The following is a 57,671-nucleotide window of genomic DNA, read 5'->3' as shown; positions in this document are numbered from 1 at the left end:
CTCCTGAGGTGGTGGGCCACCTCGTCGGGGTCGTCGAGGTGGCGGACCACGGACAGGAGCGCGTCGGCCATCCGCTGCTGCTGCGGCCTGATGTCGTCGGCGAACATGCTCCGCACGGAGGGCACCATCTCGAACAGGTTGTCGTAGAAACTCCTGGCCAGGCGGGCCGAGCCCTCGGGGATGTCCACGGACGAGAGGCGGACCAGTTCGATGGTCTCCCGGTCGGGAAGCGGCACTTCGGATACACGGCGAAGGGTCAAGGACGGTCCAAGGTTCGAATGAGCGGGGAACCACGGCTGGTGAGCGCACGAGGCGGCGCGCACTCACGGTCACCGGGGTCGGAGGGGCCTGCACCGGCGTTTCTCGGCGGGTGCGGCGCGTCTCGCGCGGGCCCGGGGGGCCGTGAGTCCGTCCGCGGGCCCAGAGGTCGTTCCACCTGGGCTCCGAGGGAAGCGAACGGACGCGTGGGGTGTCAGTGTTCCTTGTTGCTTTTGTGGCCTTTTGGGGAGGACTGTAACAGATCCGCTACGTGGAGGAACCCTCCGCGAGGTCCAGCGCCGGTTCTCCCGCCCGGAGCGCGGGACGGTAGCATGCGGCGGTGGCGCAGGCCACGGTTCGTGCAGACGCGTGAGAAACGAGGTCCCCGGTGGGCGACTGGGCAAGCGGACGACGGCTCCTGCTCGTGGGCACCTACACCCCGGACTCCGACCCCCCGGGCGCGGGCCGGGGCATCCACCGGGTCGGCTTCGACCCGGTGACGGGGGAGCTGTTCGACCAGGGCGTCGCGGCCGAGACCCCCGGTCCCTCGTTCCTGGCCTACCGGCCCGAGCCGCCGACGGTCTACGCGGTGAACGAGCGGGCCGAGGGCACCCTGGCGGCCTTCCGCGTCGACGGCGACGCCGGCCTCACCGGGATCGGAGAGGTCCCCACCGGCGGCGGCTCGCCCTGCCACGTCCGCTACCTGGGCCCCGAGCAGGTGGCCGTCGCCAACTACGCCGACGGCGTGGTGAGCTTCGTGCCCACCGACGCCGAGGGCCGCCCGCACCCGTCCGGCCGCGAGCTCGGCCACCGGGGGCACGGCCCGGTCTCCGACCGCCAGGAGGGCCCGCACGCGCACAGCACCGCCGTGGTCATGAACTCCCACGAGCGCCGCCTGCGCTACCTGCTCGCCGCCGACCTGGGCGCCGACGAGCTGCGCGTGTACCAGTACGCCGTGCCGGTCGAGGACGAGGAGCCCGCGCGCCCGGAGGAGGGCCTGTTCGGCACGGTGAAGCTGCCCGCCGGCACCGGCCCCCGCCACATGGCCGTCAACGGCGACCACGTCTACGTCGCCGGGGAGCTCGACTCCCGGGTCCACGTCGTCCGCTGGAACCCGCGCCGCGGCACCGGCGAGCACCTGGGGTCGGTCCCCTCCCTGGGGGGCCTGCACGAGGCCAACTTCCCGGCGGAGATCGCCCTGCACCGCCTCAAGGTCGACGGCCGCGACATCGCCGACGGCGACGCCCTGCCGATGACCACCACCTACGAGGGCCGGGTGTACGTGTCCAACCGCGGCGCGAACGCCGTCTCCACCTTCGCCGTCCGCGACGAGGGCGCCCGGCTGGAGCACCTGGCCGACACCCCGGTGGGGGACTGGCCCCGCCACTTCGCGGTCATCCGCGGCCACCGCGACGAGCCGGACCACCTGGTCGTCGCCGCCCAGAACGGCGACGAGCTCCGCTCGCTGCGCATCGACCCCGACACCGGCGTCCCCGCCGACACCGGCCACCGCCTGGAGATCCCGGTCCCGGTCTGCGTCCTGCCGGTCCCCATCAACCGCATCCGCCGCACCTGCGACCGCCCCTGAACCCGGGCACGGCCCGGGGCCGGGGGCGCGGCCCGGCGGTCACCCCCCGGCGACCGCCGTGCCCCTGAACCCGATGGGCCCCTCACCGGCGCGCTGGTAGTAGCCGAGGAACCCCGCGGCCCCCTCCCCGAACGCCACGGAGCCGGTGTTCTCCCGCTGGTCGCGCCAGGTCACCCGCTCCAGCGGGGCGCCGCCGTCGTCGACGGCCAGCCTCAGCTCCCCGGAGGAGTGCCAGCCCCCGCCCCAGCCCTCCTCGGTCCGGAAGCGGTGCACGGTCACCCCCTCCGTGCCCCCGGGGCGGGCCCGGCGGTCCCGCAGGCGGCCGCGGTACTCGGCCACGCCGCCGTCCGCGGCCCGGTGGAAGCCGTGGAACTCCTCCAGCGCCGACTGGAAGGACACCGAGGCCTCCGACCCGTCCGCGCGGCGCCAGGAGAGCTGGGCGATCGGGGCCCGCTCGCCCCGGTCCACGTGGACCACCAGCGTCCCGGCGTCCTCCCAGCGGTGCGGTCCGCCCTCCGGATCGTGGACCAGCGTGCGGGTCGCGTAGCGCAGCACCGACCGCTCGTCGGCGGCCGCGAGCATCGCCCGCGCCGAGAGGCCCCGCTCGTGGACCGAGTCGAACGTGATCCGGTACAGCCACAGCAGGGTGCGGGCGTCGGCGCCGCTGCGCACGGTCACCCGGTTGCGGCCCGGCCGCAGCAGCGCGCCCGGGACGGAGAACACGCAGTCCTGCGGCAGGTCGCCGCCGCCGGGGACGGTCATCCGCGACGCCACGGGCTCGCCGTTGACCAGAACGGTCAGGGGGGCGTACCCGGCGGAGCGGCCGCTCTTGGAGACGAGCGCCGTCACCGTCAGGATCCCCTCGGCGATCCTCTCGGCGGCGTCCAGATCGAAGTCGGCCCTGACGGCGCCCCCGGCGTTCAGCGCGAGGTGGTTACCGCCGAACGAGCAGTGCTCGTACTCCACGGCGGTGTCGGCCAGGCGCGCCGGCTCGACGGACAGGTCGGCGTAGACGGGTTCCATGGGGAGGTCTTTCCAGTGGGCGCCGGGCCCGGGGGCCGCGGCGGCGGGACGGGGAGACCCGGAGCGTACCGCCCGTCCGCGACACTCACGCCCGCCCCGGTGCCCGCGGCACGGGCCGGGGCCCGTGGAGGCCAGGGGTGTGAGGTGCGTCTCAGGGGGAGGTCGACAATTCCCGCCGGGGCGGTTCTGTGCATCCCCGCCATCCCGCCGGCGGACCCCGATAACGGACAATGGGTGCTGTTCCACTCCTGTTCAGCCTCCCGAGGGGAAGCCCATGCCCACGACCCGGACCGCCGGCATCCGCTACCGCGGCCTCACCGCGCGCGACCTGGCGCTCATCGCCGTGTTCGCCGCGTTCATCGCCGTGCTCAGCATCTCCGGCCAGATCACCGTGCCGCTGTCCCCGGTGCCGATCACGCTCCAGACCCTGGGCATCATGCTGGCCCCCGCCCTGCTGGGGTGGAAGCGCGGCACCCTCGCCGTCGCGGTCTTCCTCGTCCTGGGCCTGGCGGGCCTGCCCCTGTTCGCGGGCGGCGCCGGCGGCCTGGGCGTCCTGGCCGGGCCCTCCGCCGGGTTCATCGTCAGCTGGATTCCGGCCGCCCTGGTCATCGGGTTCCTCACCGACCTCATGGTCCGCGGCGGCCGGTACCGGTTCTGGGCGGGCCTGGCCGTCAACGTCCTCGGCGGCGTCCTCGTCGTCTACGCCGTCGGCGTCCCCTGGCTGGGCGTCGCCATGGGCAACGACCACCTGGCCGCGCTGGTGGCCATGGTCGCCTACCTGCCCGGCGACCTGGCCAAGGCCGTCATCGCCTCCCTCATCGCCGCCGCCGTCTACCGCGCCTACCCGATCCCGCCCGCCGGGCGCCCGGTGATCGAGGAGGCCGGGACCGGGGACAAGGGGGACGGTGCGGCCAGGGGCGAGGGCGCCTGATGCTCCGCCTGGAGGGTGTCTCCCACTCCTACGAGGCGCGGCCGGTGCTGCGCGACATCACCCTGGACCTCGCCGAGCACCGCATCGGCGTGATCGGGGCGAACGGATCGGGCAAGTCCACGCTCGCCCGCACCCTCAACGGCCTCGTCGTCCCCGACGCAGGCCGGGTGACGCTGGGGGAGTGGGACACCCGGCGCCACGCCAGGCACATCCGCCGCAGGGTCGGGTTCGTCTTCTCCGACGCCGCCAACCAGATCATCATGCCCACGGTCGCCGAGGACGTGGAGATCGGGCTGCGCTCCCGCAGGCTGGGGCGCGAGGAGACGGCCCGGCGGGTCGACGCCCTGCTGGAGCGCTACGGCCTGGCCGGGCACCGCGACCACCCCGGCCACCTGCTCTCCGGCGGCCAGAAGCAGCTGCTGGCCCTGGCCTCGGTCCTGGCCACCGAACCCGAGATCCTCGTCTGCGACGAGCCCACCACCCTGCTCGACCTGCGCAACACCCGCATGGTCCACCGGGTGCTCGACACCCTGGAGCAGCAGGTCGTCCTGTTCACCCACGACCTCGACCTGCTCGGCTCCTTCGACCGGGTCCTGGTGGTCGACGAGGGCCGGATCGTCTTCGACGGCCCGCCCGCCGACGCCGTCGACCACTACGTGAAGCTCATGGACGACCGCCTCCTGGACGACCGGTGAACACGCTCGGCCTCTACATCCCCGGCGACGGCCTGCTGTACCGGTTGAGCGCGGGCACCAAGCTCGCCGGGCTGCTCGCCGTCTGCGTCGCGGTCATCGCCCTGGCGCACCCGTGGGTGTCGGTGGGGCTCCTGGCGGGCGCGGTCCTGCTGTACCCCGCGGTGGGGCTGCCCTTCCGGCGGGTCCTCGGGGTGCTGCGCGGACTGTGGCCGTTCCTGCTGGCGATCGGGCTGTTCCAGGCGGTCTTCGGCGACCCCCTGACCGCGGTCCGGCTGTGCTCCCAGCTGCTGGGGCTGGTGGTGCTGGCCAACGCGGTCACCCTCACCACCCGGGTCCGCGAGATGCTCGACCTGTTCGAGCGCCTGGCCCGGCCGCTGGCCCGGTTCGGCGTCGCCCCCGAACGCGTGGCCCTGGTGCTGGCGCTGACGATCCGCTCCATCCCCATGGTCGCCGCCGCCTGGCGCGCCGCCGTCGAGGGCTACCGCGCCCGGGGCCTGTCGGGGCGCCCGTACCTGCTGGTCACCCCGCTGATCGTCCAGCTGTTCCGGATGGCCGAGGCCACGGGCGAGGCCCTGGTGGCCCGCGGCATCGACGAGGACGCCGGTGCCTGAGCCCGCGTTCCCGCCGAGGAAACGCCGTCTCACGGCCGTGTTACGTCCGTACCGATTCCGTATCGGCCCTCGGGACAGAGGGATTCGAGCGGGATAATGGGTGCACCAAGTCACTGAGCGACGTTCGATGAACCGGTGATCGTGTGCCCCGGCGCCTCCCCGCCGACATCCCCCCGTTCCCCCGCGGCCTGAGCACCCTCCTGGTGGCCGCCCTCGCCCTCCTCCTGGCCGTGTCCCCGTCCGCTCCCTCCGGGGTCCTGCCCGAGGCGGCCCCGGCGCTCGCGCGCGCGGTGCCGGCCGGGGGCCTGCGGCCGCAGGCCCTCCTCCCGCTCGTGACCGCGCCCGCCACCGGCGGGGCCGTGCTCACCCCGGAGCGCTACGAGGAGCTGGACGCCCGCGTGGCGCGGACCATCGCCGACAGCGGGGCCCGCGCCGGGATCGCCGTCCAGGACCTGCGCACCGGCGCGACGTTCAGCCACGGCGCCCAGGAGGGCTTCGCCACCGCGAGCGTGGCCAAGCTGATGATCACCGCCATGCTGGTGCTGCACGCCCGGGACGAGGGGCGCGAGCTCACCGCGGCCGAGCGGTCCCAGGTCGAGGCCATGATCCGCTACAGCGACAACGACGTCGCCAACGGGCTCTACGAGAGGATCGGCTACAACCCGGGCTTCGCCGAGGGGGCCGAGCGGCTCGGGTTCACCGGGACCGAGCCCCACCCGAACGGCGTGTGGGGCGGCACCCTGACCACGCCCGCCGACCAGATCCGGCTGCTGCGCGCCCTGTACACCGAGGAGGGGCCGCTCACCGCCGACGAGCGCGCCCACATCCGCGGCCTGATGGAGACGGTCGCCCCGGAACAGGCCTGGGGCGTGTCCGCCGCGGCCGGACCCGGGGACGTCGTGGGCCTGAAGAACGGCTGGACGCCCCGCGAGTCCGACGGCGGCCGCTGGCTGGTCAACAGCGTCGGCTACGTGGCCGGGCCCGACCGCCAGTACCTCATCGCGGTCATGTCCGAGGGCAGCCGCGACTACACCTCGGGCGTGGCCCTGACCGAGGAGCTGGTCACCACGGTCACCTCGGCCCTGGAGGACCCGCCGGGCGGACACCCGGCGGGCCGACCGGGACGCTAGTCGAGGGGGCCGCCGGCCACGTAGAGGACCTGGCCGGAGACGAACCCGGAGTCCTCGGAGGTGAAGAAGGCCACCGCGTTGGCGATGTCCTCGGGCAGGCCCACCCGCCGGACCGGGATCTCCGCCTCCTTGAACTTCTTCATGTCGTCGTAGGAGATGCCGATCCGCTCGGCGGTGGCGCGGGTCATCGCGGTCTCCACGAAGCCCGGGGCGACCGCGTTGACGGTGACGCCGAACTTGCCCAGCTCGATCGCCAGGGTCTTGGTGAAGCCCTGCAGGCCCGCCTTGGCGGCGGAGTAGTTGGCCTGGCCGCGGTTGCCCAGCGCCGAGGAGCTGGACAGGTTGACGATCCGGCCCCAGTTCTGCGCGGTCATGTGCGCCTGGGCGGCGCGGCTCATCAGGAAGGAGCCGCGCAGGTGCACGTTCATGACGGTGTCCCAGTCCGAGGCGGACATCTTGAACAGCAGGTTGTCGCGCAGCACACCGGCGTTGTTCACCAGGATCGACGGTGCGCCCAGGCGCTCGGCGACGGTGTCGACGGCCGCGGTGACCTGGTCCTCGTCGGCGACGTCGCAGCCGACGGCCAGGGCGGTGCCCCCGGCGGCGGTGATGCGGTCGACGACCTCCTGGGCGTCGGACTCCTTCAGGTCCAGCACGGCGACGGCCCGGCCGTCGGCCGCCAGGCGCTCGGCGGTGGCGGCGCCGATACCACGGGCCGCTCCGGTCACAATGGCCACACGAGGCGTTGCGGACATGGGTTACCTCCAGAATTCACGTGGTGGGCGCGGGGGAATCCTATCGACATTCCTACCGGTCGGTAAGCGGCCGGGGGGCCTTATCCGGTCCCTTCCCGGACGGGCCCGCACGCCGCCACCTGGGCGTCCCCGAGCCGCGGAAAGAAGTGCGCCATCGGGTCCCCCCGTTTTCCTGCACACCGCCCCCGCTTGGCCTACGATGTCTGCAAGGCCAGGATGCACGTGCATTCGATCCGTGCAGCAGCACGCGCCCGACCTGCTCGGGGAGGAGTGGAAGGCATGGAGTGTGCGGAGGCGGTCATGGAGCCCGCCGGAGGTTGGTGGCTCAGGGTCCTCACCCACGGCTCCCGGCGCTGGAACACGCCCCTGTGCGGGGACCGGCACGACGCCGTCACGTGGACCTTCGCGCCGCGCCCCCACTCCGTGTCGGCCGCACGCGAGATTTCCGACGCCCTGCTCCGGGAATGGGGTATGGGGCACTTGTCCCCCGATGTCTCCGTGGTCGTTTCGGAATTGGTCACCAATGCGGTACGCCATGGCGGGCCGCTGGTCTCGACCGGGCCGGGCGGCGGGGGTATTCAACTCTCCCTGATGAGAAGCGGCCGTGAATTCATCTGCGCGGTTCGCGACGGCGGAGATCGGCTGCCGCGCAGAAGGAGGTCCGACCCGACCATGGAGGGTGGCCGGGGACTTGCCTTGGTGAGCGCCTTCGCGCGAGAGTGGGGTGTGATTCCCACTCCCCCCGGGGGAAAGTTCGTTTGGGCGCAATTCGTGTGAACCGCCGGTGCCGGGCCGGCGTCCTTCGCACCGCCCCCGAGCGGACCGGATCCGCGGAGTGGCGGGGACCGGAGGAGCCGACCCCGGTACCGCGATCACATCGGCTATATCGTGTACCCGGGTGTCCCGCGCAGCGGACGCCCGTTGCGGGAATGACAGGGAGGCGGCGAACGTGGATATCGCTCGATTGCGCAAGGGGAGCGGCCCCACCGTGCGTCGCATGCTGCTCGGCCAGGAACTGCGCAGCCGACGCGAACAGCGTGGTATCAGCCGGGAGGACGCCGGGGCGCGGATTCGGGCTTCGGCGTCGAAGATCAGTCGCATGGAACTCGGCCGGGTCGGTTTCAAGCTGCGCGATATCGAGGACCTCCTGAAGTTGTACGGCACCGACCGCCGCACGATCAAGGAAATGCTCGAAGTCGCGAAGGAATCCAACAAGCCCGGATGGTGGAAGGACTACGGCGACTCCCTCCACAAGTGGCTGACCCAGTACATCGGGTTCGAGGAGGCCGCCGACCAGATCCGCATCTACGAGTCGCAATTCGTCCCGGGCCTGCTGCAGACGGAGGAGTACGCCCGCGAGATCATCTTCGGCGGCGTCGACGCCCCCGACACGGTCGCCGAGCAGCGGCTGGCGGCGCGGCTCAAGAGACAGAAGCGGGTCGAGACGGACGAGGGCATGCGCATGTGGGTCGTCCTCGACGAGGCGGCGGTCCGCCGCCCCATCGGCGTGGGCATCCGGGGCCTGGGCGTGATGCGCCGCCAGATCGAGCACCTGATCCGGCTCAGCACGGAGAAGGACAACATCACCATCCAGATCATCCCCTTCTCGGTGGGCGCGCACGCCGCCGAGGCGGGCTCGTTCACGCTGCTGCGCTACTCCGACTACGAGCTCGCCGACATGGTGTACCTGGAGCAGCTGCACGACGGCGAGCTCAACGACCGCCCGAACGTGGTCGAGGCCTACACCAAGGCGATGACCAGGCTGAGCGTCTCGGCGGCCACCCCCGACGAGAGCCTGGAGATGCTCCGGTCCATCCTCGCCGACTTCACCGAGGCCGACGAAGGCCCCGACGGCGAGGCGGCCGGCCTGGGCTGACCCCGTCGGACCCCGCAGCGGCACCCCCGAGCCGGCCCGCCGAAGCGGCCGGAACGGCACACGGCCGAAGGACCCCGTCCCCCGACGGGGTCCTTCGGCGTTCCGCGCGGTCTCTTTCGCGGTGTGCCCGGGGCGTCCGCCGCTCTCCGGACGGGGCCGTTCCACGCCTGCGCGGGGGGTCCCACCCCTGGGGTGCGACCCCCCGCCCGTGGCCTGGAGGGAGAGCGGTGCGGCCTCAGCCCAACAGGTTGTCGAAGTCCCCGTCCTTGGCGCCCAGGATGAGGCAGTCGATCTCCTCCTGGGTGTAGACCAGGGCCGGGCCGGCCGGGAAACGGGAATTGCGGACGGCGATGGAGCCGTCGGCCAGGCGGGCCATCTCGACGCAGGCGCCCTGGGAGTTGCTGCGCTTGGCCTTCTGCCAGGCGGCCTCGGTCAGCTCGGTCGCGTTGATGCCGTTGTACGGGGTCATGCCCACTTCTCCTTCGGAGTCACTCGAGGGGATGTGCCGTGCGCCTGCACTGCCAAATGCACGTGCAAGAGCATTGGCACGTTCATAAGCATAGCGTGACCCTCGCCACTTGTCCGAGAGTTAGCCATCCTGAGTCCCACGTGATACACGGGGCGCCCGACCAGGGGTCTTCTCCATGGCGAACCGTGCGAACACGGACACGGCTCCCCGGCGCGCAGCACGACGCGGCCCCGCCGGACGCCTCGGGGGCGTGTCCGGCGGGGCCGCGCGGAGAGCAGGGGTCAGGAGCAGACCAGGGCGGCCCGGAGCGCCTCCAGGTTCCCGCGCATGATCGACGGGTAGTCGTCGCCGGGGGAGGCGTCGGTGACCCCCTCCAGCGGGTCGAGCACCTCGACCGCCGCGCCGGTCTCGCCGGCGATGGTCTGAGCGGTCTCCTCGGGCATGAGCGGCTCGGTGAAGATCGTGGTGACCCCGTGCTCCTTGACGAAGTCGGCGATCTCCGCGATCTGGGTGGGGGAGGGCTCGCTGTCGGGGTCGACCCCGGAGATGCCCACCTGCTCCAGGCCGTAGTGCTCGGTCAGGTACGAGAAGGCGGTGTGGCCCACCACGACCTCGTTGTGCTCGCAGGAGGCCAGGCCGTCCTCGTACTCCTGGCCGATCGCCTCCAGTTCGGCGGTCACCGCCTCCGCGTTGGCGGTGTACTCGGCGGCGGCCTCGGGGTTCAGCTCTCCCAGCCGCTCGCCCAGGGCGCCGGCGACCTGGGACATGAGGTCCACGTCGAGCCAGAAGTGCGGGTCGAGGTCGCCGTGGTCGTGGCCGTCGCCCCCGGCCCCCTCCTCGGCGTGCTCCTCCTCGGCGTGGGCGTCCTCCTCGTGCCCGTGCGCGTCCTCCTCGTGCCCGTGGGCCTCCTCGCCCCCGTGCCCGTCGTCCTCCCCGTGCTCGTGCCCGCCCTCCCCGGCCGGGTGCAGCTCGACCACGTCGGCCACGTCCAGGGCGCGGTCGGACGCCTCCTGCTCGACGGCCTCGTCCACCGCGGGCTGTAGCCCGGCCACGTAGAACGCGAGGTCGGCCTCGGTGAGCTCGCCGATCTGGCGGCCGGTCAGCTCCAGGTCGTGGGGCTCCATGCCGGGTTCGGTCAGCTGGACCACCGCCACGCCGTCCCCGCCGACCTCGCGGGCCAGCCACTCCAGGGGGTAGACCCCGGTGACCACGGTCAGGTCGGCGTCGGCGGGGTCGGGGCCCTCCCCGCCGGCGGGGGAACCCTGGCCACCGCAGGCGGTGGCCGTCATCAGTGCCACCGCGGACAGGGCGGCGGTTCGCAGGATCGTACGCATGGGACCATCATCGGGAAAATGAAAATGGTTGTCAATTTGACCCTTATGTCCGGCCCCGGTCCCCGCTCAGGTGACCTCGGCGAAGCGCTCCACGTCGTCGGTCCGCCCGGCCACCACGATCACGTCGCCCTTCTGCAGCACGGTCTCCTCGGTGGCGTAGGTGAAGGCCGAGTGGAGGCGCTTCACGGACACCACCGTGATCCCGTACTTCTGGCGCACCTTCGTCTCGCGCAGCGGCTTGCCCAGCAGCTCCTTGGGCGCCTTCGTCTTGCCCAGGGAGAACCCCTCCTCGAGCTCCACGTAGTCCAGCATGCGGCCCGACACCAGGTGGGCGACGCGCTCGCCCATGTCGTGCTCGGGCAGGACCACGTGGTGGGCCCCCACCTGTTCGAGGATGCGGCCGTGGCGCCTGCTGATCGCCTTGGCCCAGATGTCGGGCACGCCCATGTCGACGAGCTGCGACGTGGCCAGGATGCTCTCCTCCAGGTGGGTGCCGATGGCCACCACCGCGCGCTGGAACTGGGGCGCGCCGACCTGCCGCAGCGCCTCGTCGTCGGTGGCGTCGGCGATCACGGTGTGGGTCAGGGCGTCGGCGTAGGCCTGGACGAGGCGGGGGTTGGAGTCGACGCCCAGCACCTCCCAGCCGTGGTTGACCAGTTCCAGTGCGAGGGAGCTGCCGAAGCGGCCCAGCCCGATGACCAGAATGCGCTTGTCCCTGAGTTTCGTCTGTTGGGGCATGTGGGTGCTCCTAGAGGATTCGTGGTCAGCCGATGATCGGGCGGGCCTCGGCGAGATCGTAGCGGCGCTTGCGTTCGCGGAAGGCGATCGCCGTGGCGAAGGTGACCGGTCCGATGCGGCCCGCGGCCATGAGGAAGGTGACGAAGATCTGGGCCCACGGGTCCAGCTGAGGGGTGATCCCCGTGGAGAGCCCGACCACCCCGACGGCCGACACGACCTCGAAGAGGGTGTCCATGAAGCTGAAGGGTGTGGTGTGCAGGAGGATCACCGTGCTCACCGCGACCACGGTCATCGACAGGAACGTCAGGCTCAGCGCCTGCCGGATGACCTCGGGCGCCAGCCGGCGGCCGAACACGTGGACCCGGTCGTGCGCCCGGACCTCGGACCACACCACCAGGAAGAGGACGGCCAGGGTGGCGACCTTGATCCCGCCCGCGGTCCCGGCGCTGCCGTTGCCCACGAACATCATCATGACGGTGAGCAGCAGGGTCGAGTCGTACATCGAACCGGTGTCCGTGACGTTGAACCCGCCGCTGCGCGGCATCACCCCGTGGAAGACCCCGTCGGTGATCTTGGCCCACCAGTCCAAACGGCCCAGGGTGAGCGGGTTGTTCCACTCCATGACGATCACCAGCACGATGGTGATGAGGAAGAGGGCCGCGCTGGTGGTGACGGTGATCTTGGTGTGCAGGCTCCAGGTCTGCGGGGTCCGGTAGCGGCGGCGCAGCTCGATCAGCACGGGGAACCCGACGCCGCCGAGGATGACCGCGGAGGCGAGGGGGAACAGGATGAACGCGTCCCCGGAGAAGCGCGTCAGGCTGTCCCCGTACAGGGACAGCCCGGCGTTGTTGAAGGCCGAGACCGAGTGGAAGACGCCCGAGTAGAGGGCCTCCCAGAAGGCCATGTCGTAGCCGAGCCACATCCTCGGGAGGACGAGCGCCAGGACGGCGCCCTCCAGGATCAGGCTCACCTTCAGCACCCGGGTCGCGATGCCCCGGACGTCCCCGACCGCCAGGGCCCGGTTCTCCGCCTGCACGTTCAGCTCCATGCGCAGGCTGAACCTGTGGATGATGGCCACGCCCATCAGCGAGGCCAGGGTCATGATCCCCAGTCCGCCGGTCTGGATCATCACGAGGATGACGAGGTGGCCGAAGAACGAGAGCTGGTCGCCGATGTCGATGACGCTCAGGCCGCACACGGCCAGGGCCGACGTCGCGGTGAACAGGGCCTCGGTGAAGGTGAGGGGCTCGCCCGTGGCCGCGAACGGGGTCATGAGCAGGAGCGTCCCGAGCAGGTCCACGACGAAGAAGATCAGGACGAATGCCCGGGCGGGCTTGCCCCAGGCGTTCTTGCGGTGGTGGACGGGCCCGCTGTCGAAGCCGGTGTGGCGCCGGCGCGGAGTCAGCCGCACGCGGAGGTCCCGCAGCGCGGCGGCGCTCCGGGACATCCGGGTCGTGAAGGCTCTCAGGGCTTGCCTCATGTCCTCGTCATTCCACCGCTTCGTGCAGGTCACCGTCGTTCGACCCGAACGATTGTGCCAGCAGGGGGCGACCGGTCCGTCCCAGGGTGGGACGGGCGAGGATGTGTCGCCGTTCCCCGTCAGTCGTGGCGTGCGCCCTCGTGGTCGGCGTGCCCGGGCGGCTCCAGTTGGAGGGTGGAGTGCTCGACGTCGAAGTGCCCGGCCAGGCAGGCGTGGAGTTCGTCCAGGGTGCGCCCGCAGTCGCGCAGCCGTTCCTCGGGGACCACCACGTGCGCCGACATCACCGGTACCCCGGAGGTGATGGTCCACACGTGCAGGTCGTGCACGTCGACCACGGCCGGGTGGTCGAGCAGGTGTCCGCGCACCTCGTCCAGGTCCATGCCGCGCGGCGCGGACTCCAGCAGGATGTGCACGGCCTCGCGCAGCAGCGACCAGGCGCGGGGCACGATGATCGCGGCGATGAGCAGCGAGACGACGGTGTCGGCCTGCGTCCAGCCGGTGAGCCAGACGACGAGGCCGCCGACGATGACGCCGACCGAGGCCAGGGCGTCGCTGACGACCTCCAGGTAGGCGCCCTTGACGTTGAGGCTCTCCTTGGCGCCCGAGCGCAGCACCAGCGCGCCGACGATGTTGGCGACCAGGCCGACGGCGGCGACCACGACCATGCCGGGGCCGGACACCTCGGCGGGGGAGCGCAGCCGCTCGACGGCCTCCACGACGATGAACGCGCACAGGACGAACAGCACCAGGGCGTTGACGGCGGCGGCGAGGATCTCGGCCCGCTGGTGGCCGAAGGTGCTGCGCCCCCGGGCGGGGCGGGCGGCGATCCACACGGCGACCAGGGCCAGCGCCACCCCGAAGGAGTCGGTGACGGTGTGCCCGGCGTCGGCGAGCAGGGCGAGGCTGCCGCTGAACGCTGCGCCCGCGACCTGGACGACGGCGACGCCGAGCATGAGCGCGAGGACGAGCGCGAGCCGTCCCCGGTTGGCCGCGCCCGCGGTGTGTCCGTGGCCATGGCCGTGGCCGTGTCCGGCGCCCATGGGTCCCCCTTCTCGTGTGCGTGCTCCCGCGTGCGTGCGCACGTCGGTTCAGTCACCACTGTTTATACAGTCTGCGCTGTCTATACAGCAAGCTATGTACAATGGTTTTCATGTTGACCTCCGAGCAGCGCCTCTCCGCCATCCACCGGCTCGGCCGCGCCCTGTCCGACCCGACCCGCTGCCGCCTCCTGCTGGCCCTGCTCGAGGGGCCCGGCTACCCCGCCGACCTGGCCGAGCACCTGGGCCTGACCCGCCAGAACGTCTCCAACCACCTGGCCTGCCTGCGCGACTGCGGACTGGTGCGCACCCACGCCCACGGCCGCCGGGTCGCCTACGAACTGGTCGACTCCTCCCTCGCCCACGCCCTGGAGGACCTGCTGCGCGTCGTCTGGGGCACCGGGCGCCCCCACGAGGCCCCCGGCGACGACGCCGGGCGGGACGCCGGGGCCGAGCGCCGCGCGGGCTGACCCGTCCGGCGCACCCGCCTCCCGCGTTGCCCGGCTCCCCCATAGCGCGTTCCCGCCGCCGTTGTTGCGGATGACCGGAACCTGCCACTGTGATGCCCGTTACAGGGGTCCGGGGGTGGTGGAGCGTGATGAAGTCCCATGTCCCGCCGGGGAATCTCCGACTTCTGTCGGATGTCCCTAACTTTGGTCAGGGGCCGACCCTGACAGAAGACTGACGCGTCCCTGAAAGCCCCCCGATCCGCGTCCGAGGACGAGAAGTCCCGATATAACGCGACGTATCGTGGGGAGGCGCCCGGCGGATGCAATGCCCGGCGGAGCACCCGGGGGACGGGACGGTCCCGCGGGCGGATCCCGCCCGGACGAGGGCGGCACGCCTTCGACGGCATCCCCACCACACGACTTCGAGGACCGACCGCCGCCCGGCGGCGACGACCCGGCGCACACCGCGCCGACCGGTCCAACGTCCGCAGCGAGTAGGAGCGAGAACCTCTCATGTCCAGATCGGCTTTCAGGACCCCGCACGCGGGCTCCCCCCGCACGGAAGGGGCGACCGGATGAACCGCCTCGCGGTCATGTCGCTCAAGAACCGGGCGCTGGTACTGCTCATCACCCTGGCCGTGCTCTTCTTCGGCGTGCTCGCCGCCGGAGCCGCCAAGCGGGAGCTCTTCCCGCAGATGTCCCTGCCGATGGTGATGGTCACCGGCACCTACCAGGGCGCCTCCCCGCAGGTCGTGGAGAACCAGGTCACCGTGCCGCTGGAGCAGGCCGTCCAGAGCGTCGCGGGGGCCACCACCGTCACCTCGACCTCCAGCAGCGGGACCGCCCAGGTCACCGTCGAGTTCGACTACGGCGCCGACCAGGACGACCTGGTCCGCCAGACCCAGATCGCGGTCGACCAGGTCGCGGGCATGCTGCCCGAGGACGTCGAGACCAGCGTCATGTCCTTCAGCCTCGACATGATGCCTGTCGTCATGCTCGCCGCGGGTGCCGAGAACGGCGACGACCAGGGCATGGTCGAGCCGCTGGAGACCCACCTCATCCCCGAGTTGGAGTCCGTCGAGGGCGTCCGCTCGGCCACGATCACCGGTGCGATCTCCTCCGACCTGGTCATCACCCCGGACGAGGACGAGATGGCCGAGGCGGGCCTCACCGCGCAGGACATCACCCAGGCCCTCCAGGGCAGCGGGCAGCTGGTGCCCGGCGGCGACGTCGACTCCGACGGCCGCACGCTCAACGTCACCACCGGCGCCCAGTTCACCTCGGTCGAGCAGGTCGAGGACATCTGGATCCGGCCGGCCGCCCCGGAGGCCGGCGCCACCTCGGCCATGCCCGGCGCGCCCCCGGCCGCCCAGCCCGAGCCCGTCCGCCTCTCCGAGGTCGCCGACGTCGAGCTGGTCCGCGACGAGGCCACCACCCTGGCCCGTGTCAACGGCGACCCGAGCGTCGGCGTCATGATCATGAAGACCCCCGACGGCAACACCGTCGAGGTCTCCGAGGGCGTCCAGCGCGTCCTCGACGAGCAGGCCGACGTCCTCGGCGACGACATCGAGATCAGCGTGGTCTTCGACCAGGCCCCCTACATCAACGAGTCCATCCTCGCGATGCTCGAAGAGGGCGGCATGGGCCTGGCGGCCGCCGTGATCGTCATCCTCGTCTTCCTGCTGTCGATCCGCTCCACCCTGGTCACCGCGGTGTCCATCCCGGTGTCGGTGCTGATCGCCTTCCTGGGCATGCAGGCGTTCGGCTTCACCCTGAACATGCTCACCCTCGCGGCCATCACGATCTCCATCGGCCGCGTCGTCGACGACTCCATCGTGGTCCTGGAGAACATCCGCAGGCACCTGGACTACGGCAAGGAGAAGATGGAGGCGGTCAAGACCGGTGTCCGCGAGGTCGCGGGCGCGGTGGTCTCCTCCACCCTCGCCACCGTCGCGGTGTTCCTGCCGCTGGCCTTCGTCGGCGGCATGGTCGGCGAGCTCTTCATGCCGTTCGCGGTCACCGCCAGCCTCGCCCTGCTCGCCTCGCTGATCGTGTCGATCACCATCATCCCGGTGCTCTGCTACTGGTTCCTCAAGCCGCGCGACATCGGCGACGCCACCCAGGAGGAGATCGAGCGCGAGGAGACCGAGCGCGAGCTGCGCAGCCCGCTGCAGCGCGCCTACATGCCGGTCATCCGGTGGATCACCACCAAGCGCAAGCAGGCCACGATCGTCACCCTGGTCGCCTCCGCGGTCATCTTCGGCGGCACGGTCTACATGGCCGGCCAGCTGGAGACCGACTGGATGGGCCAGTCGGAGGAGAACACCTACGCCCTCAGCCAGGAGCTGCCCCCGGGCACCTCCCTGGAGGAGGCCGACGCCGAGGCCGTCAAGGTCGAGGAGATGCTCGCCGGGTTCGCGTGGGTGGAGTCGTACCAGACCAACGTGGGCGGCAACGCGATGGCCGGCCCGTTCGGCGGTGGCGGCGCCTCGCAGATCGACTACACGATCACCGCGGACCCCGACACCGACCAGGAGCGCAACCGCGAGGTCCTGCGCGACTCCCTGGAGGACCTGGACACCGACTACGAGCCGACCATGAGCGCCATGGGCGCGATGGGCGCCGGCTCCGGCATCGAGGTCCGGGTGACCGCCGACGACCAGGAGGTCCTGGCCGAGGCCGCGGACCTGGTGGAGGAGGAGCTGCGGGGGATCGACGGCGCCGCCGACGTCGTCAACGGCATCTCCGCCACCCAGCCCGCCATGGAGGTCCGCGTCGACGGTGAGAAGGCCGCCGAACTGGGCCTGACCGAGGCCGCCGTGGGCGGCCAGGTGAGCGCCGCGTTCAACGGGCAGAACACCGGGACCGTCACCGTCGACGACAGCCGCCGCGACATCGTGGTCCGCGCCGTCGAGGCCCCGACCACCGTCGAGGAGCTCGAGGAGCTGGTGGTCGTCTCGCCGACCGCCGGGCCGGTGGAGCTGTCCGAGGTCGCCGACGTGGTCGAGGTGGAGCAGCCGCCGCAGCTCACCCGCATCGACGGCATCACCAGCACCACCGTCGAGGCCAGTGTCACCGCCTCCGACCTGGGCGCGGTCAGCGCCGAGATCACCCAGGCGCTCGACACGATGGACCTGCCCCAGGGCGCCACCGCCACGCTGGGCGGTGTCAGCCAGGAGCAGAGCGAGGGCTTCATGCAGATGGCCCTGGCCATGCTGGCCGCCGTGGTCATCTGCTACCTCATCATGGTCGCGACCTTCAAGAGCCTGCTCCAGCCGTTCATGCTGCTGATCTCGATCCCGTTCGCGATCACCGGCTCGCTGGCACTGCTGCTCGTCACCGACACGGCGCTGGGAATCGCCGGCCTGGTCGGCATGCTGATGCTCATCGGTGTGGTCATCACCAACGCCATCGTCCTGATGGACCTCATCAACCAGAACCAGAACCGGGGGATGCCGCTCACGGAGGCGATCGTGGAGGGTGCCCGGCACCGTCTGCGCCCGATCCTCATGACGGCCCTGGCCACCGTCGCGGCCCTGACCCCGATGGCGCTGGGCATCACCGGCGGCGGCGCGTTCATCTCGGCCCCGCTGGCGCTCGTGGTGATCGGCGGCCTGGTGACCTCGACCCTGCTGACGCTGATCCTGGTCCCCGTCCTCTACCAGCTGGTGGAGTGGGGCAAGCAGCGCCGGGCGGCCCGCAGGGCCTCCCGCGAGGAGCTGCGCCGCTCCAAGCGCGCGGCCGCCTCCGCGTCGGCGCGCGAGAAGGAGACCGTCGGCTGACGCTGGGAATCTCCAGGTGAGAGGGCGTCCCGTGCTCCGGCGCGGGGCGCCCGTCGCCGTTCCGGCCCCGGGGACGGGGCAGCGGTGGCATGCTGTGACCGGAGCGTTGGTTTGTGTCATCGGCGCGGGAACGGCAGGCTGCGATACATGACGGAAACGCAGAAGAAGTCACTCGACGATCTCGTTCGGGAGGAACTGGGCGCCGAGCCCTCCCAGGAGGCGAAGGACTACGCCCGCCTCCTCTACGAGCGCTACCGGCTGCCGGAGGCGCCCGCGGCCGCGGGGGAGGGGACGGCCCCCGAGGAGGACACCGCGACGGGCGGGTGACCCCGGGTCACCCGTCCTCGGCGGTCTCGTCCCACACCAGCTCGAACCAGACCTGGCGGCCCATGCCGTCGCCGCGGGGCTCGCTGCCCCACTTGCTGGAGAGCGCCTCGACCAGGTCCAGGCCCCGGCCGTGCTCGGCCGTGTCGTAGGGGTCCCGGTGCTGGGGTCGGGGCGTCTCGTTCAGGTTCCCCAGGTCGCGCACCTCCACCCGGGCCCAGCCCGGGGCGCGGTGGACGCTGACCTCGAACTTGCCGGTGGAGCGCCCCGAGGCGCTGTGTGTGATGGCGTTGGTCGCCAGTTCGCTGGTCAACAGCGTGGCGGTGGTGGGATCGGGGCAGTCGGCCAGCTGTCGGGCGACGAACCTGCGCGCGTACGCGATCTGGCTCGGCAGACCGGGGAAGCGGCGTCTGGCGGATCTGTTGTGCTCTTCCATTGCCGGACCACATACGGGAGGAGAGGAGTCGACGCTCGCGGCCCGCTCCGGGACGGGCGCACCGCGCACACCGAGGTGGACGAGGGGGTCGTGGGGTGCTGCTGCGGTCATGTGCTGTTCACTCCACGGTGTGTTCTCGGAGGACAGGGCGGAGCAGCGCCTGCCCCTCGGTGTCGCGTCCATGCCCGGAACGGGTCACGGCGCGGGGCGGACACACGGGTCGAGGCCCCCGGGTACAGGGAGGGGTGCGGTGCCGCACGACCGGGCGCGCGGCGGGAGGGCGGCGGACGGGGTGCGGGGGAGGTCCGGGGCGAATGGTCGTGTCTGGTATCGGATGTGCCCCACGACACTGAAGGGCGTATTCGCGCATAGCATACGCTCCGTGCTCTTCCGGGGACCCGGCCGACCTGGCCGTGTCGGAACGACCCCTCTTGACCTGGTTAAAGAGGGTGTTCGGTCAGGGTATGCGACCGGTCAAGGCCGGGGTTCCGTGACTGGTGTGACTCAAGGGAATGAGTAACGATGCGGTAACGTAGTTGCGCTTTTCATCCCATACCGGGGTCTTGCGCACTTCGGGGACGACCCGTCAAGGTAAGGGACATGGCCTCCCGCTCCCCCCTGCCGACCGGCCTCGGCGTCGAACTCGACCGCGCCGTGCGCCTCGCCGACGAAGGGCACCTCCTCGTCGGCGGCGACCCCACCCGCGCCGTCCGCCTGACGTCGCGACAGGTCAGCGGACTCATCAGGTGGATCAGCGGGGCACCGGTGCGCGACGCCGAAGAGGGCGCGACCGCCGCCGACCTCATCGCGGCCGGGCTCGCCCACCCGTCTCCCTCCGCCACCCTCAACGGACGCCTTCGGGGCGGCCCTTCCCACCCGTCCTCGCGTCCGGTGGGGGAGCGGGGCGGTCCCACGGTGGACATCGTCGTGATCGACCGGGGCGCGGCGGGCGGACTGACCGCGACCCTGGACCGGCTCACCCGGCTCCACCCCGGAGCGGAGCCGATCGTCGTGGGCGCCACCGGGCCCGCCGCCCGGGCCGCCCGGGAGCGCGGCGCCCGGGTGCTGCCCATCCCCGTGGGCGGCGCCGCGGCCCGCGCGCTCGCCCTCACCGTCTCCGACGCCGAGCTCGTCGCCCTGGTCGACGCCGGCCACCTGCCGCGGCCGGGCTGGCTGGAGGCGTGCACCGGGCACTTCGCCGATCCCGCCGTCGCCGCCGTGCTGCCGCGCACGCTCGTCGACCTCCCGGCCTCCGGCGGGGAGGGCTCCGCGGCCGTCGCCGCCGTCGCCGCGGCCCGGGTGGGACCCGACCGCGGACCCGACCCGGCCCCCGTGCTGCCCTGGGGGCACGCCGCCCCCGGCCTCGCCCGCCCGGCCGGAGCCGACACCGGCGACCCGCTGGGCCCGGTCACCGCCCTGGTCCTGCGCCGCTCCGCGGTGGACCCCTCCCTCCTCGACCCGGCCCTGGGCGCGGCCGCCGAGCCCGCGCTGCTGTGGTCCCTGGCCGACCGGGGGCTCACCGTGCGCCACGAGCCCCGGTCCCGGGTACGGGTCCCGCCGCTCGCCGACCTCGGCGGCTACCTGCGGGCCTGCGCCGGGACCGGCGCTGCCGCGGCCCGGCTGGCCCGCCTGCGCGGCACCCGCGCGGCCGGCCCCGAACTCTCCCCGACCGGCGTCGCGGTCCTGGCCGCGCTGCTGGCCGGCCGACCGCTGTCGGCCGCCGCCCTGGCCGTCGCCGGGGGCGGGGTGCGGGTGGCGGCCCTGGCCGCCGCCGGCGTGCCCGCGGACCGGACCGCCCCGGCGGTCGCGGCCGGGCTGGTGCGCCAGACCCGCGCCGCGTCCCGGGCCCTGAGGGGCGCCTGGTGGCCCCCGGCCGCTGCGGCCCTGACCCTGGGCGCCGTGCGGATCACCCGGGACCTGCGGTGCGGCCGCAGGCCCGCGGCGGCGACGGTGCTGGCCACGGCGGCCACCGCCGCGGCCCTGGTGGCGCCGCATCCGGCGGCCTGGCGGACCGCACGGGGCGCCGCCCCGGTCGACCCGCTCACCTGGACCGCGCTGGGGATCGCGGGTGACGCGGCCCGGGGCCTGGGGACCTGGTGGGGGATGGCGCGGTCGCGCAGCGCGGCCCCGCTCCTGCCCCGGGTGCGCCGTCCGGACTTCGCCGTGGCGCAGGCGGCCCGCGCACGGGACCCCGCTCGGGCTGAGGAGGGCTCACGCACCCTCGTTAGGTCCGGTTAAGTCCACTCACACTGGGTGATGTCCGCCGGTCCGGGGCATCGGAACCCCTTTCGCGGGTCCGGGCGCTCCCGGAGGCGAACAGGCGGCGGTGGTCCGGCGGAGCGGAAGCGTGTTTCCCCGGGGTGACAACTTGCTGTCTTTTGGTCGTATGATTGCCGGGTTTGTCGGGTTTCATGTAAACAGGGATGACGTATCGCCCGGTTCGGCGGGTGCGTCTCCGCAGCTCAGCGCGCTTTTCTAGCTGTGGGTGACGCACTCGTGACTTTCTGTGCAAAGATTGACAAATCGCCACGAGTTCACCGGGCAAAAGGGCTCCGTTGTCTTTTCTTGATGCACTGGTTACCGTCGAGTGTCTAGCGATGCCCCAGACTCTTGACATTCCGGTCACTGATCGTGAATCGGACGCAATTGTGTTTCGGCAGTCACCGGGAGTGACCCCCGCCGGTGGTAGTGGGATCACGGATGCTTAACAGGCCACCAGCCTCGCGGATCCGTGCCTCCTCCACCGGCGCTCTTGGCTACGACCGCCCTGTCAGCAGACCGCCGCGCCGGGCTCGGCTGTGAGGTTCGGAGAGAGTTTTGGGCAAGTTCCTGGTCAGACGACTGTTGAACTACGTCGTACTGATCTTCCTCGCGACGAGCTTCGCGTACCTGCTCGCCGCCGCCAATCTGTACCCGCGCGGCTACTTCGAGCAGATGCAGCCGCCGCCGACGGACGCGGTGATCAATGCTCAGCTCGACACCCTCAACCTGAACGACCAGACGCCCCTGGCGCAGCGGTACGTGACCTGGCTGAGCGGTGTCGCCCAGGGCGACTTCGGACAGACCATCCAGGGCAGGGACGTCACCCCGCAGATCTGGCTCAAGGCCGGTGTCACCCTGCGGCTGATCACGGTGGCCACCCTCCTGGGCAGCGCCCTGGGCATCGCCATCGGCGCCTACGCGGCCGTGCGCCAGTACCGGATGTTCGACAAGGCGGCGACCGCCGCCTCGTTCTTCGTGCTGGCCATCCCCACCGTCGTCATCGCGCTCAGCGTGCAGGTGTTCGCCACCGAGATCAACGGGGCCCTCGGCTTCCAGCTCTTCCTGTTCTCCGGCGAGTACTCGGCGGGCTTCCGCGGCAACGCATGGGAACTCCTGCTCAACCGGATCCACCACGCGATCCTGCCGACCTTCGTGCTCGCCGTCGCGCTCTTCGCCGCCTTCGCCCGCTACCAGCGCAACATGATGCTGGACGTCCTGGGCTCGGACTTCGTGCGCACCGCGATGGCCAAGGGGCTCACCCGGCGCAAGGCTCTGTTCAAGCACGCCCTGCGCACCGCGCTGATCCCGACCATCACGTACTTCACCTTCACCTTCGGCGTGATGGTCTCCGGCGCGACCTTCACCGAGAAGATCTTCGGGTGGCACGGGATGGGGGCCTGGCTGATCGACGCGATCTTCCAGCAGGACGTCCACGTCGTGGCCGCGGCCTCCTGCTTCATGGCCGTGACGATCATGGTGGCGTCGTTCCTCTCGGACATCCTCTACGCCTGGCTCGACCCGAGGGTGCGGGTGTGACCGTGACAAGGAACCGCGCGTCCGCGCACACCCCGCCCCACCAGTACGCCCACGCTGCCATCGAGCTGGAGATCCGGTCATGAGCACCACCGAAACGAGCACGGAGCTCGGAAAGGCCCCGACCGTACCGCCGGCGCCCAACCGGGCCAAGGCCATCGTCGGCCAGCTCCTGGGCACCCCCCGGGTGATCATCGGGCTGGTCCTGCTGGCCCTGCTCGCGATCCTCGCCTTCGTCGGACCGGCCGTCAGCGGCTGGGAGGTCGGCGAGCGCGACTACACCGCGCTCTTCTCCGAGCCCTCGGCCGAGCACTGGATGGGCACCAACAAGACCGGCCAGGACGTCTGGACGCAGTCCACCGCCGGCCTGCAGAAGTCGCTGCTCATCGGCCTGCTGGTGGCGCTGATGTCCACCGGCATCGCGGCCCTGGTCGGCGCCTTCGCCGGCTACTTCGGCGGCATCACCGACCGCGCCCTGATGTGGATCGCCGACCTGGCCCTGGTGCTGCCCAGCTTCGTCATCCTGGCCATCCTCGCCGAGCAGTTCGGCGGCAACGGGGGCTGGATCATGCTGGTGGTCCTGCTGGCCGCGTTCAGCTGGATGGTCACCTCCAAGATGATCCGCGGCATGACCATCTCCCTGCGGGAGCGGGAGTACATCCACGCGGCCCGGTTCATGGGCGTCCCCTCGCACAAGATCATCCTCCGGCACATCCTGCCCAACATGTCGTCGCTCCTCATCGCGGACGCCACCATCGCGGTCAGCACCGCGATCATCGGCGAGACCTCGCTGAGCTACTTCGGCTTCGGCGTCCAGCCGCCGGACATCAGCCTCGGCGTGGTGATCGCCGACGGGTCCAAGTTCGCCAACACCAGCTGGTGGATCTTCGCGTTCCCCACGGTGCTCCTGGTGATCCTGGTGCTCGCGGTGAACATGATCGGGGACGGGCTGCGTGACGCCCTGGACCCGCAGTCCAAGTCGCGCCGGTCCTAGGGGGGAAGCACACATGAGCGCACAGACCATCGAGAACACCGAGGCCGCCTCGGAACGCCAGGGCGACGAGACCCCGGTCCTGGAGGTCAGGGACCTCCACGTCACCTTTCGGGGGTTCAACGGCAACCCGGACGTGAACGCCGTGCGCGGCGTCAGCTACGCGGTCCGCCGCGGCGAGGTGCTCGGCATCGTCGGCGAGTCCGGCTCGGGCAAGTCCGTGTCGTCCATGGCGGCCATGGGCCTGCTGCCCGACCACGCCGTCATCACCGGCTCGGTCAAGCTGCACGGCGAGGAGATCCTGGGCCTGGACGACCGCGAGATGGCCACCCGCCGCGGCAAGGTCATCTCCATGGTGTTCCAGGACCCGCTGTCGGGCCTGACCCCCGTCTACACCGTGGGCGACCAGCTGTCCGAGGCCGTCCTGGTCCACAACCCCAAGGCGTCCAAGGAGGAGGCCCGCAAGCGGGCCGTCCACCTGCTGGACCTGGTCGGCATCCCCAACCCCGAGGGCCGCTACCGCTCGTTCCCGCACGAGTTCTCCGGCGGTATGCGCCAGCGCGTCATGATCGCCATGGCGATGGCCAACGACCCCGACGTCATCATCTGCGACGAGCCCACCACCGCCCTGGACGTCACCATCCAGGCGCAGATCCTGGACCTGCTGCGCACCGCCCGCGAGGAGACCGGCGCGGCGATCGTCATGATCACCCACGACCTCGGCGTCGTCGCCGGGTTCGTCGACCGGGTGCTCGTCATGTACGCGGGCCGCCCCGTCGAGATGGGCACCGTCGACGAGATCTACTACGGCAGCCGCATGCCCTACACCATGGGCCTGCTCGGCGCCGTGCCCCGCATGGACCTGGAGCGCCAGGGCGCCCTCGTCCCCATCAAGGGGACCCCGCCCTCGCTGACCGCGCTGCCGCCCGGCTGCCCCTTCGCGCCGCGCTGCCCCATCGCCGAGCCCGAGTGCTCGCTGGCCGAACCCGACCTGCTCCCGGTGGGCGAGCAGCCCTCCGAGGCGCAGATCCGGGCCGCCCAGGAGGCGGGCGCCCCCGCCGAGGCCGCCGCCGTCGGCGACACGGGCGTCCAGCGGGTGGCCTGCATCCGCTCCGGCGAGATCGCCGAGAACGGCTGGACCGCCCAGGACATCTACCCCATCCCGGAGATCCCCGAGGTCCCCGCCGCCGCGGTGCGCCGCGAGGACCGGACCGAGATGCTGCGGGTCGAGTCGCTGATCAAGCACCACCCGCTCACCAAGGGCGCGGTGTTCAAGCGCCGGGTCGGCACCGTCTACGCGGTCGACGGCATCGACTTCGACATCCGCGAGGGCGAGACCCTGGCCCTGGTCGGCGAGTCCGGCTGCGGCAAGTCCACCACCCTCATGGAGATCATGGGGCTGGCCAAGCCTCAGGGCGGATCCGTCACCGTGATGGGGCGCGAGACCTCCAAGATCAGCGGCGCCGACCGGTTCGCCCTCCGCCGCGACATGCAGATCGTGTTCCAGGACCCGATGAGCTCGCTGGACCCGCGCATGCCGGTCTTCGACATCATCGCCGAGCCGCTGCGCACCCACCGGTACAGCGAGGCCGACACCACCGCCCGCGTCTACGAGCTGCTGGAGCTGGTGGGCCTCAACCTCGAACACGCCACCCGCTACCCCTCGGAGTTCTCCGGCGGCCAGCGCCAGCGCATCGGCATCGCCCGAGCCCTGGCCCTGGAGCCCAAGCTCCTGGTGCTCGACGAGCCGGTGTCCGCCCTGGACGTGTCCATCCAGGCGGGCGTGGTCAACCTCCTGGAGGAGCTCCAGGCCCGGCTGGGCCTGTCGTACCTCTTCGTCGCGCACGACCTGTCCGTGGTCCGGCACATCGCCGACCGCGTGGCCGTCATGTACCTGGGCCGGATCGTCGAGATCGGCGACACCGACTCGGTGTACACCCGGCCCGCACACCCCTACACCCAGGCGCTGCTGTCCGCGATCCCCATCCCCGACCCGGAGAAGGAGCGCGCGCGCACGCACATCGTCTTGGACGGCGACCTGCCCAGCCCCGCCAACCCGCCATCGGGTTGCAGGTTCCGGACCAGGTGCCAGAAGTTCGTCACCCTCTCCGAACCCGAACAGGAGCGGTGCATGAGCGTCGAACCGGCGCTGGAGGCCACCAACGGTGGCGACCAGGCGACCGCCTGCCACTTCGCGGAGCGGCGGTCGGTCCTCTAGACCCGTCCGGTTTCGATACGGCACGGGCCGACGCCGCCCCGCGCGTCGGCCTACCCATCCCCAGAGGAGGAATCCCCATGCGAATCGGGAAGGCGCGTTATCTCGCCCCCGTCGCGGCACTGGTCGTTGCGGCCAGCGCGTGCAGCAGCGGCGACGAGCAGTCGCCCGAGGAGGCCCAGCAGGAGAACGCCTCCCTCGAGGCGACCGACCTGAACCCGGCGCCCCGCGAGGAGCTGCAGGAGGGCGGCCAGTTCGTCTGGGCCCTCAGCGAGTACGAGGACCAGTACAACATGGTCCACATCCAGGGCAACAAGGCCGACGTCCGTCGCGTCATGGGCTCCCTGATGCCCTCGATCACGCGCTTCCAGCCCGACGGCACCTACGAGCCGCGCGAGGAGTACGTGCTCGACTACGGGGTGAGCGAGGACGGCCTCACGGTCGACTTCACCCTCAACCCCGAGGCCACCTGGTCCAACGGCGAGCCCGTGACCTGGGAGGACTACGCCGCCATGGTCGCCGTCATCAACGGTGACGTCGAGGGCGAGTTCGAGATCCAGGGCGACGACGGCTACAAGTACATCGAGGAGGTCGTCCAGGGCGAGGACGAGTACTCCTTCACCCTGGAGTTCTCCCAGCCGTACTCCGACTGGCCGGCCCTCTTCGACATCGTGTACCCCAAGGAGTACATGGAGGACGAGGAGCTGTTCGCCGAGGGCTACACCGAGGGCGAGGAGTTCGTCACCGCGGGCCCGTTCGCGAACCCCGAGTTCGACGAGGTCACCCAGCGCATCACCGTCAGCCGCAACGAGGACTGGTGGGGCGACCCCGCGCTGCTCGACGAGATCATCTTCGTGAACGTGGCGATCGACGGCCAGGCCACCGCGTTCAACAACGGTGAGATCGACGGCTTCTACCTCGGCTACGACGCCGCGGGCTACCAGCTCCTCGAGGGCAAGGAGGGCGCGTACTTCACCCGCGCCGTCAACAACGGCCACCGCTTCGTCTCGGTGAACGCCGGCAGCGAGATCCTGGCCGACAAGAACGTCCGCCACGCCCTCGCCATGGGCATCAACCGCGACACCCTCGCCGAGGTCGCCCTGAGCCCGGTCGACTGGCCGGTCACCGGCGAGGTCAACCGCCTCCTGCGCTCCAGCCAGCACGGCTACCAGGACAACAGCGGCGAGCTGGGCGAGTACAACCCGGAGCGGGCCCGCGAGCTCCTCGACGAGGCCGGCTGGACCCTGGAGGAGGGTGCGGAGTTCCGCACCAACGCCGACGGTGAGACCCTGACCCTCAGCTACGTCGCCTCCGACGACATGCAGCTGGCCAAGGACGAGGCCGACATCACCCGCGAGATGCTCGCGGAGATCGGCATCGAGGTCGACGTCCAGCACGTGCCGGGCAACGCCCTGTTCTCGGACTACATCATCCCGGGCAACTACGAGCTGGCCGCGTTCGTGCTCACCGGCACCAACCCGTACGCCACCAGCAGCGCCGGCAACTTCGGCGGCCCGTACGACGAGGCCGGCGAGGACTGGGGCAACAACACCAGCTTCCACTCCACCCCGGAGATCAACGACCTGTTCGAGGAGCTGGGCCAGGAGACCGACCCCGACCGGTACGCGGAGATCGCCAACCAGATCGACGCCGCCATCTGGGACGAGGTGCTGACCATCCCGATGTTCGAGCGCCCCGGCCAGTACGTCCTCAAGGACAACCTCCACAACTGGGGCGAGGTCGGCCTCGCGGGCGACTACGTCTACGAGGACATCGGCTGGGCCGCGGAGTAGTCCTCCCTCTGTGAGAAACGGTCACGGGCGGCCCTGACCCGCCGCCGGTGAACGTCCTCCGGGCGCCGACCCCCTCGCGGGGTCGGCGCCCTCCTGTGTTCCGGGGCCCGTGCGGGCCGGGTTGGGACCGCGGCCCGTGCTGTGGCAAGGTGTGGATCGGATCCCCCCTCCACCCCCCGCCCCGCTCGCTGGAAAGCTCCCCATGACCGCACGTTCGCTCCTCGCCGTCGCGACGGCCCTGGCGCTCGGCGCCGCCCTGGCCGCCTGTTCCGGTGGGGAGGACCCCGCTCCCGCACCCGCCTCAGAGCCCGCCCAGGCCGGGGCGGCCTCCCCGGCGCCCGACACGGGCGACGAGAGCGCGGGCCCCTCGGCCCCGGCCTCCGACGACGGGGCGGCCGCCCCCGTCGGCTGGGCCGCCCAGCCGCTGGAACGGGACGGCGAGGAGTTCCCCGCGGTCACCGGCGGCGCCGCCGGCGAGACCGTCACCGCCACCGGCGCCGACGAGCTCGCCCGGCACCTGAGCGCCGAGGAGCCGCTCGTGATCGAGGTCTCGGGCGGCATCGACCTGGACGGGACCGTCGAGATCGGCTCCGACAAGACCCTCGTCGCCGCCGCGGGCGAGGGCGCCGAGCTGACCGGGGGGCGCCTGGCCGTGGACGGGGCGGCCAACGTCATCGTCAGCGGCCTGACCCTGGACACCGACGGCACCGCGGTGTCGGTGAGCGGCGGAGCCCACCACGTGTGGATCGACGGCAACACCCTGCGGGACGGCGGCGGCGACCCGCTCGTGTCCGTCACCGGCGGCGCCGACCACGTGACCGTCTCCCGCAACCACTTCCGCGACGCCGACGCGGCGCTGAGCATCGGCGGCCGCGAGGAGGAGCCGGGGGCGCTGCGGGTCAGCGTCCACCACAACCTCTTCGACGGCACCGAGACCCGCAGCCCCCGGGTCCGCGGCGGCGAGGTGCACGTGTTCAACAACCTGTACCGGGGCGACGCCGAGTACGGGGTGGAGTCGGGGTACGGCGCCGCCGTCCTGGTCGAGGGCAACTACTTCGACGGCTTCGGGATCTCCGTCCGGATCGACCCGGAGGAGCCCGGCGCCACCCTCACCCGCGACAACCTCCTGGTGGACACCGCCCAGCCCGAGCTCTTCGGCTCGGTCGACGACCCTCCCTACGCCTACGAGCTCGACGACACCGCCGACGTCCCCGACATCGTCTCCGCCACCGCCGGCGCCCCCCACTGACCCGCGCCGCCCACGCCCCGGCGCGCCACCCCCGGCCCGATCAGCGGCCCCGCCGCCCTATCCGTCTCCACTCCCTGCCGTCGGCGCCCGGGACCGGCGCGGCGTCCCGGTCCGCCGTCTGCGTGAGCGGGGCCCGTCCGGGGTCCGTCCGTGGCCCTGGCACGGTGCTCCGGGCCCGCCGTCCCTCGGCGGCGCCCGGCCGGGCGGGTCCCGGTAGGGCGGCCGGGTCCCGGCGGTCCGGCGGGCGGGCCGGGCCGGTCCCCGGCTGGGCCTCAGGAGGGCGGAGGGCCGTACTCGTAGAGCTCCTCCAGACCGGTCGAGGTGCCGTAGGCCAGGCGCAGGGGGTCCCCGTCGGGCGTGAGCCACAGGGTGAACGGCACCCCCTCCAGCGACTCCAGGGTGTTGGTCCCGGTGCCGGAGTCGTAGCCGCCGACCCACGCGGTGAACGTCCCCTCGTAGCGCAGGGCGGTGACGTCGCCCGCACCGGTGTCGAGCTCCTCCCGGGACGCGAGTTCCAGGTCCTCGGAGGACTCGGCGATCTCGCGCAGCTTGGCCGAGCCGAACATCGCCGAGCACAGGTACCGGTCCGCCTCGGAGGGCTCCTCCGGGATCTGCAGCCCGTGCCCCGCCGTGGTGATCGGGACACCGTCCCCCAGGTCGTAGTGGTACACCTCCGGGCCGTCCGCGTAGGTGAAGGACAGCTCGAACCGCGGGTTCCCGGACACGTCGTAGGACGCGGTGCCCTCGCCCACCGGCCGCCCCTCCCGGAGCCGGGTGAAGGTCAGCGCGTAGGAGTCGGCCGCCTCCATCCGCTCGGCGGCGTCCAGCACGAACGCCGCGGCGTCCTCGGGGGAGGGCCGCTCGGGTTCGGGCTCCTTGAGGACCACCCGGGCCACCCACCAGCCGCTGGCGACCACGGCCAGGCACACGGCGAGGATCGCCAGGGTCATCGGCCACCCGGGTCGCCCGACCGGGGCGGCCGACTCGTCCTCGGGCGCGGTGTCGGGCAACGACGACATCGACGACACGGCCTCGACCTCGATTCTGCGGTTCACGCGACCACGCGCGGATCGCGGGGGGTACGGGGGGTCGTCGCCCGGGGCGTCCGGACGACATCGCGGTGTTGTGCGTGCCCAAGGTACGACGCGGTGACGCAGCGTTCTGTTCGAGGATCGCGTACACGCGATCACCACCCGTGCCCACGAACCTCAGGATCCAGTCCCCGGCGGGGGAGTCCAGGGCCTGTTCCAGGAACCCGAACGTCTCGGTCCGCGCCAGCCGGCGCAGCACCTCCTCCGCGGCGTGCTCCCACAGCAGCCGGACGGCGATCCGGGCGGCCGGCACCTCCGAGAAGGAGCGGCTGGAGAAGAGCTCGTACAGCTCCTCCGCCTCCAGCCGCAGCACGGTCGCCTCCAGCACCTCCGAGTCCAGCAGCGCCAGCACGGCCAGGGCGCAGTCCACCCTGCCCACCGGGTCGGGGCGCGGCAGTCCGCGCCCGCAGCGCAGCAGCACGTCCGCCGCGGCCACCGGGTCGAGGGTCCAGTCCGGGGCCGAGCCGGGGCCCTGCACCACCCGGTCCAGCGACCGCTCCACCCCCTCCCAGGCCGGGCGGGCGGGGAGCACCGCGACGACCAGTACCGCCACCAGGGCCAGCACGGCCGCGTACTCCGCCAGCGCGTGTCCGCGGTCCACGGCGCCCCCTCACCGCAGCCGGGGCGGCCGGCGCTCGAAGCCCCGGATGCGCCGCCGGATCCGCTCCCGCTCCCCGTGCGGGCACTCCCAGCCCCGGGCGGCCAGCTCGTCGCGGATCCGGGTCAGCAGCTTCGGGGCGTGGCACTGGAGCATGTGGATCGTCACCGGCACGACCTGCCAGTCCGCCGCGCGCATCAGCGTGTACCGGGCCCGGTCGCGGCGCTCCATCCGCGGGCCGCTGTGGTGCAGCAGGCTGTCGTACTCCACCGCCAGCCGGTACCGGGGCCACCCCAGGTCGGCGTGGAGCGTCCGGTGGTGCACCCGGACCGGGCACTGCGCCTGCGGCGGGGGCAGGCCCGCCTGCAGGATCACCGCGCGCAGCCACGACTCGGCGGGGGACCGGCTCAGCGGCGACGCGTAGCCCACCGCCGTGCGCAGCCGCCGGAAGTGCGCCTCGGTGAACAGGTGCCGGTATCCCAGGACCCGCTCCGGGGCGGCCAGCCCCCGGGAGAGGAAGGCGTCGATGCGCGCGGTCGCCATCGGCACCGACGGGGCCCGGGCGGTGACCTCGGCGGCGGTGCGCGCCGCGGAGGTGACGGGGATCCCCTCCACCACCACCCGGTCGGCGGCCGGCACCACCTCCCGGCGCACCGCCACCGGCAGGCCCCGCAGTGGTGTGCCCGGCGGCAGCGCCACCCGGGGCGGTGACCGGGTGATGTGCTCCTCGGGGCCGGTCAGGTCGACGCCCCACAGGTAGGCGGCGGTCAGGTCGCGCACCACCGCGTGGGGCGACAGCACGGGCACGATCGGCCGCAGCGTCCGCAGCAGCAGCCCCCGGTCCGGCAGGGGCTCGTGCGCCGGCGCGGGGGGACTCTCGGTGTCCAGGGGGTCACGGGTCATGGATCCAGGTTCGGTGCGGGCCCGGGCCCGGACAAGCCCTTCTCCGGACCTGTGGACAACCCTCGCGCGCCGCTACCGCATGTTCCCCGGCCCCGCCGCCAGGTGGATGTGGTCCACGTGGTCCTGGGTGAGGTTCCCGGTGTTCTGGTGGAAGCGCCGCACCTCCATCCAGGGGCCCACCGGGTCGCCCCTGGTCGCGTTCCAGATGTGGTGGTCGTAGATCAGGCCCTTGACGCCCAGCCGGTGGGCGTTCTGGATGATCCAGTCGATCACGCCCACCGCGCTGTCGTGCATCTGCGGCGTGGGGACGGTCCCGATGGGCGCCATCATGTAGTCCACGGCCATGCCGTAGCCGTGGTCGCTGGTGGGCTCGCTGCGGTAGCCGCCCGCGGTCAGGTAGAACCCGCCGAACTCCTGCTGGAGGGTCTCGTGCACCTGGCACATGGTCGGGTGCAGCTGCCCCAGCGAGGCGCAGTCGACGATCGCCCCGGCACCGAACACCACCCGGCTCGGGTCGAACTCGTAGCGCCCCTCCTGGTCGACCAGGTGCACGCTCACCACCCGGCGGGCCTGGTCCAGGCTGGTGACCTCGGCGCCCGAGCAGTAGATCCCGCCGTCGTCGCGCCCGCACTCGGGGAACTCCGCGATCGCGATCGCCGCGGCCGTCCCCACCCGCGTGCTCCCGTCCTCCTCGCCGTCGCACGTCACGTCGCCCCAGTGCCGTGAGCCGTCCTCCTCCAGCTCCTTCTGGCAGATGGCCCCGCGCACCTCGACCCGCACGATGTTGCCGTTGCGGCCCATGACGTTGTCGCTGGCCCGGAGGTCGGTGACCACCGCGTCGTTGGCGCGGGCGTACTCCTCGGCGCGCTCCCGGGCGACCTCCTCGTCGAACAGGGGCATGGGGAAGCGCCCCTCCACCAGGTCCTCGGCCGCCGACTCCTGCAGGGCGCTCACCGCGGCCAGCGCGGCGGCGTCCGCGGCCGTCTGCACCCGCGAACGCTGGTCCCCGGCCGCCCCCACGCGCACGAACAGCAGCGTCAACGCGAGCAGGGCCAGGGTCAGCCCGAACAGGAGCAGGATGTTGGCCTGCCCGTCGTCGCGGTGACCGAGCAGGTGGCGTCGTCGGGGGGCGGGGGTCGGCGATCCCATGCTGTCGTCCGAGGGGTGAAGGGGGCGGGCGGGGAAGGCCGCGAATGGCACGGGGTGAGCACCCGACCACGTTGGGGCCACCGGGCGCAGCCTACCCCGAGGCCACGGCGATCGGTAGGGGGCCGGGGTTCCCTGTGGAAGGGCGGCCCGTGGCCGGGTGCGGTCGCCGGGGTGCGCCCGCCCGGGAACACGGGAAGGGTGTGTTCGGCATCGTTTCCGTGACACACCCGGCTTTCCAGCGCGTGTGTCCGACAAAAACCGACTCCAGCGGAGAGGATGGACGCTGTCCGACACATTCCGTATCAGCAGATCCACCGCCCGGCCGGCGGTGGCCCGGTGACCAGAAGGCGAGAGTATGAATCCCCGTACTCCGATGACAGCGGTAGAGCAGGACCGGTCCCTGCGCCGGATCGGGTCGGTGCTCCTGGAGGCCGCCCCGCAGGACTGGATCAAACTCCGCCTGGTGTACGCGGGCCTGGTCGACTGCGAGTCCATCCACCTGGAGGCCCTGCTCCCCGACGGCGGCCGTGTCGGCCGGGTCCCGCCCCTGGCGCTGCTCGACGAACTCCGGGAGCTGCGGGCGGGGATGGCCCGCCCCCGCACCGGGACCTGGTACACGGTCTACTACGACCTGGAGCGCCCGGCCCGCTACCGGGTCCGCTACGACCACGACAACGAGCCCCACTTCGACGAGCCCCGCGACAACGACAGCTACCTGCTGGACCTGGAGCACTTCCCCCGGGACCGCGCCCACATGCCGGACTGGCTGCTGGAACGCCTGGAGGGCGACCTGGTCCCGGAGACCGTGTCGCCGTGGATGGCGCTGGCCGCCCCCGGGGCCTCGCGCGAGGGCCGCATCGACCCGGGCGACATGACCCCGGAGGAGATGATGGACACCGTCCAGGAGATCGCCGACCGCACCGTCGCGGCGGTCTGGGGCGAGTGGAGGCAGATCGTCATCGACCACAAGGCGCTGGTCGGCGTGGCCTCCACCCGGGTGGAGGTCGCCCGCGAGGACGGCCGCGAATGGGACCTGCTGCCGCCGGAGGCGGCCCGGCTGCTGGACCGGCTGCGCACCGGCATGTACCAGCCGGGCAAGGGCACCTGGTTCACCGCCAGGCTCACCGTCAAGGAGTCCCGCGAGATCGGCGTCCACTTCGACCACGGCAACCCGCCGGAGTTCGACGCCGAACCCGACCCCCGCGACTTCTACCGGGACGCGGTGCGCTTCCCCCGCAGCGCCGACCACATGCCCGACTGGCTGCTGGAGCGGCTCGGCCGCGCCCAGCGCATGATCCGCACCGCGAACGGCGGGGGCGACCCGTTCACCGGAGCCGCCGGTTGATCGCCGACCACAGGTGCACGTCGGCCACGGTGACCTTCAGGTCGCCGTTGGCCAGCGGCGACGCGGTCACCGAGCGCACGTAGGGGCCGTGGTTCCAGCGCCGGGCGGTGTGCCCGAGCACGCTCCCGGCGCCGATCCGGCTCAGCGCCCCGGCCGGGCCGACCAGCAGCCGCACCTGCCAGGTCGCCCGCAGGCCGTCGGTGCCGGTGTACTCGGGGCGGGCCAGCAGGGGCGGCGTCCCGGTCAGCAGGCGGCCCTCCACGTCCAACGGGTACCGCTGCCCGGCGTCGGAGCCCCGCACCACCTCCACCGCCGCCGCGACCCCCTCGGGCAGGGCGTCGGTGAGCCGGACCGCGAACCGGAGCCGGTCGCCCCGGGCGGTGGCGCGCACCCGCACGTCCTCGACCTCCACAGTGGGCGCCAGCGGCGAGGTCCGCAGCCCCAGCCGGTCGTTGACCGTGTAGTAGGGGCGCACCCGCGACCCCGGCCCGCGGGCGGGGCGCACGTCCTGGGCCGGGTACTCGATGATCTTCTTGTACCCGACGACCCCGGGCAGGTGGCGGCCCACACTGCACTCGGTGCCGTTGGACAGCACCAGACGCATCTCCCAGGTCTCGGAGTCGCCGTGGCGGCCGCGCACCACCGCCGCCGGGTCGATGACGGCGGTGAACAGGCCGCCGATCGCCACCGGGGACGAGAACTCCCGCAGGGTCCGGGGCGAGTTGCGCAGCCGCACCACCATGCGGGCGCGGGCGTCGGCCTCGTCGTGCCCCAGCACCCGGCCCTGGACGGTGATGAGCCCCTCGGCGACCTCCACGTGCTCGACCTCCGCGTGGTGGGCCGACCGGCGCACGTGCAGCAGCAGGCCGCCCTTGGCCGAGCGGGTCGGGATCACCAGGGACAGCTCCGGCGTCCGCTTGGGCGCCAACGGGTAGCCCTGCTGGTGGATCTCCAGGTCCCGCACCGGGGTGATGGCGTCGCCGTCGACCCGGGTCACCTCCCAGGTGACGGCGGCCAGCCGCTCCCTGGCCGGGTCCACCACCACCTGCCCCCGCCAGTCCGGGGCCAGGGTGACGCGCTGCCCGGGGCGCACCAGCTCGACCAGGTCGGGCGGGTCGGTGAACGACAGCGTCACCAGCCCGTCGCCGCCGGCGCGCACCCGGCAGGAGACGGGGGGTTCGGCGCGCGGCGCCGGGACCGGGACCGGGGGAGCGACGTCGGAGGCGGTCAGCGGCGCCCCGGCCAGGTCGGAGAACAGGCCCTCGTGCAGGCGCACCACGTTCGCCGGGTCGAACCGCTCGGAGTCGGCCAGCGCCGCCGCCGACATGCGCTGCCGCAGCCGGTCGTCGGCCATGAGCCGGGACATGCCCTCGGCTATGCCCTGCACGGACTTGTTGGGCACCAGGAAGCCGTCCTCCTGGTCGCGGATGATGGAGGCGGGACCGTGCGGGCAGTCGGTGCTCACCACCGGCAGGCCCGAGCGCATCGCCTCCACGATGGTCATCCCGAACGGCTCCTCGCTGGAGGTCACCGCGGCGAACGCCCCCTGCGCCCACGCCTCCTCCACGTGCGTGTGCGGACCCATGAGCCACACCCGGTCGTGCAGCCCCAGGGAGCCGACCAGCCGGGCCAGAGTCTTGCGCCGGTCGCCGCGGCCGTAGATGCGCAGCGTCCAGTCGGGGTACTCCTCGGCCAGCGACGCGAACGCCTTCACCAGCAGGTCGTGCCGCTTGCTGGGGGCCAGCCGCCCGGCGGAGACGATGGTGCGGCTGTTGTGCCCGTTGGTGGTGAACGGCGGGGCCGGGACCGAGTTGGGGATGGACAGCACCCGCACGCCCGGCAGCGGCATGTTCCGGGCGTAGGTGCGGGCGTCGGCCTCGGTGACGGTCACGAAGGCGTCCAGGCCCGGGTACTCCTCGGCCATGACGCGCCGCAGCGATCCGGAGTGCTGCTCGTAGGTGAGGTGCTCCTGCCCGACCTTGACCACGCGGTCGGGGGCGCACCGGGCGATGACGACGTTGAGCCCGGGCCGGGTGCCGACGACGACGTCGGCGTCGGTGGTGGACAGGTACTGCTCGAGCCGGTCGTCGGTGAGCCTGCTGTGGGTCGAGCCCCGGGAGTCCTCGGGCGGGAAGAGGACGGGGGGGAGGCCGGCCCGCTCCGATCCCTCGTACAGCGGTCGGCCGCCCACCCCGGTGGAACCGTCGTGGTCGCGCACGTCGACGAGCGGGCGCAGGGCCACCCCCGGGGGCACGGGCAGGGCGGGCTCGTCGCGGTGGCGGAACACCGAGACGATCTCCACCTCGTGCCGGACGGCCAGGGCCGCCGCCTGGTTGGCGACGGTACGGATGGTGCCACCGATGCCGTACATGTCGTTGATCAGATAAGCGATCTTCACCTGGCCCCCGTGTTCTCGGGGCCGGTCCGCGCCCCCGCGCGGACCGGCCCCGGTCGTCGCCCACCCGCACCGGACGCCCCGCCGCCGGGGCGGGCGGAGCGGTGCGGGAATGAACAGGCTAAGAGCGGCGGCCACCCCCGACGTGCGGTCCTGTGAACTCCTGCCGGAAGGTTTGCCACGGTATGTCGGTGTTTTGCATGCTGTTCACAGGGCCGCCGGCGCGGGTCCGTACGACACGGAGGGCGGTCCCGGGGCCGCTCCGGGCCCGTGCCGCCGCTCCGGCCCGCGCTCGTCCGCCGCGGACCCCTATCCGTCGGGACCGCCCTCGGACCACGGTGCCCTAACCTGGTCCGCACCCCCGTCGCACGAAGGACCGGCCCATGCCCGAACGCCCCTCGCCCGTCGCCACCGTCCGCCTGGCCCACAGCAGGCGCCGGAACCACACCGGTCAGTCGGTGACCGTCAAGGTGCGGCGCCCGGCCACGGGGGCGGTGATCCACCCGGTGGTCTGCCCGACCTGCAAGGAGGAGTTCACCGTCGAGGTCCACAGCCTGGAGTCGATCAGGGACCGCGTGCGCCCCAGGCGCCTGGTGCGGGGCGGCGCGCTGCTCGCCCTGGCGGTCGCGCTCCTGGCCGCCGCCGCGGCGGCCTTCCCGAACATCTCGCTGACCTACTCCTGGGCGGGGGTCGCCGTCTTCCTCCTGGTCGTGGCGGTGGTCCACCTGGCGGGCACCCGCCATGACCAGGGCCTGGGCACCCTGCGCAGGGCCGCGGACGACCGCGCCCTGCCCCTGGCCGGCTTCGCCGGGCACTTCCTCTTCTGACCCGCGCGCCGGCCCGGGGCGGCCGATGGCGGGCGGCCGGGACCCGGGGCGCGTGCGCGGTGCCGCCCGTGCCTCCGGGGTCAGTACCGGGCCCGCAGGCCCCTCGCCTGCGCGCCGGGTCTGTTCGCCGCGCAGGTGCTCCCGGGGAGGACGGACCCCGCGGCGACGGCCCGCCGTGCGCGCTCAGCCCGCCGCGGCGTCGGCCCGCGCCCCCGGGCGCAGCTCCGCGACGGCCCTCCGGTGCCGGGCGAGCCGGGCCAGCTCGTCGTCCATGCGCTCCAGCTCCCGCGCCAGCAGCGGGTCCAGGCAGGGCTCCACGTCGCCCCCGCCGCCGCACGCGCACTCCAGAACGGTGCGGATGACCTTGGTGCCCAGCCCCGCCTCCAACAGGCGGCGGATCCGGTGCACCGTCTCCACGTCACCGGGCTCGTACACCCGCTGGCCCGCCGCCGTGCGCCGCGGCGCCAGCAGCCCCTGCTCCTCGTAGTACCGGAGCAGCCGCACGCCGACACCCGTCCGCGCGGCCAGGTCCCCGATCCGCATTCCGGTGATCCGTGCCACGTCCCCTTGCCCCTCTCACCGATGTCAGCTCTTAACGTCCTCGCATGACAGAGAACACCACGGGCACCCTCGAGCGGAACACCGCCCCCGCGCACTCCCTCTCCACCTCCCGGATCGGCCTGGGGACCATGCGCTTCGCCGACGCCCCGCACCGGCGGTCCGGGGCCACGGCCCCCGTCTGGAGCGCCCCCACCGACCGGGACGACCTCATCGCCCTGCTGCACCGGGCCCTGGAACTGGGCATCGACCACTTCGACACCGCCGACGCCTACGCCCTGGGCGAGGGCGAGCGGCTGCTCGGGGAGGCGCTGCGCGGCACGGGCGCCACCATCGCCACCAAGGTCGGCGTCACCCGGCCGGGCCCGGAGGAATGGGTGCCGCTGGGCCACCCCGCCTACCTGCGCCAGCAGGTCGAGGCGAGCCTGCGCCGCCTGGGCACCGACACGATCGACCTGCTCTACCTGCACCGCGTCGACCCGGCCGTCCCGATCGAGGACCAGGTGGGAGCCCTGGCACAGGCGCAGCGGGAGGGGAAGGCGCGGGCGATCGGGCTGTCGGAGGTGGACGTCGCCACCCTGGAGCGCGCGCACGCGGTCGCCCCGATCTCGGCCGTCCAGAACCTGTACAACCACGCGGCCCGCGACCACGACCCGGTGGTGGACCGCACCGCCGAGCTGGGCATCGCGTTCGTGCCGTTCTTCCCGGTGGCGATGGGGGAGGCGGTGGCCGCCTCGCCGGTGGCGGAGGTCGCCGCCGAGACGGGGGCGAGCCCCGTCCAGGTGCAGCTGGCCTGGCTGCTGCGCCGGGGCGCCCACATCCTGCCGATCCCGGGGACGACCTCGGTCGGCCACCTGGAGGAGAACGCCGCGGCCGCGCGGCTGGAGCTGACCGACGACCAGGTCCGCCGCCTCGACGCCCCGCCGGCGGAGGCGGGCTGACCGCCCGCCGCCGCCCGTGTCCCGTGGCCGCTCCCGGCCACGGGGCCGGAGCCCCGGCACCGTCCGTGTCCCCCCTGGCGTCCTAGAGGTGTTGCCGAGGAGAACACGACGGAGGTCGCACATGTCGGAGTCGTCCGGGAGACGCAGGGGGCTCGGGGGTATGCCCGCTCAGTGGAGCGAGGACATCGAACGCTGGAAGAGCGCGGCGTACGAGACGCTGGCCGACGGCACGCCCCCGACCGTCGGTCAGTGGGGCGACCCGACGAATTGGGGGGTGCGCCGCCCCGTCGTCACCGCCGACGGAACGGCGGTGGTCCCGCCCTACGTCCCCCGCGACTTCGACGGCCGGCTCCGGGCGGCCGTGGACGCGGGCGGGCTCGTCCTCCTGACGGGTGAGAGGACCGCGGGCCGGTCCCGCAGCGCTTACGAGGCCGTGTCGCACCTGACCGACCACACCCTCCTCATCCCCCGCCCCGGGACCGGGCTCACGCGACTGTGGCGGGAGGCGGCCCGGCACCCCCGGTGCGTGCTGTGGCTGGACGGCGGCATCCAGTGGCTGTGGCTCGGCATGGATCCGGCGAACCCCGCGGAGGAGCTCGCCCGCTTCCTCGACGCCCCGCCGGGCGGCCACCGCCTGCTGGTGGGGATGCTCTCCCAGGACGAGCGGGCCCTGCTGGCCAGGGCGGGGAGCACGACATTGCCCTCGTACGCGGTTCGGACCGCCACGCGGCTGGCGGGACTGGAGGAGGGTGAGGAGGAGGACCTGAAGGAGTACATGGGCACCCTCATACGCTCCTTTCCCGGTCGGGCCGTGGAAGCAGAACTGGACCGGGCGGTCGAGGTGATGGTGCCCCGGGCCCTGTCGGAGGCCGAGCGCGACCGCGTGCGGGAGGTGCGATCCTGGTCGGGGGACGACCGGTTCGACCGGGTCCTCAAGAACGGCGGCCGCTACGGCTTCGCCTCCTGCATCGAGAACACCGACCTGCTGGCCGACCGCTGGGACCGGGCCCGGTCCGCCGACCCGGCCGCCGGCGGGACACCCCGCCCCCGGGGCGTCGCCCTGGTCACCGCCACGGCCCTGGTGTACAGCCGCGGCTTCCAGGGGACCGTTCCCCGGGAACTGGTGGAGCACCTGCACACGAGGTTCCTGGAGGAACGGCCGGGCGGGTCGGGTCCGATCCCCGAAACGCTGGAGGAGGCGTGGGCCTGGGCGACCGAGGCCGTGGCCGAGTCCTCGCCCATGGCCCAGCTCTCGTTCTCGTCCGGGCCGATGGCGATGTTCGAGGCCCTGTTGATCCCCTTCGAAAGCGACGGCGTCGGCATATCCCCACGGGTGCTGAACGAGGTCTGGAGCCTGTACCCGGACGACATCCCGATCACGGACGAGGAGTTCGACCGCATCCTGGGGTACGCGTCCACCATCGGCTCGGCCTCCGGCCTGGGGCGCGACGCCTCGGGGCGTTCGCGTTACGACTTGGCGGAACGCGCCTACCGTAAGGCGGTCGAACTGCGCGCGGCCACCGTGGCCCCGGACGAGCCGGTGCTCCTGGAACTCCGGGAGTCCCTGGGAACGGTGCTGACCTTCGGGGGGCGTCTCACCGAGGCCGTGGCCGAGCTGGAGGGGGTCGCCCGCGCACGGCTCCGAATCCTGGGAGAAGCCCATGAGGACACGTTGTCGACCCGGTATTTCCTGGCGCTGGCGCTGCACCGGGCGGGCCGCCTGGAAGAGGCCCTTCCCGAGGCCGAAGCGGTGCGGGAGGCGCGTCTGCACCTCTTGGGCCAGGACCACCCGGACACGGTGGAGGCCAGGAACCGGCTGGGCATGACCCTGGCCCTGCTCGGGCAGCACGGACGGGCTCGGGCCGAGTTCGAGGCCACCGTGGAAGTGCTGCGCCGGAGCGCGGGCGAGGACGCTGAGAACACCCTGTGGACCCGCTTCCGCCTCGCGCAGTCCAACGTGGGCCTGAAGCGGCTGTCCACCGCACGTGCTCAACTGCGGGAGATCCTCGACACGGCGGTGCACGCCCTGGGCGAAGAACACCCGCTCATCCCGGCGGCCATGTGGGAGCTGGCGGTGGTCTCCTCGCGCGAAGGTCTGCACCGGGAGGCCGAGGCCGGGTTCCGGGCCCTGTGGGAGCTGCGACGCCGCACGATGGGTGAGGAGCACCCGGACACCCAGAAGGCCCGGTTCGAAACGTTGATGGCCGGCTACGCGGCCGAACAGAGCGAAGGCGGTGACGTCGACCGGATCGGACTGGAGGCGGAACTGCGGGACATCGTGGCCGTCCTGGACCGCCGGCCCGATGCCGCCGATCCCCTCGAAGTGAGGGCCCGGAACACCCTGGTGACGGTACTGGTCAACGCGGGACGCTGGTCGGAGGCCGAGCCCGAGGCGCGCTCGCTGTACGAGATCCGCTCACGGATGTCGGGCCCCGACGACCCCCTCGTGTTGGCGGACCGCCACTGGCTCGGCCGGGTGCTGTCGGCCCTGGACCGGAAGGAGGAGGCCCTCGCCGAATGGCGTGCGGTGTACCAGGACCGCGCCCGAGTGCTGGGCGCCGACCACCCGGACACCCTGGCCTCCCGGTACGCCATGACCACGGCGTTGCGGGACGCCGGGTGCTATGAGGAGCACTACACCGAGGCCGCCGCGGCTCGCGACGACCTCATCCGCGACCTCGGGGAGGGCCACCCGGACCTGGTGGCCTACCACCAGGACCTCGCGGCGACGTCCTGGTGGCTGGGGCGCATGGACGAGGCGGAGACCGGGTTTCTGAAGGCCCTCCGGATGCGGCGTCGGATCTCCGGGGAGGAGCACGAGTCCACGCTCGGGCTCCGCAGCCGGCTGGCCGAACTGCACCGGGTGCAGGAGCGCTACGAGGAGGCCGAGGCCGAACTCCGCGCACTGGTGGAGGACACGCGGCGCGTGTTGGGGGAGGAGCACCGGGAGACCCTGGAGGCACGGGACAAGCTGGGCCGGACACTGTCCGACACGGGGCGGGGGGAGGAGGCCGTTCCCGAGTTCGGCGCGGCGCTGGAGGTACGGCGGCGCCTGCTGGGGGAGGAGCATCCGACCACGTTGAATACCCGGGAGTGGTACGGGCACGCACTGTCCTCCTCGGGCCGGTACGAGGAGGCGCTGGTCGAGTTCCGGGCGGTGCGTGAGGCGCGGAACCGCCTCTCGGGGCCCGACCATGAAGAGGCGCTCAAGATGCTGGAGTGGTCGGCCGGTGTACTGGTGAATCTGAAACGGTACGAGGAGGCGCTGGCCGAGTACCGGGAGCTGACGCAGGCCTGGGCCCGGGTTTCGGGCGAGGAGGCCTCGAAGGTCCTCCAGGGGCGGAGGTGGGTCGCCCACCTCCTGGGGCGCTTGGAGCGGCACGAGGAGGCGGCGGTCGAGTACCGGGGGCTTCTGGAGGTCCGGGCCCGGGCGGCGGGCCCCGAGAACGAGGAGGCGCTGGCCGACTGGAGCGGACTGGCCCTGGCACTGGAGGATCTGGGCCGGTACGAGGAGGCGCTGACCGAGTACCGGGCGATGCGGGAGGCCTCGGCGCGGGTCCTGGGCGCGGAACACGAGAAAACCCTCTGGGCCTGGGAGAGGCAGGTGCTGGTGCTGCACGAGGCGGGTCGGCTCGCGGAGGCCGAAGCCGGACTCCGCGAGATGCTGGAGGTCCGGACCCGTGTGTCGGGTCCCGAGCACGCCGACACCCTCTGGGCCCGGAGCAGGCTGGCCCTGGCCTGGAAGGGGCTGGAGTGGTACGAGGAGGCGGCCGCCGAGTACCGGGCGGTGTGGGAGATCAGGGTCCGGGTGCTGGGGCCCGACCACGAGGACACCCTGCGCAGCGAGCAGCGGATGAACGAGGCGCTCCGGGCGGCCGCGACCGAAGCCGCCGACGGCGGAGCGGACTCCCCCGACTCCGGGCGGGGGGTCGGGGGTGAGGCGTGAGGCCGGTGCACCCGGGGCGGCAGGGCGCCGACGCGGGCACCCCGCCCTGTGGGGGATCGCGGGGGTCTCGGCCGCGGGCGCCCTGACGGCGGTCCTGGTGGTGCCGCTCGGCGGAGACGGGACCGGCCCCGCCGTGGACCGGGGGCAGACCCTGGCGGAGCAGATCGCCTGCGCCGACGTGATCGTGGAGGGCGAGGTCAGCTCGGTGGAGGCGGTGACGGACCCACGAGGGGAAGGGCCCAGGGCGGCGGAGGAGCCCCTGGTGGAGGTGACCATCGCCGTGCGGGAGTGGGTCAAGCCCGCCTCCGGAGGGGAGACGGCGCGGGTGACCGTCCCGGACCCCGCCTACGCGGACCCGCTGGGGGCGCTCGCCGTGGGGACGGACGTGTTCGTCACGGTGCCCCGGTCGGCCGGGCTCCCGGCGGGCATCCACCAGGGCGCCGACGTCCCGGCCGCACGGGAGGAGGTCGAGGGGGAACTCGCCCGCGCCGGGGAGGCGGCCTGCCCGCCGGAGTGGGGCGGGCCGTGACCGCATCCGGCCCTCCCGGGCGAACGTCCACCGCGGCCGGGGACCGGGCGGTAGCCTCGTCCTGCGTCCCGGGCGTCCGCGGCGCGGGGGCGGCGACGGTGCGCGGGCCGGGACGGCCGGAGGCGGCCGCGGGGCCTCCTCCGGGGAGACCGGAGCGGGTCCCCGACCGGGGCGGCCCGCGGAGAGGACGGTGGGGATCGTGATGCCGCTGCGGGCCGCCGCGCTGCTGGGAGCGGTCATGGGCATGCGCCGCTGCGGCTACCCGTGGCCGCTGCGCCGCGCGGCCGTGGAGGAGCTGCACACCCGCTACCTGCCCGAGGACGCGGATCCCGGGGCCGGGGACGACGCCCTGTCCAGGGAACCGGAGCCCCTCGCCGAGGCGTGGGAGTGGCTGACCGCCCCCCGGGCGCGGATGCCGCGGCTGTTCCTCACCGCCGACACGGTCACCGGCATGGATCCGGAGCCGCCCCGCGGGTACACCGACCAGGTCCCGGACGCGGAGTTCCAGGTGCTCCTGGGATGCTCCTCGCGGGAGGAGGCCCTGCACATCGCCCGCACGCAGCTCGCCGACGGCGCCCTGCGGCAGGCGGAGTCCGCCTACCGGCGGGTGCGCAGGCTCCGGGGCCGCGCCCGCCGCGACGAGCGCAGGGCCGGGTTCGCCCCGCAGCGGGAGCGGTTGCAGGACCGGGCCCGGCAACGGGCCCGGACGCTGGGCCCGGAGGCCCCCGAGACCCTGGCGGCCCGGGAGGAACTGGCCGCACTGCTGTGGGAGCACCGGCGCGAATCCGCCGTCCCGGAGTACCGGGCGGTGTGGCAGGGGCGAATGCGCGCCCTCGGCCCCGACCACCCGGACACCCTGGCCGCCCGCCAGAGCCTGGCCCTGACGCTGCGCGCGCTCGCCCGTCCGGAGGAGGCCGGGGCCGAGATCGGCGAGGTCCTGCGGGACCGGCGGCGGGTCCAGGGTGCGGACCATCCGGACACCCTCAAGGCCTGGGAGCTGGCCTGCCGGGTCGACGAGGACCTGATGCGGCGGGGCGCGCGGGACCGCGGCACCGGGCCGGGAACGATGCCCGACCGGGAGCCGGACCGGCTCCCGGATCTGGAATCGGGACTGCTCTCCCTGGTGGTGGCCTCCTGCCGGGTGCTGGGCCCGGACCACCCGGACACCCTGGCCCGCCGCTGGGACCTGGGCCGGATGCCCCGGTGGCGCGGGGCCGAGGCGGAGTCGGCGTTCGAGCTCGCCCCGGTGGTCGAGACCGCCGAACGCGTCCTGGGGGAGGGACACCGGCAGGTGCGGCGCTACCACCGGGAGTGGACGGCCGGCCTGCGCGACGTGGCCGCGCGGCACCCCGAGCACCGGGCCGCGGTCGCCGACCTCGTCCAGGCCCTGGTGCGGAGGCTCGAGGGGGCGCTGGGCGAGGACCACCCGCACACCCTGGCGATGCGGACCGAGCTGCTGCGCGCGCTGCGGTGGGACCCGGCACGGCAGGAGGCCGGGCTCACCGGCGCGATGGAGTCGCACCGGCGCGCCCTGGAGGCCACCGACCCGCCGGGAGTGACGCCGGACGCGGGCCCGGAGGCTGCGTCGGATGCGGACGAGGCGGAGACGATGGTGCGGCGCCTGGAGGCCTACCGCGCCGCCGCGTCGGAGACCGTGCGGGCGCTGACCGAGGCCGGCCGGCTGCCGGGGCGGGAGCCCGGCGACCAGGAACGCCTGGACCTGCTGTTCGTCGCCGCCTGGACGCTGAGCGACATGGGGGTCCACGACGAAGCGGTGCTGGGACTGCGGGCGATCGTGCGGGGCTACCTGCTGCGGCACGGCGAGCGGGACCCGGACACCTGGCGGGTCTGGCAGGCGCTGGTGGTGACGCTGGTCCGGGCGGGCGGCCGGGAGAACCTGGAGGGCGCCGCCGCGGAACTCGGTGACCTGGTGTCGGCCCAGACCCGGGCGCTGGGCGCCGACCACTCGGAGACCCTGCGGGTCCGCAGCCGCATGGCGGCGACGTGGGCGAGCCTGGGCCTCCTGGAGGAGGCGGAGGCCGAGTACCGGGAGGTGCTGGCGGCGCTGCGCCGCGTCGCGGGACCGGAGGCCCAGGAGACCCTGGACGTGGAGCAGCACCTGGCCGAGGTCATCGGCTTCATCGAGGAGCAGGCCGAGCGGGAGGAGACCCAGCCCTGACCGGTGTTCCCGGGTGGGGGGGGGGTGCACGCGTCGCGCGTGGGGCAGGGGCACGGCCACGGGTGGACGGGAGCGGGGACGGCTCCGTCGATAGGAGCGGCCACGGCACCCACGGTGGTGAGTGCGCGGAGGCGTCGGAAGTCACGGAGTTCTGTTGCGCGACTCCTTGAACCGAGGGGTACTCGGCCTGCCCGGGGGACGGGGCGGGCCGGACCCGGCTTCGCGACGTGCTGGAAGCGCATGGGCTCCCGCCACCGCCGCGAGCGGGCGTGCCGGGCGGCCCCGGTCAGTAGGAGCCGCTGCCCTGCCAGTAGGACCAGGCCACACACGGGGTTCCGTGGGTGTCCCTGATGTGCCCGAGCCCCCACTCGACCTGGGCCTGGGCGCTGTCCCGGAACCCGGATGGCAGGCTGCCGTGCACCCCCGGGACGAACCCCGAAATGCCGACCGCCCCCGTCTCCGGGTCGGTGACCGTGTGGTCCCAGTGGGACATCGCCCCCCAGAGGTTGCTCAGGCACTGCCATTCGGCGTCCTGCCAGCCGTAGCCCTCGGCGAGGGATCGGGCGATGTTCTGGTTGTCGACCCGGTTCGGGTTGCCCTGGCCCCACTCGTACGACTCCGGCGCCTCCGGTCGATCGGCCTCGGTCCAGGTCTCCCCGCAGGAGGGGCCGCGCACCAAGCACACCATCTGCCGCACGCCTTCGTTGAAGGTCCTGCTCAGCTCCAGCTGGTACACCGCGACCATGACGGCGGCGACGAGGATGAGCACGGCCGCCGTCTCGGTCAGTGCCGCGCCCCGGTCTCCGCCATGGGGGTCCGCGGGCCACAGCCAACGCCAGAAGCGCGGGGGTCCACTGCGTTCCCCCGCACGCCCCGCAGGCCGCGAAGGCGATGGCCTCCGCGGTTCCCCGAAGTTCGTGTGCCGGGAGCCAGACAAATCATTCTCCAGAAGGTTTTGGTCGGGGGCGGTCAAGAAATGGGGATGTTCTCGATCGGCTCGAACCCGGGGATCTCCAATGTCACGTTCTCGACATCGCCGGGAACGGAGTAGACTGACCAGTAAGTGACTTGTTCCCCGGGTTCTATTCTCTTTTTGAAGGTCGACGAAGAACTCCCTGAGCACAGGCAAGATCCCAGGTTGTCCATGATGGGATGGTATCTGGAGGCCCCTTCGGAGTCGACTACTGTGACTCCTGCGTAGTTTCCTCCAGTGTAAAGGTAGGAGCGTCCAGCGAGCCAGGTCAGCACAACTCTCTCGTTGCCTTCGTTTTTTATGCTCCAAGTGATCGAGAGCAGGTTTCCTTCTGTGTTGCGCCCAGCTTGGTTTGCCTCCGCGACGAGGGAGGAGGAGCGTTCTTCGACCCCTTGTGATTCCCCAAGAGATTCAAGGTCTTCGAATTTTGGCGTATGAGATGCCGAGCTCACTCCAATTGAGAAGGCAAGTGACATGCCCACGGATGCCGAGAGAAGCCCGATTCTTCGGGTCGCTTTATTCTTCATGTCTCCTACTTTTCAAAGGTGACACTGACGCGGCGGTTTCTTTCGCGACCTTCTTCTGTGCTGTTGTCCGCGATGGGTTCGCTCGACCCGTGGCCTGCTGATTCGAATTGAACTTCTGCTCTTGTGACCAATTCTGAGAGAACTGCTTCGACTGCTGAAGCCCGGTCCTCGGAGAGGGGAATGTTGGATGCGTCGGTTCCTCTGTTGTCGGCATGTCCATCGATGTTAACCACGGATGAAGATGAGTCGTCGATTTCTTGTGCGACCTGCTCAAGGATTTCCCGAGCCTCGGGGCTTAGTTCTGCGCTGTTTGTCTCAAATAGGACATCGGAGGAGAGGATGATGCTGACTTCTTCATTGGTCTCTGTCCGGCCGGTCTGGTCTTCGAGGCCGTCGGATATCAGAGTCAGATCGAGTATTTGGTCGGCGCCGATCGACTCGTTTTCAAGGCTTTCAGTGGATTCGGTGATCGGAACATCTAGTATTGGTGGAGCGAGGGGCATGATGACACTCATGGATTCGATGTCATCGGCTGGCCCGGGGTATGCGACCCATAGTTCTTCGCTGCTTCCGCTTTGTATGGGTCCGCTCAGAGGGGGTGAGCAGAAGCAGTTTCCGTTGCTCAAGTCATAGCTGAGGTATCTCTTCTGGTTGGTGGCGTCGATGAGGGAGATGTTGCTTGCGGTATTGGCATCCCTTTCTTCGGCTAGGCCATTTGAGAGAGAGAAAGATTCTGGGGAGTTGTTTGTGATTCTTATTCTGAGCCTGAGGATGTTGTTTGCGAGATTCTCTAGGGCGAGTACCTCTATCTTGAGATCGCTTCCCAGGTCCGTCGTTGTTGTTATGGTTTGCGCGATGGCTTCCGTTGGTTTTTCTGTGCCTTGCTCTGGTTCTGTGGTGGGAGTCGCCCCAGATGCTTCTTCGGGGTCCGTTGCTTCGGAGGAAACGACGCAGCCAGAAGCAAGGAATACGAGTGTGGCCACTCCCAAGGATGAGATTCTTCGGGAGGCTCTTGCTCTGCGCCCCCGGGGTGGGGAAGCGGAGAGGGGGTTTTCCTTTTTCGGTTTCTTCATCAAATCTGCCGTTGATGCCTCGAAGATGGCTGGATGATCTTGTCAGGGGCCGCTGAGGATGTCGGAGACCGCTGTTCCAATGGACCCGCTGATGTCTTCGGGAATGCCGAGGCCCCAGATGAGGGTGGCGGCGGCGGCGATGAGAAGGAGGATGGCCGCGTACTCGATGATGGTGGCGCCGGTGTCGTTCTTCTTGGACGGGGGGACGATCAGGGCGCTCAGGGTCGCCCACAGCTTGCTCATTGGCGTCTTCACAAGGGGTCAGCTCCTTGGGGGAGGAGATCCGGGGCGACGGGCCACGTCCTCGTGGCCCGCGGCCGGGCATCTCTTCGGCCTGGTGGCCTTCATCAAGGTGAACCAAGGGTAAGGATTCACCGGTGTCAACGACTCGGCTACGGAGCGAGGCTCCTGCTCGCACAGTCGCCTCGGGGTTCTCACTATCCTGCACACGTCCCGGGCATACGCCCTGTACCTGTCCAGAAGAGGTCATCCTCCTTCACGATGCCCGTCGATCCCGGCCACCACACCTTGTCCACAGGCCCTCTCGGCTCCGTTGAAAACGCAGGTGGGGGCGCCTCTCGCGGTTCCGTCCGCCCTTCCGGGGGCGGAACCGCATTCGGGTGGAGCGCCCATGAACACGTATAACGGTCGGTGCCCGACGGGTCACCATCTTCTCAGCCGACACGTGAGGCGTCACTACTTGTCCGGTGATCGGTGGGCGATCGTGCCTACGACCGGTGCGAATGCGTTCATCCGCGTGCGCGGCGGGGATTCGGGGGTGTCTTCTTCACCCGGCTCTGGGGCGGGGGACGACAAGAGTTCACGTCCTGGAAGGGTGCCCCGCTCCGGCGGGACGCTCGCAGGGGCGAGTCCGGGCCGACCGCGGCTTCGGGAGAAGAAGCCTTCGGATGGGTGGGGCACCGAGCTCTGCCGTGAAAGGCGTCGCCGAACGGACCCGGGCCGGTCCGGGCACACCGAAGGGCCGGGCACCCACCCGCGGGGTGCCCGGCCCTTCGTCTTCCCCACCCGGGGGAGGCGGCCGGCGCCGCCTGCCAACAGCGCCCGATGGCCGCCACCCTTGCCCGGTACCCCCGGGGCGGGGACGGGACTCAGCCCAGACCGGCGACCTCCGCCAGCAGCTCGAAAGAGCGCAGGCGAGCCTCCTTGTCGTAGATCATCGACGACACCATCAGCTCGTCCACACCGGTGTCGGTGACGAACAGCTCGAGCTTGCGGCGCACCGTTTCCGGGGAACCCACGAACGAGTAACGAAGCATGTGGTCCAGGCGTTCCCGCTCCCCGGGACGCCACATGGTGTCGAGCGAGTCCACCGGCGGGCGCAGCAGCCCGCGCGCCCCGCGCAGTGTTCCGAGGAAGGCCTGCTGCATGGTGCTGAACAGGCGCCGGGCCTCCTCGTCGGTGTCGGCGACGAACGCGTTCACCCCCGCCATCGCGTACGGCGTCTCCTGCTGGCGCGAGGGGGTGAAGTTCTCCCGGTACGCCTTGAGCGCCTCGTACAGGGCATCGGGCGCGAAGTGGGAGGCGAACGCGTACGGCAGCCCCAGCTGCGCGGCCAGCTGGGCGCCGAACAGGCTCGACCCCAGGATCCACAGCGGCACCCGCAGCCCCTCGCCCGGGATGGCGCGCACAGGCTGGCCGGGGTCGGCGGGCTCGAAGTAGGACTGGAGCTCCTGCACGTCGTGCGGGAACGCGGAGGCGGCGGAGTGGTCGCGGCGCAGCGCCATCATGGTGCGCGGGTCGGTGCCCGGGGCCCGGCCCAGGCCCAGGTCCACGCGGCCCGGGTAGAGGGACTCCAGGGTGCCGAACTGTTCGGCGATGACCAGCGGCGAGTGGTTGGGCAGCATGACGCCGCCGGCGCCGATGCGGATGGTCGAGGTGCCCTCGGCGATGAAGCCGAGGGAGACGGAGGTGGCGGCGCTGGCGATCGCCCGCATGTTGTGGTGCTCGGACAGCCAGAAGCGCCGGTAGCCGAGCGATTCCACGTGTCGGGCCAGGTCGCGGGCGTCGCGCAGGGCCTGCCCGGGTGTGGACCCCTCGGAGATGCCGGCATGGTCGAGCACGGACAGGGTGATGGGCATGCTTGTCCCTTGGTGTTCGATGATCGTCGAATATCGAAGATACACCCGTCCCACTATGCTGGTGCGAAACGCCGGTGTGAGGAGGTTCGCGTGGCGGCGAGGGAGCAACACCATCCACCGCTCGACGGGGTCGAGCTGGTGACGGTGCTGGCCGCGCTGGCCGAACCCACCCGGCTGAAGATCGTGCGCATGCTCGCGGCCAGGGACGGCGAACGCGCCTGGAAGGACATCGACCTGCCGATCGCGCAGTCCACGCTGAGCCATCACCTGAAGATCCTGCGCAACGCGGGTCTGGTGCAGAGCCGTACGGAGGGCACCCGGTGCTTCATCTCGCTGCGGGACGGGGACGTGTCCGAGCGGTTCCCGGGGCTGCTGGAGACGGTGCTCTCGTGTGAGCGGGGCGCGCTCGCCTGCGGGGACACGGTGCCCGCGGACGGAGGCGCGGACGCGGCCGCGGAGGCGGCGGTCCGGTCGGTCTAGCCGACCCGGGGCGGCCGGGAACCTCTTCGGGTCTCGCCCGGGTCTCCCGTTCCCGCCCGCGCTCCGGTGTGCCGGGGCGACGAGGCGAGCGGAACCCCGCGCCCCCGGGAGTAGGAGTGAACGGGAGCGCGGGGCGCCGCCCGCCCCAGGGGCCGGGTGGCGGCCCCGGCCCCCCACTTTAGGGGAAAGGGCGAAGGCCCGGACGTATTCGAGAAAACATGCCGTTTCTCGCGAATAAGTGGCAGGTAGGTCCGTTTTATCCCCCGGGGGTCGGGCCGGAGCGCCATCCCCTGAGTGTTATGGCATATGGGGGCGGACGCGGAAAACGGAGTTTTCCCACCGGTCCCTGTACGCGTTGTGCCGCTTCGCATGAACCCTGCGCGAATGAGGTGTCCGACCGCGGCCGCTGACGACCCCCGGCATGCGCACACGAGTGTGCCCCTCTCGTCGGGTGCGTCGTGCCCGTTCGCTGCCCCTGCCCGGAGTCGTTGCCCTACGCATGCACGGGAACGCGCGGGTGCGATGCCGTTTCGGAGAACGCGCCCCCAGCCGTTCCACGGGATGGATCGGTGGAACGGCCGCGGGATTTCTACCCGGTGGAGACGTGGAAGGCGGTGATCGCGCGCGCCCGGCGGATGTTCTCCGGGGATGAACCGGCACGGAACGCCCGGGGATGTCGTCACGCCTCACACGCGCTCTTGCTGTTCTTCTTCGCCATTTCCGGAATTCCGGTATTACCTCGGTGTGGGTTTCCCTTTTTGTCGTCCCGGTCGCCGTCTGTTCCGTGGGACGGGCGCCCGGTGGGGTGGGGCTGTGTTCCGTCCAGGCACCTGGAGTCCCGGCCGACCGCCCTCCCGGGACGGACGCTCGGTGAGGTGTGTTCCAGGAGCCGTTTGCCGGCGGGCGTGGTGGGGCTGTGCTCCGTCCCGGCACTTGGGGCCCCGGCCGCCCGCCCTCCCGGGGCGGTCCGCCGCCGGGTGGGGCGGGGCCGTGTCTCCGCCCCGGCACCCGGAGCCCTGACCGCCCGTGGGGCGTCATGGCCACATGCGGTCAGCGTCCTCGGAACCCCCGTCCCTGCGGAGAAGGATGGGCGCGGCACACCGCGTGTCCCGTTCACCCCGCGGTGCTACGGTGCGTTCCCGGTGCGCGGTGGGGAGCGGCGCCCGAGCAGAGAGCGACAAGGAGTCCCCCGTGGTCGACATCGGTTCCGAGGTCGGCGGATACCGCCTGCGCCGCCTCCTGGGCGCGGGCGGTTTCGGCACCGTGTACCTGGGAGAGCACCGGGACGGCCACCGCGCCGCCGTCAAGGTGCTGCACGTCCGCCACCGGGGGGACGCCGACTTCCGGGAGCGGTTCGACCGCGAGATCGGGCTGATCAAGTCGGTGCTGCCGTTCTGCACCGCCCGGGTGCTGGACGCCGACCCCGGCGGGGATCCGCCGTGGATCGCCACCGAGTATGTGGAGGGGACGCCCCTGGAGGGCTACATCCGGGGGAGGGGGCCGGGCTCGGACGGGGACCTGTACCGGCTCGCGGTGTCCACCGCCACGGCGCTGGTGGCCATCCATCGGGCGGGGGTGGTGCACCGGGACTTCAAACCCGACAACATCCTGCTGGGGCGGGACGGGGTCAGGGTCATCGACTTCGGCATCTCCCGCGCGCTGGAGGGGACCGGGACGAGCGCGAGCGCCATTCTGGGCACACCGAAGTACATGGCCCCCGAGCAGTTCGGGGGCGGAGAGGTCACCACCGCGATCGACATGTTCGCCTGGGGCCTGGTCATGGTGTTCGCGGCCACCGGGCGGGGCGCCTTCGAGGCGCCGAACATGCCGGCGCTGCTGATGCGGGTGACCACCGGGGAACCCGACCTGGACGGGGTGCCGGAAACGCTGCTGCCGCTGGTGCGGCGCTGCCTGGACAGGGAACCGCGCAACCGCCCGACCGCCCGGGACGTGCTGATGGCGCTGCTGGGGCACCGGGACGACCCCGGTGCGGGGGAGGAGGGCCCGGGCGCCGGGCCCGACGCCGCCCGGCCCGCCACCCGGCTGATGTCCGCCGAGGAGATCGCCGCCGTCCTGGGCGCGGAGAGGGAGGCGGAACGGGGGGCGGTGGACGCCGACGGCGGGGACACCACCACGATCAGGGTGCCCGTGGAAGAGATCGCCGCGGCCGCGGCCGAGATCCGCAAGGAGCCCCCCTTCCGGTTCGACGGTGTCGACCACACCTCGCCGGTGTCCCTGGCGTACGCCTTCCAGGAGCGGTGGGACACCGCCGTCGGGTTCCTGCGCTCACCGGAGCAGCGCCGCAGGCTGGCGCAGTGGCCGCCGCTGGACGCCGCGGCCCGTGACCTGCTAGCCGACGCCCCCGCCTCCTCCGGGGACGGCGCGGGGGACGAACTCCTCCTCGCCCGGGTCGTGGCCCGGATGGCGCCCGCCCTGCGGCCCTCCTACCGGGGCGAGGACCTGTCCTTGCACCTGCTGGTGGACGGGGCCGGGGACCCGGTGCCGTTCCTGGCGGGCATCGCCGGGGCGATCCGCGCCGGGCTGCTGCGCACCCTGAGCAGGCACCACTGCCGCACCCCCGAGGCGCACGGATGCGGCCGGGGCACCCCCTGCGCCCGGTACGCGCGCACGGCGGAGAACCTGCACCTGCTCATGGAGGCCGTCGACGCCCAGCGTGAGTGGAACGCCCCGTTCGCCGACGCCTTCCCCGACGGCGGGCTGCTCTTCTCCCCGCCGCTCCCGCGCCTGGTCGCGCTGGCGCACGGGGCCGCCGCGGCCCCGGTCACCGACCGCGGCGAACTGGCCGCCCTGGCGGCGCGGGACCTGGACCCGGAGAACGCGGAACTGCGCGTCGCGGTGCGGGAGGCCGTCCTGATGGCCGCCCCCGAGGCGCAGTGGGCGCTGGCCGTCACCCTGCGCGAGGCGTCCCCGCAGCTGAACCTCGCGGCGCGGACCGTGCGCGGGATGCGTGCCCCCGCCGCCCCGGAGGAGGGGGCCGGCGGGGTCCCGCGGGAGGGGGGACTCGTCCGGAGCGACCCGGACTCCCCGGACTCCCCGGCAGCCCGGGACGCCCGGGACGACAACGTGTTCTTCTACGCGGGCATGTCCGTGCTGCTGTTCGTCTTCGCCGGGGTCGCGCTGCTGCTGGACCGGACCGGGGTGGCGGCGGTGCTGGGCGCGGTCGCCGCGGTCGCCGCCGGGGCGGGGGCGGCGACCATGTCGGCGAGGTCGCTCAGGAGCCGGCGGGCCCGGCGGGACCGTGCGCGGGACACCCCGCCGGGGGTGCCGCCGGCCGCCGGGGGACCCGGGCCGGTGGAGGGCGACGCGTCCGCGGCACTGCCGGTGCTCGAGCAGGCCCTGCGGCGCGTGGGCGGCCGGGCCGGGGAAGAAGGCCCGTCCTCGACCTTTTCCGGTACGTTCGTGTGATCATCGGGAAAACGTTACGGAACATCCGAGAACCCGCTTTTCCGGCGGTGTCCTTATTCGCCGACCGTGGCCGTGAGCGGCCACGGGACGGGTCCGGACCGGTGCTCGGAGGGCCGCTGCGCATATCCTTTTTCGTGCGAAGTTCGGTGAAGAATCGGTCATGAAGTGAACCGCGGGCGCCCGCCCGAGGTTCTCACCCGGTGCACGGCCCGCGACCCGTGCGCACCATTGGCCCCGGAGCATCGGGGAATGTACGTTCGGTATCCACCGAATGCGAGCGCCGTGTCCCGATATTCCCGAACCCCTGGTCCCAGGAGAGTGGAAGCGAACCCCCCATGGCACCGACAGTCGTCTTACCACCGAACGTCCGGCCCCTCGTGCCCGACGACCCGCCCTGGGTGGGCGCGCACCGGCTGATCGGCCGGCTCGGCGACTCCGCCCTGGGCGCCGTCTACGCCGCGCTGACCCCCGAGGGGCATCCGCTGGCGCTCAAGGTCATGGGCGAGGAGTGGGTGTCCGCGGCCGATCCCGACGACAAGGTCGTGCACCTGCGCCGGGTGCCCGGCTCGTGCGCGCTCGGGGTGCTCGACAGCGGCGTCCACCGCAACCGCCCGTGGTCCGCCGTGGAGTACCTGCCCGCCCTCGACCTGGGGCGCCACACCGGGGTGCGCGGCCCGATGGGCGGCGCCGCGCTGCTGGTGCTGGCCGCCGGGGTCGCCGAGGCGCTGATGGACGTGCACGACGGCCGGGTCCCGCACGGCGACGTCAAACCCGGGAACGTGCTGGTCACGGCGACCGGGCCGCGCCTGGTCGACTTCGGGCTGGCCCGCCAGGTGGACGACGGCGACTCGCACACCACCGTCGGCAGCCCCGGCTGGATGGCGCCCGAACGCTATGCGGGCAGCCGCCCCGACGAGGCGTCCGACGTGTTCGCGTGGGCGTGCACGGTGGTCTTCGCGGGCACCGGCCTGCCGCCGTTCGGCACCGTGGTCTCACAGGCCGACGCCGCCGTCCGGGCACGCGGGTACGTGGACCTGTCCGCGCTCCGGCCCGAGCTGGCGCGCGTCCTGGAACGGGCCCTGGAGCGTGACCCGGCCCGGCGGCCCTCCGCCGAGGACGTCTACCTGGAGTGCCTGGCACTGCTGGGGGTCCCCGAGGACACGGTCCGCGAGGAGTGGAGCGACCGGCTCCACGGGGCGGCGCGCACGCACTGGCCGTACGTGGACGTGTCCTGGCACCGGCCCGAGCTGTGGACGCAGGCGGCCCGCGGGCTGGACGAGGAGGCGGCCGCCTCGGGGCGGCGCACCTGGACGCCCGGGACCAGGGTGCGGAACGCGCGGCGGCTGGTCAGCACCCGCGACCCCATCACGGGGGAGCTGATCATGGTGCCCGCCCCCGACGACGGGCCGGGGGAGGCGCACGGCGGCCCCGGGCCCGAATCCGATGGCGGTGGGCGGGGCGTCCCGGAGGGCGCGGCCGGCGGCCGGGGCGGGCGCTCCCGCCGTCGGCGCCGCGAACGGCGCGGCGGTGCCGGGCGGATCCTGGCAGTCGGCGCCGCCTGCTGCTTCGCGCTGGCGGTGGCCGGGGGCGGCGGGTACGTGCTGTTCGACGCCCTGGCCCAGGACGCCGAGCCCGTCTCCGAGAACCCCGGCGGCCCGGACGGCCCGGGGGAGAGCGCCGCACCCACGGGCATCGACCTGGTGTCCGCCTCGCTCGACCGGCTGACGCGGGCGCGCACCCTGGAGCTGACCATCCTCACCCACGCCGGGAACGGCGAGGGGTACGGGCAGCCGCTGCCCGCGGACACCGCGGCCGAGCCCACCCTGTTCGACCGGGTGCTGTACCAGGCCGACCCCGAGGCGGTGCGCTGGACCAGCACCGTCAGCGGGGCGCGCGCCAGCGACCTGATGCTGGTGGACGGAGAACTGCTGTACAGCGACACCACCGCCTGGAACGGGCCCGCCGTGTGGCGGCCGGCCGTCCCCGAGGAGCTGGGCGCGTCGGAGGCGGTGTTCGACCCCGAGAGGATCCTGGAGCCGATGGCCCGGGTGGTGGAGACCGGCACCGTCACCTCGGAGGAGGAGACGGTGTTCGACGCTCCCGGGCCGACGGAGGACGCCTACGGGCACCTGGCGGGGGAGGACCCGCCCGACGGGGTCCCGGCGGTGCTGGTGGAGGGGACGTTCCGGCCCTCGGAGGAGTCGCCGCAGGAGTCGGCGTTCACGCTGGTGGCGACCGAGGACGGGCAGCCCCTGGCGTTCTCCACCGAGGGGCCGCCGCAGGGCGGGTACGTGCTCAACGGGCGGCCGGTGGCGCAGGCGGTCCCGGCGGCCTTCGCGGAACCGGTCCCGGCGCCGGAGTACTGGTACACGCGGTACACGTTCGCGGGGCTGGACGGGGACCTGGAGGTGGGGGTCCCGGCGCCGGAGGAGGTCCAGAGGTGACGGCGGGCGGGGGCCGCCCCGGGCGGGGCGGCCCCGCCCGTGCACGGGATCAGGCGCGCTCCGGGACGCGGTCCGGCACCGGTGCGGCGGAGGCGGCCGGGACGCGGAAGGCGGCGACGCACATCCAGACCAGGTCCGCGGCGATGACGGCGCGCTCGGTCACGCCGAGCAGCGCCGGGAGCTCCCGGAACGCCATGGCGTCCACCAGGGTGACCACGAACAGGACCATGGAGGCGGCCAGGACGGCGGTGACCGGGGCGAGCGCCCGCGGGGTGCCGGGCAGGCCGCGCCACCGGCGGGCGAGCACGACCGCGGCGGTGGTGAAGGAGCCCAGGGCCACCCAGGCGGCCAGGCCGTGGACGGTCTCGGAGACGGAGGGGGCCGCCCAGTTGCCGGGCGGGTCGGCCGGGAAGACCGCGGAGACCGCGATCCCCGCGGCCCAGATCCAGAGCAGGACCCGGCCGGGCCGGTCGGCCACCCGCACGGCCGAGGCGGCCCCGGCCAGGGCGAGGCCGACCAGGCCCACGGTGACCAGCCAGCCGTGGCCGGTGTTGACGAACCGGCTGACGGTCTCGGCGACCGGGCTCATCTCACGGTTGACGAGGTCGGAGAGGATGAAGGCGGCGGCGCACAGGCCGCTCCCGGCGAGGATCGCGGTCCGCGTGTTCAAGGGGGAGAAGGTCATGGGGGAAAGGTACGGAGCGGGTGCCGGCCGCCGCGTCCCCCGCCGGGAGGCACCCCGGGGCGGTCCGGCACCGCCCGGGGAGCACGGCGCCTGCTCCCCGGGGAGCAGACGCCCTACTCCGCGCGGGGCAGCGGGGGCGCGACCAGGGGTTCGCGGCGCCGGGTGAGACGGCGCACCAGCACCTCGGCGGGACCGCGGCGGCCCGCCCTGCGCAGGGCCTCGGCGGCCGCGACGGACGCCAGCCAGGTCGCGACCGCCACGGCGGCCGCGCCCGCCGCGCCGAGGGAGGCCCCCAGGCCCAGGCCGTAGGGGGCGAACACCGCCGTGAACACCAGCGATTGCAGGAGGTAGCAGCTCAGGGAGCGCTCGCCCACGGCGGCGACGGCCGCCACCGCCGGCCCGGGGGCGGGCACGGGCGCCCGGGTGCCGTCGTGCGGGGACGTGCGCGCGGGGCGGGATTCCCAGCGGGCCGCGAGGAGGGCGATCAGCGCGGCCCAGCCGATGCCGCCCGCCCAGCCGCCGAGTTCGTGCAGGACCGCCAGCG

Annotated in this window: 46 protein-coding genes (2 of these 46 cut by a window edge); 25 read left to right on the top strand and 21 right to left on the bottom strand. The window is 72.5% G+C overall.

The features are described from left to right. Window positions 1–260 carry the beginning of a globin domain-containing protein gene (locus ABZ249_RS21270; protein WP_355265603.1) on the bottom strand. The gene continues 301 nt to the left of window position 1, outside the view, so the window shows 260 of its 561 coding nt (coding positions 1–260); the start codon lies at window positions 258–260; the stop codon falls past the left edge of the window. Window positions 261–646: 386 nt separating this feature from the next. Here ABZ249_RS21270 and ABZ249_RS21265 point away from each other — a divergent pair, with 386 nt between their 5' ends. Then, window positions 647–1,846: a lactonase family protein gene (locus ABZ249_RS21265; RefSeq protein ID WP_355265600.1), complete on the top strand. Its 1,200-nt coding sequence runs from the start codon at window positions 647–649 to the stop codon at window positions 1,844–1,846. 39 nt (window positions 1,847–1,885) lie between these two features. Here ABZ249_RS21265 and ABZ249_RS21260 read toward each other — a convergent pair whose 3' ends face one another. After that, window positions 1,886–2,869, bottom strand: coding sequence for a hypothetical protein (locus ABZ249_RS21260; protein ID WP_355265597.1), 984 nt, complete (start codon window positions 2,867–2,869; stop codon window positions 1,886–1,888). Window positions 2,870–3,143: 274 nt separating this feature from the next. Here ABZ249_RS21260 and ABZ249_RS21255 point away from each other — a divergent pair, with 274 nt between their 5' ends. The 4 genes from ABZ249_RS21255 (at window position 3,144) to ABZ249_RS21240 (ending at window position 6,236) form a co-directional block, all read left to right on the top strand. Continuing rightward, a complete protein-coding gene (locus ABZ249_RS21255; protein WP_220562837.1) occupies window positions 3,144–3,800 on the top strand; it encodes a biotin transporter BioY in 657 nt (218 codons plus the stop codon). Continuing rightward, window positions 3,800–4,495 (top strand): ABC transporter ATP-binding protein, encoded by a 696-nt coding sequence (locus ABZ249_RS21250; RefSeq protein WP_220562836.1) that lies wholly within the window; start codon window positions 3,800–3,802, stop codon window positions 4,493–4,495. Before ABZ249_RS21255 ends, ABZ249_RS21250 begins: the two co-directional genes overlap by 1 nt. After that, window positions 4,492–5,106, top strand: a complete 615-nt coding sequence (locus ABZ249_RS21245; RefSeq protein WP_355265592.1) for an energy-coupling factor transporter transmembrane protein EcfT — start codon at window positions 4,492–4,494, stop codon at window positions 5,104–5,106. Before ABZ249_RS21250 ends, ABZ249_RS21245 begins: the two co-directional genes overlap by 4 nt. A 143-nt stretch (window positions 5,107–5,249) precedes the next feature. Further along, window positions 5,250–6,236 (top strand): serine hydrolase, encoded by a 987-nt coding sequence (locus tag ABZ249_RS21240; protein ID WP_355265589.1) that lies wholly within the window; start codon window positions 5,250–5,252, stop codon window positions 6,234–6,236. Here ABZ249_RS21240 and ABZ249_RS21235 read toward each other — a convergent pair. Next, window positions 6,233–6,991 carry an SDR family NAD(P)-dependent oxidoreductase gene (locus tag ABZ249_RS21235; RefSeq protein ID WP_355265586.1) on the bottom strand — a complete coding sequence of 253 codons (759 nt, stop codon included), beginning with the start codon at window positions 6,989–6,991 and terminating at the stop codon, window positions 6,233–6,235. The two genes, ABZ249_RS21240 and ABZ249_RS21235, sit on opposite strands and share 4 nt — an antisense overlap. Window positions 6,992–7,270: 279 nt before the next feature. Here ABZ249_RS21235 and ABZ249_RS21230 point away from each other — a divergent pair, with 279 nt between their 5' ends. Together ABZ249_RS21230 and ABZ249_RS21225 are read left to right on the top strand one after the other, a co-directional pair. Beyond that, window positions 7,271–7,768: an ATP-binding protein gene (locus tag ABZ249_RS21230; RefSeq protein ID WP_220565305.1), complete on the top strand. Its 498-nt coding sequence runs from the start codon at window positions 7,271–7,273 to the stop codon at window positions 7,766–7,768. Window positions 7,769–7,988: 220 nt separating this feature from the next. Further along, window positions 7,989–8,867, top strand: coding sequence for a helix-turn-helix transcriptional regulator (locus tag ABZ249_RS21225; RefSeq protein WP_355265683.1), 879 nt, complete (start codon window positions 7,989–7,991; stop codon window positions 8,865–8,867). Window positions 8,868–9,102: 235 nt separating this feature from the next. Here the strand turns inward: ABZ249_RS21225 and ABZ249_RS21220 are convergent, their stop codons facing one another. The 5 genes from ABZ249_RS21220 to ABZ249_RS21200 form a co-directional block, all read right to left on the bottom strand. Further along, window positions 9,103–9,336 (bottom strand): DUF397 domain-containing protein, encoded by a 234-nt coding sequence (locus ABZ249_RS21220; protein ID WP_220562832.1) that lies wholly within the window; start codon window positions 9,334–9,336, stop codon window positions 9,103–9,105. 281 nt (window positions 9,337–9,617) lie between these two features. Then, complete coding sequence (locus tag ABZ249_RS21215; protein WP_355265583.1) at window positions 9,618–10,670, bottom strand: metal ABC transporter substrate-binding protein; 1,053 nt, start codon at window positions 10,668–10,670, stop codon at window positions 9,618–9,620. A 66-nt stretch (window positions 10,671–10,736) separates the two neighbouring features. After that, window positions 10,737–11,408 (bottom strand): TrkA family potassium uptake protein, encoded by a 672-nt coding sequence (locus ABZ249_RS21210; protein ID WP_220562830.1) that lies wholly within the window; start codon window positions 11,406–11,408, stop codon window positions 10,737–10,739. Between the two features lie 25 nt (window positions 11,409–11,433). Further along, a complete protein-coding gene (locus ABZ249_RS21205) occupies window positions 11,434–12,888 on the bottom strand; it encodes a potassium transporter TrkG (RefSeq protein WP_355265579.1) in 1,455 nt (484 codons plus the stop codon). Window positions 12,889–13,007: 119 nt separating this feature from the next. Then, window positions 13,008–13,928: a cation diffusion facilitator family transporter gene (locus ABZ249_RS21200; protein WP_355265576.1), complete on the bottom strand. Its 921-nt coding sequence runs from the start codon at window positions 13,926–13,928 to the stop codon at window positions 13,008–13,010. Between the two features lie 110 nt (window positions 13,929–14,038). Here ABZ249_RS21200 and ABZ249_RS21195 point away from each other — a divergent pair, with 110 nt between their 5' ends. From ABZ249_RS21195 to ABZ249_RS21185, 3 genes are all read left to right on the top strand, one after another. After that, entirely contained in the window at window positions 14,039–14,395 is a 357-nt protein-coding gene (locus tag ABZ249_RS21195; protein ID WP_355265573.1) for a metalloregulator ArsR/SmtB family transcription factor, read from the top strand. A gap of 554 nt (window positions 14,396–14,949) precedes the next feature. Further along, on the top strand, window positions 14,950–18,156 hold the full coding sequence (locus tag ABZ249_RS21190) for an efflux RND transporter permease subunit (protein WP_355265570.1): 3,207 nt from the start codon (window positions 14,950–14,952) through the stop codon (window positions 18,154–18,156). Window positions 18,157–18,303: 147 nt separating this feature from the next. Then, the gene (locus ABZ249_RS21185) at window positions 18,304–18,483 is read left to right on the top strand and encodes a hypothetical protein (protein ID WP_355265567.1); all 180 of its coding nucleotides are present in this window, start codon (window positions 18,304–18,306) and stop codon (window positions 18,481–18,483) included. Between the two features lie 7 nt (window positions 18,484–18,490). Here ABZ249_RS21185 and ABZ249_RS21180 read toward each other — a convergent pair whose 3' ends face one another. Continuing rightward, window positions 18,491–18,916, bottom strand: coding sequence for an ATP-binding protein (locus ABZ249_RS21180; RefSeq protein WP_355265680.1), 426 nt, complete (start codon window positions 18,914–18,916; stop codon window positions 18,491–18,493). Window positions 18,917–19,516: 600 nt separating this feature from the next. Here ABZ249_RS21180 and ABZ249_RS21175 point away from each other — a divergent pair. From ABZ249_RS21175 to ABZ249_RS21150, 6 genes are all read left to right on the top strand, one after another. After that, window positions 19,517–21,154, top strand: a complete 1,638-nt coding sequence (locus ABZ249_RS21175; protein WP_355265564.1) for a family 2 glycosyl transferase — start codon at window positions 19,517–19,519, stop codon at window positions 21,152–21,154. Window positions 21,155–21,733: 579 nt separating this feature from the next. Continuing rightward, window positions 21,734–22,714, top strand: coding sequence for an ABC transporter permease (locus tag ABZ249_RS21170; protein WP_355265561.1), 981 nt, complete (start codon window positions 21,734–21,736; stop codon window positions 22,712–22,714). A 79-nt stretch (window positions 22,715–22,793) separates the two neighbouring features. Then, on the top strand, window positions 22,794–23,705 hold the full coding sequence (locus tag ABZ249_RS21165; protein WP_355265558.1) for an ABC transporter permease: 912 nt from the start codon (window positions 22,794–22,796) through the stop codon (window positions 23,703–23,705). A gap of 13 nt (window positions 23,706–23,718) precedes the next feature. Continuing rightward, window positions 23,719–25,920 carry an ABC transporter ATP-binding protein gene (locus tag ABZ249_RS21160; protein WP_355265556.1) on the top strand — a complete coding sequence of 734 codons (2,202 nt, stop codon included), beginning with the start codon at window positions 23,719–23,721 and terminating at the stop codon, window positions 25,918–25,920. Window positions 25,921–25,997: 77 nt separating this feature from the next. Further along, a complete protein-coding gene (locus ABZ249_RS21155; protein WP_355265553.1) occupies window positions 25,998–27,710 on the top strand; it encodes an ABC transporter family substrate-binding protein in 1,713 nt (570 codons plus the stop codon). A gap of 202 nt (window positions 27,711–27,912) precedes the next feature. Continuing rightward, window positions 27,913–28,959, top strand: coding sequence for a pectate lyase (locus ABZ249_RS21150; protein WP_220562819.1), 1,047 nt, complete (start codon window positions 27,913–27,915; stop codon window positions 28,957–28,959). Between the two features lie 272 nt (window positions 28,960–29,231). On the opposite strand, the gene ABZ249_RS21145 is transcribed toward ABZ249_RS21150, so the two are convergent. From ABZ249_RS21145 to ABZ249_RS21135, 3 genes are all read right to left on the bottom strand, one after another. Then, entirely contained in the window at window positions 29,232–30,014 is a 783-nt protein-coding gene (locus tag ABZ249_RS21145) for a hypothetical protein (protein ID WP_355265548.1), read from the bottom strand. Between the two features lie 646 nt (window positions 30,015–30,660). Beyond that, on the bottom strand, window positions 30,661–31,551 hold the full coding sequence (locus tag ABZ249_RS21140) for a hypothetical protein (RefSeq protein WP_355265545.1): 891 nt from the start codon (window positions 31,549–31,551) through the stop codon (window positions 30,661–30,663). A 72-nt stretch (window positions 31,552–31,623) separates the two neighbouring features. Next, window positions 31,624–32,700: a pilus assembly protein TadG-related protein gene (locus ABZ249_RS21135; RefSeq protein WP_355265542.1), complete on the bottom strand. Its 1,077-nt coding sequence runs from the start codon at window positions 32,698–32,700 to the stop codon at window positions 31,624–31,626. Between the two features lie 373 nt (window positions 32,701–33,073). Here ABZ249_RS21135 and ABZ249_RS21130 point away from each other — a divergent pair, with 373 nt between their 5' ends. Further along, a complete protein-coding gene (locus tag ABZ249_RS21130; protein WP_355265539.1) occupies window positions 33,074–34,045 on the top strand; it encodes a hypothetical protein in 972 nt (323 codons plus the stop codon). Here the strand turns inward: ABZ249_RS21130 and ABZ249_RS21125 are convergent. Further along, entirely contained in the window at window positions 34,026–36,443 is a 2,418-nt protein-coding gene (locus ABZ249_RS21125; RefSeq protein WP_355265536.1) for a glycosyltransferase family 4 protein, read from the bottom strand. The genes ABZ249_RS21130 and ABZ249_RS21125 overlap by 20 nt on opposite strands. Window positions 36,444–36,823: 380 nt before the next feature. Between ABZ249_RS21125 and ABZ249_RS21120 the strand changes: the two genes are divergently transcribed. Further along, a complete protein-coding gene (locus ABZ249_RS21120) occupies window positions 36,824–37,267 on the top strand; it encodes a hypothetical protein (protein ID WP_355265534.1) in 444 nt (147 codons plus the stop codon). Window positions 37,268–37,450: 183 nt separating this feature from the next. On the opposite strand, the gene ABZ249_RS21115 is transcribed toward ABZ249_RS21120, so the two are convergent. Beyond that, window positions 37,451–37,828, bottom strand: a complete 378-nt coding sequence (locus ABZ249_RS21115) for a MerR family transcriptional regulator (protein ID WP_355265531.1) — start codon at window positions 37,826–37,828, stop codon at window positions 37,451–37,453. A 44-nt stretch (window positions 37,829–37,872) separates the two neighbouring features. On the opposite strand from ABZ249_RS21115, the gene ABZ249_RS21110 reads away from it, so the two are divergent. The 4 genes from ABZ249_RS21110 (at window position 37,873) to ABZ249_RS21095 (ending at window position 45,420) form a co-directional block, all read left to right on the top strand. Then, on the top strand, window positions 37,873–38,766 hold the full coding sequence (locus tag ABZ249_RS21110; RefSeq protein WP_355265528.1) for an aldo/keto reductase: 894 nt from the start codon (window positions 37,873–37,875) through the stop codon (window positions 38,764–38,766). Between the two features lie 160 nt (window positions 38,767–38,926). Next, window positions 38,927–42,712, top strand: coding sequence for a tetratricopeptide repeat protein (locus tag ABZ249_RS21105; RefSeq protein WP_355265525.1), 3,786 nt, complete (start codon window positions 38,927–38,929; stop codon window positions 42,710–42,712). Next, window positions 42,702–43,241 carry a hypothetical protein gene (locus ABZ249_RS21100; RefSeq protein ID WP_355265522.1) on the top strand — a complete coding sequence of 180 codons (540 nt, stop codon included), beginning with the start codon at window positions 42,702–42,704 and terminating at the stop codon, window positions 43,239–43,241. The genes ABZ249_RS21105 and ABZ249_RS21100 overlap by 11 nt, the downstream gene beginning before the upstream one ends. 190 nt (window positions 43,242–43,431) lie before the next feature. Continuing rightward, window positions 43,432–45,420 (top strand): tetratricopeptide repeat protein, encoded by a 1,989-nt coding sequence (locus ABZ249_RS21095; protein ID WP_355265519.1) that lies wholly within the window; start codon window positions 43,432–43,434, stop codon window positions 45,418–45,420. 286 nt (window positions 45,421–45,706) lie between these two features. Here ABZ249_RS21095 and ABZ249_RS21090 read toward each other — a convergent pair whose 3' ends face one another. The 5 genes from ABZ249_RS21090 to ABZ249_RS21070 form a co-directional block, all read right to left on the bottom strand. Beyond that, window positions 45,707–46,189, bottom strand: a complete 483-nt coding sequence (locus tag ABZ249_RS21090) for a hypothetical protein (protein ID WP_355265516.1) — start codon at window positions 46,187–46,189, stop codon at window positions 45,707–45,709. A gap of 200 nt (window positions 46,190–46,389) precedes the next feature. Continuing rightward, entirely contained in the window at window positions 46,390–46,920 is a 531-nt protein-coding gene (locus ABZ249_RS21085) for a hypothetical protein (RefSeq protein WP_355265513.1), read from the bottom strand. Between the two features lie 5 nt (window positions 46,921–46,925). Then, window positions 46,926–47,903, bottom strand: coding sequence for an OmpA family protein (locus ABZ249_RS21080; RefSeq protein WP_355265510.1), 978 nt, complete (start codon window positions 47,901–47,903; stop codon window positions 46,926–46,928). A gap of 132 nt (window positions 47,904–48,035) precedes the next feature. Continuing rightward, window positions 48,036–48,236, bottom strand: coding sequence for a hypothetical protein (locus tag ABZ249_RS21075; protein ID WP_355265507.1), 201 nt, complete (start codon window positions 48,234–48,236; stop codon window positions 48,036–48,038). An 866-nt stretch (window positions 48,237–49,102) separates the two neighbouring features. Next, a complete protein-coding gene (locus ABZ249_RS21070; RefSeq protein ID WP_355265504.1) occupies window positions 49,103–50,092 on the bottom strand; it encodes an LLM class flavin-dependent oxidoreductase in 990 nt (329 codons plus the stop codon). Window positions 50,093–50,182: 90 nt separating this feature from the next. Between ABZ249_RS21070 and ABZ249_RS21065 the strand changes: the two genes are divergently transcribed. The 3 genes from ABZ249_RS21065 to ABZ249_RS21055 all read left to right on the top strand — a co-directional run bounded on the left by ABZ249_RS21065 (window position 50,183) and on the right by ABZ249_RS21055 (window position 56,442). Beyond that, window positions 50,183–50,572, top strand: coding sequence for a metalloregulator ArsR/SmtB family transcription factor (locus tag ABZ249_RS21065; protein ID WP_355265501.1), 390 nt, complete (start codon window positions 50,183–50,185; stop codon window positions 50,570–50,572). Window positions 50,573–51,763: 1,191 nt separating this feature from the next. Then, window positions 51,764–53,998: a serine/threonine-protein kinase gene (locus tag ABZ249_RS21060; protein WP_355265498.1), complete on the top strand. Its 2,235-nt coding sequence runs from the start codon at window positions 51,764–51,766 to the stop codon at window positions 53,996–53,998. Between the two features lie 335 nt (window positions 53,999–54,333). Continuing rightward, the gene (locus ABZ249_RS21055; RefSeq protein WP_355265495.1) at window positions 54,334–56,442 is read left to right on the top strand and encodes a serine/threonine-protein kinase; all 2,109 of its coding nucleotides are present in this window, start codon (window positions 54,334–54,336) and stop codon (window positions 56,440–56,442) included. Window positions 56,443–56,491: 49 nt separating this feature from the next. On the opposite strand, the gene ABZ249_RS21050 is transcribed toward ABZ249_RS21055, so the two are convergent. Further along, window positions 56,492–57,127 carry a DUF998 domain-containing protein gene (locus ABZ249_RS21050; protein WP_355265492.1) on the bottom strand — a complete coding sequence of 212 codons (636 nt, stop codon included), beginning with the start codon at window positions 57,125–57,127 and terminating at the stop codon, window positions 56,492–56,494. 113 nt (window positions 57,128–57,240) lie between these two features. Further along, a protein-coding gene (locus tag ABZ249_RS21045) for a DUF418 domain-containing protein (RefSeq protein ID WP_355265489.1) crosses the window boundary here: on the bottom strand, window positions 57,241–57,671 show its 3' end. Its footprint extends 826 nt past the window's final position; 431 of the gene's 1,257 nt are visible here — the last part of the coding sequence; the start codon falls outside the window, past its right edge; its stop codon occupies window positions 57,241–57,243.

The organism is Nocardiopsis sp. NPDC006139 (assembly GCF_040614155.1).
GTDB lineage: Bacteria > Actinomycetota > Actinomycetes > Streptosporangiales > Streptosporangiaceae > Nocardiopsis > Nocardiopsis changdeensis.
This window is presented reverse-complemented; position numbering and strand designations above follow the sequence as displayed.

Coding starts and splice junctions, on each gene's coding strand:
- ABZ249_RS21205 (WP_355265579.1), bottom strand. CDS start 12,888: ATGAGGCAAGCCCTGAGAGCCTTCACGACCCGGATGTCCCGGAGCGCC.
- ABZ249_RS21135 (WP_355265542.1), bottom strand. CDS start 32,700: ATGGGATCGCCGACCCCCGCCCCCCGACGACGCCACCTGCTCGGTCAC.
- ABZ249_RS21195 (WP_355265573.1), top strand. CDS start 14,039: ATGTTGACCTCCGAGCAGCGCCTCTCCGCCATCCACCGGCTCGGCCGC.
- ABZ249_RS21140 (WP_355265545.1), bottom strand. CDS start 31,551: ATGACCCGTGACCCCCTGGACACCGAGAGTCCCCCCGCGCCGGCGCAC.
- ABZ249_RS21105 (WP_355265525.1), top strand. CDS start 38,927: ATGCCCGCTCAGTGGAGCGAGGACATCGAACGCTGGAAGAGCGCGGCG.
- ABZ249_RS21255 (WP_220562837.1), top strand. CDS start 3,144: ATGCCCACGACCCGGACCGCCGGCATCCGCTACCGCGGCCTCACCGCG.
- ABZ249_RS21050 (WP_355265492.1), bottom strand. CDS start 57,127: ATGACCTTCTCCCCCTTGAACACGCGGACCGCGATCCTCGCCGGGAGC.
- ABZ249_RS21230 (WP_220565305.1), top strand. CDS start 7,271: ATGGAGTGTGCGGAGGCGGTCATGGAGCCCGCCGGAGGTTGGTGGCTC.
- ABZ249_RS21180 (WP_355265680.1), bottom strand. CDS start 18,916: ATGGAAGAGCACAACAGATCCGCCAGACGCCGCTTCCCCGGTCTGCCG.
- ABZ249_RS21165 (WP_355265558.1), top strand. CDS start 22,794: ATGAGCACCACCGAAACGAGCACGGAGCTCGGAAAGGCCCCGACCGTA.
- ABZ249_RS21120 (WP_355265534.1), top strand. CDS start 36,824: ATGCCCGAACGCCCCTCGCCCGTCGCCACCGTCCGCCTGGCCCACAGC.
- ABZ249_RS21070 (WP_355265504.1), bottom strand. CDS start 50,092: ATGCCCATCACCCTGTCCGTGCTCGACCATGCCGGCATCTCCGAGGGG.
- ABZ249_RS21215 (WP_355265583.1), bottom strand. CDS start 10,670: ATGCGTACGATCCTGCGAACCGCCGCCCTGTCCGCGGTGGCACTGATG.
- ABZ249_RS21210 (WP_220562830.1), bottom strand. CDS start 11,408: ATGCCCCAACAGACGAAACTCAGGGACAAGCGCATTCTGGTCATCGGG.
- ABZ249_RS21235 (WP_355265586.1), bottom strand. CDS start 6,991: ATGTCCGCAACGCCTCGTGTGGCCATTGTGACCGGAGCGGCCCGTGGT.
- ABZ249_RS21220 (WP_220562832.1), bottom strand. CDS start 9,336: ATGACCCCGTACAACGGCATCAACGCGACCGAGCTGACCGAGGCCGCC.
- ABZ249_RS21150 (WP_220562819.1), top strand. CDS start 27,913: ATGACCGCACGTTCGCTCCTCGCCGTCGCGACGGCCCTGGCGCTCGGC.
- ABZ249_RS21200 (WP_355265576.1), bottom strand. CDS start 13,928: ATGGGCGCCGGACACGGCCACGGCCATGGCCACGGACACACCGCGGGC.
- ABZ249_RS21260 (WP_355265597.1), bottom strand. CDS start 2,869: ATGGAACCCGTCTACGCCGACCTGTCCGTCGAGCCGGCGCGCCTGGCC.
- ABZ249_RS21250 (WP_220562836.1), top strand. CDS start 3,800: ATGCTCCGCCTGGAGGGTGTCTCCCACTCCTACGAGGCGCGGCCGGTG.
- ABZ249_RS21185 (WP_355265567.1), top strand. CDS start 18,304: ATGACGGAAACGCAGAAGAAGTCACTCGACGATCTCGTTCGGGAGGAA.
- ABZ249_RS21225 (WP_355265683.1), top strand. CDS start 7,989: ATGCTGCTCGGCCAGGAACTGCGCAGCCGACGCGAACAGCGTGGTATC.
- ABZ249_RS21055 (WP_355265495.1), top strand. CDS start 54,334: ATGGCACCGACAGTCGTCTTACCACCGAACGTCCGGCCCCTCGTGCCC.
- ABZ249_RS21110 (WP_355265528.1), top strand. CDS start 37,873: ATGACAGAGAACACCACGGGCACCCTCGAGCGGAACACCGCCCCCGCG.
- ABZ249_RS21075 (WP_355265507.1), bottom strand. CDS start 48,236: ATGAGCAAGCTGTGGGCGACCCTGAGCGCCCTGATCGTCCCCCCGTCC.
- ABZ249_RS21155 (WP_355265553.1), top strand. CDS start 25,998: ATGCGAATCGGGAAGGCGCGTTATCTCGCCCCCGTCGCGGCACTGGTC.
- ABZ249_RS21085 (WP_355265513.1), bottom strand. CDS start 46,920: ATGAAGAATAAAGCGACCCGAAGAATCGGGCTTCTCTCGGCATCCGTG.
- ABZ249_RS21160 (WP_355265556.1), top strand. CDS start 23,719: ATGAGCGCACAGACCATCGAGAACACCGAGGCCGCCTCGGAACGCCAG.
- ABZ249_RS21130 (WP_355265539.1), top strand. CDS start 33,074: ATGACAGCGGTAGAGCAGGACCGGTCCCTGCGCCGGATCGGGTCGGTG.
- ABZ249_RS21190 (WP_355265570.1), top strand. CDS start 14,950: ATGAACCGCCTCGCGGTCATGTCGCTCAAGAACCGGGCGCTGGTACTG.
- ABZ249_RS21175 (WP_355265564.1), top strand. CDS start 19,517: ATGGCCTCCCGCTCCCCCCTGCCGACCGGCCTCGGCGTCGAACTCGAC.